This window comes from Cyclobacterium lianum, from assembly GCF_900143075.1.
Classification (GTDB): Bacteria; Bacteroidota; Bacteroidia; order Cytophagales; family Cyclobacteriaceae; genus Cyclobacterium; species Cyclobacterium lianum.
On sequence record NZ_FRCY01000003.1, the window covers coordinates 57,672 to 115,342 of the forward strand.

A 57,671-nucleotide genomic window follows, 5' to 3' on the forward strand; every position below is an offset into this window, starting at 1 on the left:
TTTCCGATCGCCCCTACCCAAATAGACTACTGCCAACTCTGTCATTACCTGATAATTTTGGGGTTCAAGGCGAAGAATAGTCGAAAGGTGCCTGATGCCTTCTTCCCATTCTCCCATAGCCAGGTAATTGATCGCCAGATGCTGTCTTATTTCGATGTGGTCAGGGTCTTCTGCCAGAGCCATCTTAAAGGCTTTCCCGGCCAACCCGTGATTTTTTAACTGAAACTCACATTTGCCAATCAGGAACCAGGCAAGCTTATCTCCTGCTGCCGCCGGGATGCTGTGCAATTGCTGCAAGGCTTTTTCCCAGTCCTTGATTTTCATATATACTTTTGCCAACTGGATCATATAGGAGGCATCGTTGTTTGCAGCCACTAATTTTTTCCACATGGCTACAGCTTCGTCATAGTCTCCTGTATGGGTCGCCAATTGCGCGAGGCTTACCCTTGCACTCTGGTGTTGGCGATCTTGTTGCAGGGCTTGCAGGTACCTCTGTCTGGCTTGAGGATAAATACCCATCATGGCGAGTGCATTTCCACTATTGACCAGATAGGTAGGCTTGGAATCAACTGCTATGGCTTTATCAAAGAATTCCAGTGCCGTCTTATAGGATTTTTGCTGCTGGTGAAAAAGCCCGAGATTATTCAATACCGAGCTATTGGTCGGATCCAAATCTAATGCCTGCTGGTAACATTCCAGGGCATTGTCAAAAGCTTCGTTTAAAAAGTACCTGGCTCCCTTATTATTCAGTTCAATGGCTTTTTCTTTGTCCATGCCCGAATTTAAGCAAATAAATCGTTTTTTATATCCGCGGCCAGCCCTTTTGCCATATCGATTACATCAAGGTCTGGATAAATCACTTCAATATCGTCGAAAGACATGTCAAATGGCTCTCCTTCCCTGTAGTGAACAGGAAATACAATCCCAAATTGTATCCCCGGACCCCACTCGTAGGCCGCCAGGTTGTGCCGCCAGGTTTCAGATATGGAAAGAAAGCCCACACCTAAACTGGCTCTGGCAAAGGCATTGATCTCAAATATGAATTTCGGGTTTACGGTAATCCTTCCGCTGGCATCCAGGGCCAAACCGGTCTGCGGGCTCCAGTTGACATCTACCTCTGCCAGTGCCTCCCCTTCAAGTCCCAGGGTGCCCGTTAGTTCTATTCCTCCGGAAAGGCTGGCTATGGCCACACTGACCCCCAGGCCCAGATCTCCCCGCAAGGTAAGCCCGGCATCTGCCGGAATCGCAAATTCCCCATGACCCGCCACGGTGGTTTCGTCTTCCCTTTCCGGATTGTAGGTGATTTCTGCGGAAAGGTTACGCAATTCCCCGGGACCAAATCCAGCAGTAAAATCCAACCCGCCACCGATCTGTGCTACCAAACCAATGCTCCTTGGCCCGAGCGGAATAGCAAACAAGGGGATTTCGATGGTGGGTACTCTAAACAGATTTCTGTTCATTTCTCTCCTTCGGAAGACTTCATAACTGTCAGAAGCCAACCTGGCATTCACTTCAATTTCTCCGTTGGGCAATAGCCTGACTCCTGCTGTTGCTGCCAGCCAGGGGGTGAGCTGAAGGGTTAACTCTCCTCCCCCATATACCCGCATGTTTTCGTCCGGTTCTCCGGCTGGTTGTCCATCTTCTCCTATAGGTCGGTTGGTGGCACCCACCTCTATGCGCCCGCTGAGCATGCCCCGGCTGTAAGCAGCAGACCCTTCAATGGTCAGGGCTCCGTTTTCGTAGGTCACCGACAGGGAAGTGCTTATGCCCGGTATATCTGGCTGTGCGGTTCCGGAGACAAATACATCGTAATTTTCCGCGCCTTCCGCTTTGGAAACACGGGCCGCTACATTTCCACCGGTAATTCCGGGAATATCGCTGCTCAGATCAAAATTTCCCCCGATGGAAAAACCTGATTCACCGTACTGGATCTCCATGTTTCCCCGCTCAATGCCGGGTATATCCAATTCGGCCTCTCCGGTGGCCGTAAAATTGTTTTCGCTATAGGTAGCAGTAATGGTCGCACTCTTGACCCCCCGGACTTTGCCCTCCGGTATACCTATTTCCCCACCGATGGTCCAGGTATTATCCTTGTATTCCACGTTGATTTCTGCAGGGTCGAAAAGCTCCGAGTCAAAATTAAAAGCTCCTTCCAATTCAAAGCCACCGGAGGTAGAGGCAGTAGCACCGATATGACCATCTCCTACCTGCTCGATACCGAAATTGGTTTGACCTGAAATGCCCAAGCCCTGGGATCCAAAAAAAATCTCTAATGTAGTCTCTGATATTCGGAAAGGTGACGGCATTGAAAACTCCTCGGTAGAAAACAATTTTCTTAACCTGACCCCATCACCATCAATTACGATATCAATATCTGCATCAGCAATCAAAGGCACAGTTGGCAGCACCTTCCCTATTCCGTAAAAACCATTCTCAGTAAGCTCCAACTGGTCTATTCGGATTGGACTCAATCCCGGAAGCCGCAAGCTTTGAAAAACACCACCTGTGCCTGATACTGCATTTTGAAGGGTTCTATCTTTATCTACATAGAATATATATGTTCCCTCAACTTTTTCCAGGAACCAAGTCATGTCATTATAGGATGCAGTAACCTCCTTTTTGCCGATATCGGAAGATTTATAAGCATCAACCTGCAAGGTTTTATTAACAAAATCCGGTGGACTTTTTAAATCTAACCTATTTAGCCAATTCATTCTTGGATATTGGCCTTCCGGAGGAATGTCAAGTCTGCTACCTCCGGTTGGAGCCATGAATAACGATGGATCTGATTCATTTCCCAAAGCCTCAATTTCATCCGCAGACATTGGTTCAAGCTTATTTAAATGGTCTTTACTTTGAACTTCGGAAAACTCCCAATATTGGTTTGGGTTGCCTGAATTAGTAGGAAGGGTAAAATCTCTGTTCTCAAAAGAAATGGAATAACCTTGATCCAGAAATAAGTTTACATATTGATTTGGCCTTGATGGCCTGGAAGGTAGATTTGGCGTAAAACTTCTATTAGAATCCTGGTAAAACGCTGAGTCCAATACATTATAAACGGCCAACATTTTTTTGTTCATTTCCCAGGCAATACTGGATCCTGAGCTACCATTTGCCGATGCTTCCAAAAGCTCATAATTTGTCTTATTATCCTCACCTCCCAGTTGATGTTCTACAATATGATCCACCTGAAAAGTTGCAGGAGCTAATTCTCTGTCCCAGGTAGGAACTAAACCAAGCTCCAAAAGCTGTTCCTGTGTACCAAAAACAATGTATTCAGGATTAGTTTTTCCTTTAAAAAAATAATGCCTGTTTTCTTCAGAAGACGCTTGATTAAATCCACCAATATTTCTGGCTGAAGCAATTTTATTATTGATTTCCTGGGAAATTCCTGTTCTTAGTTCATTTTTCCAATTTTCCACCTGATTGGTACTCCTACCCCTTGGAACCTGAAATGGAGGATTGAATAAATTCTCATTTCTATCTTTAAATTCACTCAATTTTATTTTACCAACTTTAAAATTTTTTGTAGTTCCATCTTGATAGGTAGAAACAACTCCATCTCTATCTCGAAAACTAAAGTAATTTTGAGCATCCTCGATCGGAGTTATACCCTCCGGAGGAGAAATCCCTTCTTCTTCATCTCCCTCTTTCTGCACCATTTTCCCCTGCAAGGCAATACTACTTCCCTGTTGCAGCGTATGGGTCAGCTCATGGGCCAGTAAATACTTACCAGACTCAGTAGATGGATTGTATTTCCCTTCATTGAAGTAAATATCATTTCCATATGTAAAGGCCTGCGCTCCCAGATCCCGGCTCATTTGCACGGCTTGGGGACCGGTATGTATTTTGACCTGGCTGAAATCCGCTCCGAAACTGCTTTCCATGCCAGACCTGGTGGCACCGTCCATTCCTGATCCCCCTGATGGTTGTGCCAATTGACTTTCCAAACCAGAGGATATTTCAGCAGGCTGCTCCGACTTCATCTGAATAGCACCTACTCCCCCATCTCCTGCTTCCTGGCGGTCATCCGGTTCGAGTGATGCTTGTATCTCCACTTCCTCCTCTTGTTTTTGAAGCATTCCCTCCTCCTCTTCCTTTTCCTGAAGGGCTTCCTCTTTTGACTCAGAAAGAAATACCTGAGTCACCGATTGTGCCAATGGTTGTGCCTGAATTTCTTTTGCAGGAAAGGGAGATTTTTGAATGTTATCCTCTTTTTCACCCTGGTTTACATCCCAGACACCTTGACCGGAGGCTTTCATCTGTATCACCTGATCGGCCATGGCATCAGCTTCCTGCTCATACTGATCACCCGGCTCACCTACCTGAAGTTTGGCCTGAAAAAAATTGCCTCCGGTATTTCCCGGGGTACTCTTATTCTTATCGCCGGATTTTCTCGTAAAAGCTTTCATAAGTCGTCAATGGATAGCTACTTATCTAATGCATATAAATCCACCAAACTAAACAGGTCCAGGTGATTGATCTTTTTATTTTGAATGTTTTGGTGTACCTCTTCCAATTGTTGGGCATTGGTTTGGGTGAGGTTGGCATCTGCATCAGCCCCGGAATAACTGGGGTGCCCGCCTCCTCTCCACATGATATTGTCTTTGTTTGCCTGGTGATGCAAATCCTTGATCATTTTTCCCAGCATACCCGATTCTTCCCCTTTTTCCATCAGGTGTTTCAATCCGGCGGTGTGGCCTACTTCGTGAGGGATGGTGTTTTCATCAGCACCGGAAATCATAGGGCCAATGTGTTTTTCATTCAGGTAAACGATGGTGCCGTAAAACGGTCCCCTGCCATAAGTTCCTTTAACTTTTGGATGGGAATCGTCCAATACTACCAGCAGGTGTTCGGACCCAAAATTCAAATCCGTCAATTTCGGAATCACCCTTATGGAAGCTGACGTGGTTACCTCATAAATGATATCAATTCCCAAGACATTTTTTTTGACTTTTCCCTTGAAACTATTGGAAATCTGCGTTTCCGCAGCAGCAGCAAGACCTGTAGTGTCGAGAGCAGTATTGCTGCTTTTGTTCCAAACAGCTCCTTCAAATTTTAAATTTACTGCGACCCGTATGCCTTTTTTATCCAAAGGATGGTAGGTTTCATTTTTGCTCCAATGTCCCTGAATGGTTTTTGGCTTTTTTCCCTTTTGCTGAATGGTATGGGTGAGCTCGTGGGCAAGCAAATGTCTCCCTTCCCGCCTCTCTGGTTTGTATTTGTCTTTTTTGAAAAATATATCATTTCCGTAGGTAAAGGCCTGAGCGTGTATGGATTGATTCATGCGGTGGGACTCCGCATCTGTATGAATCCGTACCTGGCTAAAATCCGCTCCAAAACCCTGCTCCATCAGCTCTCTGCTTTTACCTTCCAATGGGATACCGGCACCTTTTCTTCGGTGTAAAAGTGGCTCCATCAATTCCGCTTGTTTTTGCCTGCCTCCTGCCCCTGCAGTTTTGGCCTGTACCGGCTCCTCTTCTTCCTTCTTCTGAATCTGATCCTCCTCTTCTTTAGCCTGGATCTCCTCCTCTTCCCCTTTCGCCTGAACTTTCTCCTCCTCCACTTCGGCTTGAACCAACTCCTCTTCCTCTTTGGTTTGTACCTGCTCTTCTTCCTCAGGCTGTGACATCAACTGCTCTTCATTTTCCTCCTCAGCCGCCATTTGCATGGAATCCTCCATTTCATGATCATCGGACTGCTTCTGAATAAACAGTCCCTCCTTATCTGTACCAGACATTTTGGGCTCTGTTTTTGCCCTGAAGAAACTATTTGCATTTTTGTTTTGGAAAACAGGATTAATGATACCTACCGTAGACCTTCTGACTGACTGCCTTTTCATTTCTTGCTTTGTTTACCATTCCACCATTAATATTTTTTTTCTCCAGGGTAATTTAATAATGGACAGGTTCCAGGGTAATCCATCCAATAAAACATCCTGGGCTTTCCGCTCAACAAATAAACGGTCCTGATGGTCTTCTAAAACCAGCTTCCCACTACGGGTCAAAAACTCATTGAGGACTGTCTCAGCACTTGTATTTTTCAATTTATTCCAATTTTCCAGCAAAGATTCCAATAAGACAGCCGCTTTCTCCCGTGTACGCCTACTTAATTTGATGTTTCTGGATATGGGTTGATGAATATCCAGTCCACAAAGGTATTTCTCAAAAACCAGTTCGAATTCAAATGGAGCAACCTGTCTGCTAGCCAGGTAATACAGGGTGTGTACAGCAAGTTCGGGTTCAATAAGTTGACCGCTCTGATCCAAAAACCCACAATCGCCAAAAAATGCCTTCAGAAATGGATGAATTAAGATTAACCCTGCATGGTCAAGGTAATGGCTTTCTCCATCATTCTTTTGACTCCTGTCCAAAGGGTCAATCATTACTTGCTGTGCCTCCGCGCCATCGCTGCCTTGATAAACCTTTTCACCTGTGATAGTATTATTAAATTCATCGAAAAAACTTCTCCATATGGTTAATTCAGATTCAGTAAGTGTATCCTGTACCACTGCATTAACTGCAGCAAAAAGCTTTTCAGGTATACCATTTTCGATCAGTGACCTAATGATGGGTATTTCATGAAAAGGTTTGCCTTCCTGGTAATGACTTATCCCGATAAAGATTTGAAAAACAACTTCCAGCTCATTGCTAAATATTTTCTTGTGGATATGCTCAAAACCCAACCGGTCCATTGGTACTTTATCTCCCAAAACAAACCATAACAACTCCCTTACCTCTTTGCCCGAATATTGTGACAGCAGCCGGTTAAAAAACACCCGGTTAGCAGCTATTTTTTGCCATAAGGTGTTTCTATTAAAGTCATTTTCCAAAAAGAGTTTCAAGGTTTTGAATTGAAAATTGATTCTTGCCTTAACTTCAGGATACCACCAGGGCAGCTCACCTTTTTCCAAAAAATATATCCAAGCCTGAAAATCCTTGTTTTCATTTTCCAAAAGCAGGACCTTTTCTGTTTCATTTTCGCTTAAAAAATTTTCTACTGGTAAATTATTCCTCAATTGCCCATTTGCATTTTTGAGTAACTGAAAAGAATCCTTTTGGTAAGCAATAGCCGGTATTTTTTCTACAACTTCATTCATTTGAGCATCAATTTGAACTTCCAGGTCAGCTATGGCAGGGAACTCATTTCTGGCAAAACCGATTTCCAGCGACAAATGCGGTATTTGAAGAAAACGATTATCCAGTTTACTTTCCAGTTTATCCAGGTATTGCTCGATCAGGGGGAAAATCCTCGTCCGGATAAAAGAACTCATGTCTCTTTCCATTAACTTTCCTGTTTCGATGGAAGATGTGAAAATTTCCACCTGAACTTTCTGTATGCTATGAGCCTTATTTTTACCCATAATATTTTGATTCGTAGCGAATTATTTTCTATCTTTCACTCAGCAAAGTCGGTAAGACTAAGCGTTATTTTACTGGCAATAAGTATGGAATAGGAATCAGTCTGGAAGTCAAAACGTCTGGAAATCGCGCACTTTCTGTGTTGTTTACATCACTGTTGAGTCGTTGAGTTACTGGATTAGAGATTAAAGTCTGTGGAACTAGGAAAGAAGCCCATGAGGGACCAATCATCATCCGGAATTTGTATGATTGGTCCCTTTTCATAACCTTAATTTTTCAGTAATGCCATCAATAATTCTTCGTCTCCCTCTCACCTGAGGCCCTTCGATATAGATATCTGCCTTATCCGTCCAGGGTTCCATAAGGTTTTCTATTTGGGTTCTATTGGATCCATTGGCCAATACCACAAAAAGGGAGGCCTTTGTGGCTTGTTCTTTCTCGTGTAATTTAGACCTTAGGTTCAAAAACCGGAAAATCAAATCATTTGTATTGCTGGTGTTTTTGTAGTCATCAATCATTTCAATACTGGCCCAGCTCCCATTCACCCAATCACCGGTCAGGTAAAGTTGGTGGGAAACTCCTGTCCTAGTCAATTCATTTCTAATTGGCCCGATGATCCTTCGCAGGGAGGCGGGCAGGTCCTCATAACTTTGTGGGATTCTCGGTGGGTTACCGGTACCGGTAAATCTTGCATCTGTTTTGAGCCGTTCAATAAGCGAGTACCATTCCTGCCATTTTCCCTTGTATGCTCCATAATCATCATCTTTATTGACAGGGGCAAATTCATGCTGCAACTGCATATAGGTGGATTCCCTGTACAGTCTTTTTTCCTCACAACGAATGGCATCCAGCCTGAAGGTCTGATCTGTTTTCTCCATTCCATCCTGGGTATAGGTATAGACAGGGCTGTTGATATTCAGGGTGGTATCAGCAAAACTAATCGTGAACTCATCATCAAACGGTCTTGTAATCAGAAATCTCTTTAGTGATTCATCATAATCGAACACCAATCCCTTTGGAAAACGCTCATTAAGGCTTTCAGTAATGGCATGCATCCTGCGGTTAAATATTTTTTCCAGTGGAATGGCCAAAGTTACTGGTCCACTGATCATTGGCTGCCCATTGATCTTGTAGTCCCTGATCACCAAACTGTAGGAATCGGGTTGCGCCCCGGAATTTCTGCGACTTCCCTTCAGACTCCTGGACAAATTATTCAGGTATTTGAGGGTACTGATCCAGGGATAGGACCAAGCAGCCACTTTGACGTGGGAATGACCCGACTGCCTGATCTCATCCACTACCCTGTAAGAAAGGGACAAGTCCCCAAAAACCTGATTTTGATAACTCAATAAAATATAGGTTCCTGATTTAGCCACTCCCCCCATACTTATACAGGATGGATGAGATTGAATAAAATTCTTTAATTTTCCATCAGTAGCGGACAAATCAAAATGATATACTTTAAACTCCAATCCAAACTGCCTCACCATCGACAGCAGCGACTGGTAGGTTTGCTCTCCATCTGCTCCTAAATGTCCTCCAATCCAATACGAATCCAGTCCACTATGCTCCATCAATAAAGGATTGCTTCCGATATCATACCTGAAAATAAGAGGATTACCCTTAAATCGCCAATGGGTGGTAAGGCCCTGGCTATCTTGATAGAAAAATGGAATGGAAGGAAAACGGTTACTGGAGGATGAAGGTCCGTTGGGAATGATCCTTAACCCTTCCCCACCGCTGATGCCAAAGGAAACGAGAAGGTAATATGATTTTTTCAAAAGAGAATTGATCAATTCCAGCTGTTCGGCACCTGAGCCCAGGGCGGGAGAAGGGAAAAAAGCATGCCTGTAGGACGCATCACCAATTTTCCCCAATAGCAGGTGCTTCGGAAAAGCAGTTATATCAGGATTTGGCCAGGAATCAAAGGTTTTCAATTCAGCTATTAATGCATTGTAAGTTCCTACCAGATCTCTGGCCAATAAGTAGCGATACTGGTTGTATTGATAAACTGTATCCTGTTCAAAATTAAATACAGCGTTAAATAAAGCATCCAGATCTTCTTTTAACGCCGTAACAAAAGCAATATCTTCAAAAAGAAATTCAAATTCGTTTAAAACAGTCTGAATTCCGGATTGAAGATCTGCTTTGGTGTTTCCATCCAATAATGCATCCCTGTACAAGCGATCCATCTGCAATCGGGAAGAAGTATTACTTTCCTGATGCACTACCTTTAGCAGTTGAAGCGGAGGAAGGGCTGAAACGACATCATCGATCTGTCTTTTTCTTAGGAAAAGAGGGTCATGACTGACAAGCTGTTCCACATCACCTTCGTTCATCATCAAAATCCTCAAGCGGGTAACCTGTTCCTCTCCCTGATTGTCACAATTGATATCCCCACAAATATCCTGGGGTTTGGGGTAACATTCCAGGTAGGCCAGCAGAATCTTGTCCTGCCAGTCGGGAAGACTATCCAATGCCTGGGCATTTTCATCGTTTTCCTTACACAGTTCCCACAAGACTACCTGGCTTTCTCCGGGGAAGAAATAAGGGCTATACCTGGCATTTTCATCTTCAAATTCCCTGAAATGAGTAAATGTGAGCCTATCTATGCCAATGTTTTTCTCTTTGGGTTGGGTTTCGGTCAGGGCCTGATGCAGCAAAATCAAATCACCATCGGTAGTAATCCCCACCCCCTGGCGAATGATAAGTTGCGTCGTTTCGGAAGACTCGTCCAACTCGATTTGCAGGCCATGGAGGATGCCCACACCGAACAAGGCCAAACGTGTGAGGCGGTCCTGGTCTTCAAAGTAGGCTATGGTCTCGTTTAGCTGGGTATGGGTAAGCACCTGATCAGCCTTGTAGTGTCTGTATTGGTAGAGGACGGAACTGAGTTTATTTGACATGGCCGTTGAGATTAAATGGTACCTAAATTTGTTCTTCCTAGTATGATGCTATCCCGCAATGCATTGCTTTCATCTTCTTCCTCACAGTTATACAATGTGCCTGTGGGATAAATGGAGCGCAATTCGGAAAGTATTTTTATAAATTGCCCGTGATTTTGATAGGTTCCCTGACTCAAGCCTTTTAAAAATTCCTGGTAGGCTTCCTCAAAAAGGGACAGCTGGTCTTCCTGATCTAAATCTCCGGTACTGGTCCTGCCAATCCAACAAATTTTTGCCAGGATATGGGCCGGTAATTCCTCCCTGATCAGGTTTTCCAAAAAATCCCTGAAATCCCTATCCGCAAAACGAAAGGTATTTCCAGGTAAAACCAAAGTTACTCTGAAAGAATAAGGATCCAGGCAATTTCCTGCCTGACAATCTTCTTTACAAAAGGGTAAAAAGGAGTTATTTGTGTCATCTTCCTCATCGACATTGGGCCTTAACAAGATGTTTTCTACCAAAAACATGCCTTCATCATCAAATTCGCGATCCATAAAATCTTTAAATGAAAGGACTGCCTGTGGAAAGTTCTGAAAGGCATAATACCTGTATTGGCTGGCGATAATATAGTCCGGGTCATCTGTGTCAGTAATGGACGGATCAATGATGCTGAAAGAAAACCGTCCGGATGGGGACTGTGTGATGCGGAAACAGCCCAGAGAAAACGGGGTATCCGGAATTTCTTCTAAGCCACTAAAAAATGAACTAATTTCTTCCCTGGAAAAAGCTTTCACCAATTGAATTACCAGGTAAATTTCTTTATGGGCAGCAGTTCGGCTAGGGTATTCTTCAGTTGCTGTCAATAAAATGCTTCTGTTATGGTCATAAATCCTCCAGCGGTACACCTTATCGCCCTGAGCGTTGGTAAGCGGATAAATTTCGACGAAGGATCTGGCCAGGTTTTTCCGCATAAAATTTCTTATCCCAGCCAATAAGGCCACTCTTTTTTCGAATCCCGACGTATTGTCACTGTCCCAAATCCGGTTTAAAGGTTGCTGGTAATAATTCATTGCCGTGGACCTTTCTACACTTATTTTTCCATATTCTTTCAAGAAAAATGACTTGGTATCCAGCACTTGTTGGTCAATACCGGTTCCATAGATCTTTTTCATTAAAAAAGCATAGTCACTGAATTTCTCTGCAAACCTGGCCAAAAGATGATCCTTGATTTTCTGGTTCCGCGCATTGGCTTCGTCGAAAGCACCAAATAATTCCTCATTCAGGTCCCCGCTTGTATACCCCTCTATCAAAAATTCATTATGGTCTCCAATATCTGTCACCGCTCTGGTGAAATAAGTTTTTTCAGAGGTTGTAAAAACTGATAATAATGATTTTACCTGGGACAGGTGCTGAAAATAACTGACCAATACCTGGTCAAAGAAGGACAAATAGGCCTTCAGTTGATTGGCCTTCCTTTTCCGCTCCGGGTCAACCGTTTCGGGCAGTCCAATGGGGCCCACCCCATATACTTCCGGAAAGTCATTGCGGATACTGGCATATTCTCCCAAAGGATAACTGTAGGGTTCTGGTAAAGCATAACTCTTTTCCTTCATGCCATATTGCAAATCGTATTGTTCCTTTCTCAATACCTCCTTGTAATTGGCCACCCGCTCTTGATTCACATTTACTGGCAACAAACCTTTAAAAAAGTTGAATTTACTTTTGTCGCAAAGCAGGGGTTTTTTTCCGGGATCCACTGCTATGACCCATCCTCCATCTTCATTTTCTTGCTCACAGTGGTTGATCCTGATCTCCCTAATGGCGGTAACCCCCTCCAGGTCCATGATCAATTGAATAATATCAGTTTGCCGGATTTCTTTTCTTAGGGAAGCTTGCTTTACCTCCTCAGGATCCAAAAACCCATGTTTTAGGGCAGGTCCTTCGAATATCTGATCTGTAGTATATCCCTTTTCAAGCATTTCGCTAAAGGAATAAAACCGGATATCCGGAGAAAAATATTGCCGGATGGCCTGGTCAATAGAGGCTGCAATCCACTCCTCATCTGCCTCCGCTTCCAGCTCAATGATGGCACAAACCTGAATTGGATGTTCATCTACAGATACAACTTCTACCAGATCCTCACATAAATTCCTGTTTTCATGATAGCTTTTCCTGATTCTTTTCTTCACCGCTTCCACCGACACTTCCTCCTCTACATCTACCAGAATGCGGTGCAGCCCTTTGAGTTCAAAAGAACGCTTGTCTTTTGGTGCTATTCCCTCCAAAACCTCCGGATGGTAGGACATTTTGAGGTTTTTGCAATCTGCATAAAGGGTTTGTTGATAAGGTTCAAGCCAACAATTGCGAACTCCCTTCAAATCGATGAAGAGCATCCTGTAATCCAGTTCGGTTAGGGCTTTACATGGCAGCACATCCGGACCGAGGTGGAAATGATCCTTCAGAAAACTTTTCTTATCCCCTTCAAAAAGTAAATCCTGTACAGGTAAAGAAAGCCGGTAGCCCAAATCTGTGATGGCATAACACAATACCTCCAAAATAGTAACCCCCGGATCATGGGTATTATAGTCAGTCCATAGGCCGGAACCCAGCTTTTGGATCCTCGAAATTCCCTCCTGCTTTAGAAATTGAAAATCCAGATCATCCTTGCTGTGAACATCTTTAGATATTGGGCCATATGTTTTGGAATTCATCATTGGTCAAATCAATTGGATCCGTACAAAATGATGTCGTGAGATTTGGCAGATACCAAAATATGCCTGGGGCTTTTTGGTAATATTTCTTGTGAAGTTTCTACACCATCTTTAAATACCCTGAGTTGCTGGATAAAGTCCACATAATCCAACTTCTCAATAAAGTAAATCAAACCGCTATAATTAAAAGAATTACTGAAATCAATAGCCTGCCTGTTTTCAGCAGTCCAGGGTGCTAAATGATATTTAATGTCTTCTTCCATGAGATTGGAGTAATAAGCTTTGTCCAGTCCCGGTTTAAAACTCACCACTACCTTGATGCTAATTTCTTCATACAGTGGATTCATTACAGTGAGTTTCACCTGAGGGGATACTTTTGCTTCCAGGAAAACTTTGATCTGATTTAATGTGGCAGCGCTAAGGGTTGGCTGTAACAAATCGTACACGTTTTTATTTACCGTGTCGGGTACGGTGATCAGCGTTACCTGCCCTGGCGAAAGGAAAGATTTTTCACAGGTATGGTTCAAACATTTCACCTTGTAAACTTCCGGGAATTCCTGGAGCACCAGGTGTTCATAATCCCAAAGGGATACAGCCCGGTTTTTATGTCTCAGGCGTTCACTTACCCTGGTATAGAATTTATTGTCAGTCTCCGGGGCTTTTCCCCCAAATGTATTGTAGGGCTGACTTATGGCCTTGACTCCCGCCTTGCGTTCTGCCATTTTACCGATAGTACCGGCAGGCAAGCCATCCTGAAGGTGTTCAAGTCCATTTCCCCGATCTTTGAATTTCACTTTTACCGCCTGGGCAAAAACTCCCAATACCCTGCTGGTCGCATCATAGGGAGCGATTGATTTAATCCTGATCCAGGTAAATTCGCTAGGCATCCTGGTTTGACTTTCAAGTGCTGCCTGAGGTAAATCCAATACGATAATTCCGGATTGGAGCAGGTTCCCCGTTTGATTGGAAACGATCTGATCCTTGCTCAGAGGCTTCCAGTAATTATCCACCAGGACGGACCAGGAAAGGGCATTTTCATCTGAAAAATTGGCATGCCGGGGGTTTTCACTTCCTTCCAACACTTGAAATAAAAGGGACAGTTGCTGGTTTTTTTCCAGACTTTCAACCCCCACAAAAAGTTCCCCTCCAGAGCCAGGGAATGACAGTAAAAAAGGTTCCTTTTCCTTTACATGAGCAATGCCCTCTTTTTTCGATTTTTGCTCCTCCAGGTAGCCAAAATCATCCCTCAGAAACAACTGCAAATCATGTGCTGTTGTGAAAGTCAGGTCATAGGTAACTTCACAATCAAAATCCACTTCCAGGCTTTCCAAAAGTGGGGTATAGGGTTCGTTGGGGATAGGCGTTTCAGGCTGGTCACTGGACATGGCCAAAGCATACAACCTTGGGTAAAGTTCATGCAGAAAAGACTGTAAGAGGGTGATTTTAATTCCTCCCCTAACATCGATCTTTGTTTTACCCGGTTTAGGAGAGATGTTTATGGAAGTATTGTAATGACCCGAATTCTCCTCGAAAAGTGCTTTGGATCCGGTGTAATTGGTCCAGTTGTTTCCGTCACCTGCGGAAATACTGGCTTTAAAATAACCATCCCCAGAGACAATTAAATTTTCCGGGTCCTCATTTACCTTGATCTGATTGCCCAATAAGGGAGCTTTTAACCCGGTGGGTTGCCACAAAAACATTTTTATGGGTTCGGCCAGGGTTGTTACCGCTTTGAAATGTTGAGAAAGATAATTGTCTTTGCTTAAATAGTTCTCCCCTAAATCCCGGTATCCAAAATACCAATGCCTAAAATGTTGGGGAGGGTTTTCTGTGGATTTATCTGGCGTGTTGGACCATTTTCCTTTTATAGAAATGCTTCTGGGTTGCTTGTATTCCCATTCCGGATATTTAATATAAAAGCTGCTCCCTTTTTTGGGAACACTGCCAAAAGGTTGAAAGGGTTTGGATGGATTAAGTATCCCCAGGTCGGATTCCAAAACAGGTTGCTGAATGCCTTTGTATTTTGATTTGACCCTGACCTTTTTGACCGGCGTTTCTCCCAGTGCTTTGATCCATTTAAAGCTTTTTGGGGATCCGGAAGTCAAATCAAACCAAATGACGGGGAAACCCTCACCTACCACCTGTCCGTGAGTTTTTTCATCCTGCGAGACCAGGGAGGGCTGGTCTTTCCCCAGATAAATAACGATGCCCAATTGGTTTTCAGTTACCGAACAGCTGAGACCGACTTCAGCATGATTGGATGGAGCCAAAGTGACCCACCCTTTTTCCCCACTCAGATGAGCAGTAAAAATTTCAGGGATATCACTGGCCTCACCGGAAAAAGCCAATTTTTTTGTGAATTCAAACTCAAATTTAAAATACCTGTCAGCAGTGGCAGCGGCTCGCAGGGAAGGAAAAGAAAGACCAAAACCGAAAGTGGCCGGGGCCAATTCCGGAAAATCAGTTGTACCCAGCTGATGTCCAAATGGCCACCACCCCGAAGCATCAGAGTGGAAAGGTTCGCCTCTGCCATCAAGAGAATTCGCCACCTGACTGATTCTTATTTTCCTGCCAGTCTCGTCTACCCACCTGTTTTTTAAATGGGCCACCTGTGCCAGATTGGGAGAAAATCCCCGGGTACTGCTATAATACCTGGCATTTCCTTTTTCGTCCTTGCCTGCATCGAAAAGCTCCCCTTCAGAAAGAAAAACCGCAGGACTTTTGGATGCTTCAATCAGCAGGAAGGTCTCATCAGCCCGGGGTGCTTTTCTGGGAATATTCAAAACAGTGGAATAATAAAAATCAAGGTGTCTTTTCGTAATTCCATTCAGGTGGGTCTTTGAATAGCCCAAAAGTTCAAGAAAAGTCACCAATAAGGTCATATGAGGCACCAGATCTGCAGTGGCGGCAAAAGCTTTAAGCTTGGATGCTATTGAGGTTTGTAAATCCCGGTAAGCGGTGGATCCCTTTTCCGGCAACTCTTCTATCTCAATCAACTCCTTGAAAAATAATTGCCAGTCTTTGTCGATTACAGGGGAACTGGTTTTGGGAAAATAAGGCAAAAACCGGGCAAAATTATGGGCGAAAAGTAGCCAATCTTCCACTCCCAGACCCATCAACTCTATATTGTCAGGATCAAGTGCCGAAAGATTTCTATCAGCTTGAGAGGTGCCTTTCCTCCATAATAATTTCAATATGTGCAGGTTTTCCGGTTGCATGTGTTTTATAAGGCATTTCCCTCATTAAGGTAATACGGATAGACCAGGTTAAACCTGGAATTGCTACCTCTTACCATGTAGGTTAAGTGGATCAATACCTTCCCTTCGACCATTTCTTCCTCTGTAATGTCAATTTTCTCCACTTCTATACGTGGTTCATGGTACAGTATGGCAGTTCGGATCAATTCCGACACATAGGTAATGGTGGTTCGGTTCAGAGGGCTGAATTGCAATTCATCCAACTGGCAACCAAATTTGGGTTGCATTACCCGCTCCCCAAGCCGGGTGGATAAAAGGATCCACAGGCTTTCCTGAATATCTGTGACCCCGGAACTCATCTCTACCGATTCGGACTTATCATTGAACGCAGGTGGAAAGCTCCATCCTCTGCCCAAAAATTCCATTTCATCTTCCATGTTCCCTTGTTTTTATCCAATCAAAACAGTTGGTAAACCCGCTACAATGGACCCTCCATGCGAGGTACTGTCTCCCATTCTTGCTGCAGGCATGCCACCAATCATTACCGTAGCGGAACCGGCCACAATGCTATCCGGTGGTCCGGAACAGGTGGCCATATCTCCTACCCTCGCAGCAGGCATTCCACCAATCAATACCGTCGGCTCACCAGGGGGCATAATTGGTCCTCCTACATGGGGAACCCCTCCGGGATTGACCATGGGGCAAATGTGCATGTCTGTAATTCTTGCTGCCGGCATTCCCATTTTGTGTTAATTTATTTGTATCAAAGATCCTTTAATGGTAGTAGTTGCACTACTGGAAACCGTAGACCCGGCTGATCCCTCAGCGGTAAATTCTGCCTGAGCCTTGACCTTGACATTGGTACCCTCCAAACTCAGGTCACCACTGCACTTCAGGGTCAGGTCACCCGCACTTTCCACTTCAATGCCATCGGCATTGAGGATTACTGTATTCCCATGGTCATCACTCATCTCCATCTGGTCAGCATCATCATCCAGGGAAAACTTTTTTCCTTTTGGCGTTTCAATAGTCACTGCAGCCGTTTCATCATCAATCAGGATCTTTATCCCTTCACGTGACACATAGCCCTTTTGATGGTTATCGTCTGCCATGGCTATTGGAGCCGGATTTTTACTGCTGTGCAGGGAGCCCAAAACCACTGCCTGGTTGGGGTCTTCATTGATAAATCCAACGATTACCTCGTCTTCAATTTCAGGGCGGAATACCATGCCCCTTTCATTGCCGGCATCCAAACCGGCCAGGCGACACCAAATCCCTCGTTCCTCTCCATTAATAATGGGTAAGGTCACCATTATCCTGTCCTCTCCTTCGGGATCGTCCTGCAGTTGGGAGACCTTTCCGATCTGCAGGCCTTTCACTGCTCCAAACAGGCCTGAGGCAGGTTGGGCATGAATGGGGAATTTTTCTGAAAACCATTCAGGATCCATTCCAAATTGAACATCAACTGTCCAATTTCCTTCTGCCAACTGGTGCATGACACCGGAGACAAAAGCCTTACCTGAGAATCTATTACCAACTCCGCTGAGATCAATTAATTTGCCTGGTGCTGCCTGCGGAATCCCCTGAAATTTGACCCTGCCCCTGATTTTGGATAATTGCTGCAGCAGCCACTTTGAATCCGCCCAGTCCTGAAGACTTACTTCGGCAATTCTTCCTCCATTTCGCAGATCAATCGGACCCAAACCCATTCGGTCTGCAAGGTTTGAAGGTGTAAGATTGCCATTGAGCCTTATTTCAGGGTCGTTGGCATCAATTTTTTCCATTACCTGGTCTGCCGGATTCCAGGCTTGTGCAGACACACTTTCCACCTGGTTCCTGGCATCTATTTCTGCATCAAATTCCAGTATATTGGCACCGAAAGTAACGGTCTCCAGACTATCCTGTGCTAAGTCGGGCTCGGTGACCAGTACCTTACCCCCTTCTACCACCACTATCCTTCCATTGGCCTGGGCCCTTGTTACCAGAAAATCCCAATCGGTACACTGGTATTGGATCAATTCGGGATGGGTATAATTGGTGGGGGTTACTTCAGCCTCCAATCCATTTCGGGAAATCAATTGCTCCATCAGATCACTGTCCTTTTGCTCATAGAAATATCCCGAACTGCGGTTAAGGTGCATTTTACAGGCTTTGTCCCTGCACTCAATTACCAATTCCTGCCTGCCATCCCTGACCCTGAGTTTATGATTGATTATTATCCCTTTGAAGATGGATTCATTATCCGAATGATATCCAGCCAGTATTTCTATTTCATTTCCGGGAATAAAGGTATCCTCATTGCTTAGCGGAAAGTCGCCGAGTGAAACATCTCCATCTACAATACTTATTTTTGCATAGGGAATCCGGTTGACTTCCTTTTGGACAACAATACTTTGCACATGTACAGTATCGGGCAAGGTGTCTCCTTCGATAATCAAATCGAAAGTGACTAAATCTGAACTTCTACTGGTTTGTATCACATTGTTATTGGGCATTGGCTTGTTTTTGTAGGGGTGGAAAATAGAGTACCTGCCCGGGTTTAAGGCTTCTGAAATTGATCAGCTTATTGACCCTGGCTACTTCCAGGTAATATTTCGGATCTCCGTATATCCTTTGGGACATCAAAGAAAGGTTTTCACCCGCCTTTACGACCCTGAAATGGGTCAGGTCCGGCGAACTGTTGTTTTCCTTGGCGGCCCGCAGGTTATCTTCTACAAAACCTTTGAATTTGGCTTTTGCCAAAGCCCTGAGTGGTGTACCGTCTGCCCGAAACAGCTTAAACTCCAAAGTCATCTCTGTCAGGCATCCTTTAAAAAGCAGGCTGCCCCAGGAAATCATCACATAATTGGGCTTATGCTGATCGCCATTATAATCCAGGATTACTTTTTTGAAGTGTTCGATATCATCGATCACGCCATCCTCGGTAGCTTCCTTTCCGGGAACCACTCCAGTGCGGTCGAAAAGAAATTCCAGATCCAGTTCTTCGGGAAGCTTCTTGTTGAACCTGGTTGCTGCGGCACTGGTACCCGGAGCCTGATCTTCATTTTGATCTATTTTATATTGGTAAATGTATTTCTCAGGATTCAGCAGGGTCGTAAATTCTCCATCAGACACCTTTTCGTTAAACTCAGGGTCACTGTATGCCACCAATTTCAATTTCTCCAATTTACCTTCGCTCATTTATCTTTCATTTTGAAGTCTCAGGATTTCCATGACCTGTTCCACGCAAAGGGCTACCAATTCCTCTTTCCCCGTAACATTCCCCTTTTTTTTCTTCCCGGGTTCGTCCACATGTATCTTTATGTGCAACTCTTTGATTTCTATAGGCATCATTCAATGGTTTTAAAATACTGGTAGGAAAACTCAAGGGTTTCGATCACCAGCTTGCTCTCCTGTGCATTAAAATCATCCACAGCCCACTTCACCGGAAAGGCATGTACCACATTCCAGGTCATCAAAGGCTCATGTTCCTCGTTCAACAGTTGCACGGTAAGGTCTTTGGGAGCAAACTCAAAATTCTCAAGGGCATCTCTGCACCAACTGATCAATTCGGACCCCACCATCAAGCCTCTTTTCAGGACCAGGTTGGCATATTTGGTCTTTACCGGAAACTTATGCTTGAACCTGTTTTCACCACCCTCAGCAAACTCTTCTGTATCCATGTCCACCGTCAATCCTGAAACAGACTGAAAATGAGTATCATTCTCCTCCCCGTCCAGGCCCGAAAAGCTGACAGAAAAATGAAAGCCAACCGGAGGATATGCATAGGCCATAATTAGTCGTTTTGGATGCTGAGTCCTTCATGAACCAATTCCATGCTTTCTATGGCCACCTCATTGCCATCTGCTTTCAGGTCGGTGGACTGTACTTTGGTGGGCCAGGCATTTTTTACCTTCCAGACCACCACGGGCTCATGTTCTTCATTCAGCAGGGAGATGGTAATGTCCCTCCTTTCGATTTGATTGAGTTGAACTGAATTCCACCAGGCATAAAACTCATTGTCGCTGGCGAAAGTGCCTCTTTTCAGCGTAATATTGCTGAATTTTTGCATGCCAGGCATCTTGGTTTTGCTGTATTCAGGACTTGCCCCGTGTCTGTACTCAATGACCTCGGTCTCTACATCCAGACCGGAAACTTCCGTAAAACCGATATTTGTTCCAGCCCACTCTACTTGAAAGTGAAACTTAGATAATGGGTAACTCATGGTATGTTACATTTAAATGGTTCATTGTATAAATCAGGATTCCTGCATTTTATGAGAGAACTTCAGGATGATAAATTCTGCCGGTCTCACGACGGCCATGCCAATCTCCACATTCATCCGGCCTTCCAGAATATCCATGGCGGTCATGGTTTGCCCGAGGCCTACCCTTACGTAAAAGGCATGTTCCGGCTTGGCTCCGGCCAAAGCTCCGGCCCGCCATTGTTGCACCAGAAAATTCTCGATCATGGCCCTGACCTTCACCCAGGTGTTGGCGTCGTTGGCTTCAAATACAAATTGTTCCGTAGCTTTCTTTACGGACTCTTCCACCATATTGAAAAATCGCCTAACCGGTACATAACGCCATTCATTGTCGTTTCCGGCCAGCGTTCTTGCGCCCCAGACCAAGGTGCCTTTACCCGTAAAGGATCGGATGGCATTGATGGACTTGCCGGCGGTGGTGTCCACATTCAACCTGTCCTGCATTTCATTGGTGATTTTTACCGTAGGCTTGACCACATATTTCAGTGAAACATTGGCGGGTGCTTTCCAGACCCCATTGTTGGCATCCACCCGGGCATATACTCCGGCGATAAGTGGAGAAGGAGGTAATATTACCCTGAGCCTGTTGATTTCACTTTTTATTTTATTATAAGTGCTGCTGTCGATATCCTCCACTTCACTAAGTGCGAGGTCATGCAAAGCTCCTTCGGATTCCATATCCAGCTCTTCAATATCCAGCATGGCATCCAAAATAGGGGGATCGATCAAATCAAGGATCCCCTGTAGCAGGGCATTCACATCTGTTCCTGTAATGCTGGTATTGGCATCCCCGGATGCCTGTTTTACAGCAGATCCATCCACATCCTGGTTTAGGATATCCAGATGGCCCTGAAGGCCTGCAATAAACGCAGGAAGGTCAGCACCCTCTTCCAGTTCATCATTCAGGGTATTGGCTGCCTCCGTGGCTGCTGTTGCCAGCGCTTCATCTGTTGGCTGGGCCAAAGCAGCTACATTATTGGTATCCTCTACTACTTCGGCCATCAAACTTGAAAATTCATTCAGGGCATCAATGATGTCCTGAAGAGGGTCGATTACTGTTGCCTTATTGGTGACTGCGTCTCCATCCGACCCGGCCTGAATGGCTGTATCGGCATCAGTAAAGGCTGTGATTTCTCCCGGCAGATCGGTCATGATACCTTCGGCCTCCACTAAAATTTCATCTATTTCTTCCATAATGTCCGAAACAGGTGAAGCATCGGTAATCATATGGGAAATCTCTGTTTGATCCGGATCATAGCTGTAATTGAGAATGGTCTCCAGATAAGGGTAGTAAACAGCCCCATATTTTTTCTCTTCCAGATCCCCGGTAATCAATTCGCGTACCCCTGTATCCAAAGAAATCTCCGTTTCCATAATATTGGTATAGGTGTCGATGATGGTAAACCTGTCCCTCATTTTGCGGCATAGTGCAAGGGCATTGTTATAGACAGAATAATACTGACTTGGTTCCGGAAGGGATATGGCATCAGGAAACAGGATCAAAGTCGGTTCATCCTCTTTTTCCAATTCCTGCAAACCCAGGTTCAATGCCGCCATGGTAACCGGGGAAGCAGGATCCGCTTCTTCGTAAATACCGACCGAAATGATAAAACAGGGTCCGCCTCCATTGGCAAAATAGGCCTGCATGGAATAATACATAAGAAAGGGCGACTTGTCCTCTGGGTCCGGACCTTCGACCAATACCGATTTTTCTCCCTCGGTCTCCGAAATCTGTACTTTTATTCCGATTTCAGGATCAGGTCCTCCAAAGAAAGTTTCGTATTCCAAAAGAGAAACGATTCGTTTGGGCTGGTTCAAAAGGGTTTCGGTGGTATCTGCCTCCTTCTCCCTTGCTTTTTCCGTATAGCCAATGAAGGCGGGAATTGCGGTTTCTACCTGTGCTACAGAAGGGGGAAATTTTGAAATTTCCTCAATATAGACACCTGGTGTTCTGTAATTTGCTGCCATGATTCATCCTGTTAAATATTAATTTCTGAATAGTAATTGATTCCATCTGACTGAATGTGTTTTACCCCGGGGTTGGGGAACCGCAAATGGCTGATTGCTGCCGGGTCTGTATCAAAGTCCGTCTCTGTGGACAGCTGCACAAATCCATTTTTGGTTAAAGGCTTGGGCTGGTTGGTCTCGGCACCAGTATCACTGGATGCCTGGTAATATCGCCAATAGGTGCTTCGATTGGCAAAATGTACTTTAAAGACCGTGGGATTTATTTTAAGGGTATTGTTTACATTGATCACATTGAGATTACCAGTCTCCCCCTGCATCCGGATCAGGAGCAGACCTGAGGTATCCTTACCTGCTTCTTTTATGCGGTAAGCATCCAGTAACAAGTCAAAGTTTTCTGCTGAAAGGAGAAAGCTGTCGGAAAAATATTCTTCGGTAGTTTCCAGGGAGATGGGGTGAAAAGGCTCCTCTCCCAATACTTCAGGATGAAAATTGCTGAAAAACATTTTTTCACCCGACAGAAAATTCATATCGGTATAATTCTCGAAATAAGGATCCCTGTAGCTGATAAGAAAAGCCAGGGTAAGATCCTGATCCAATGGGATAAAACTATCTTGTGAACCTGGCTGCATGGAGCGTACCATCATCCGCAGGCTTTTGCTGGTGTTTTTGTTCAGGAGTTGAAATCGCCTGAATTGCTTTTGGGTTGCTTCTGTTGGTCTGATTTGCAGATATTGGCTCCAGTCGTATCCGGCCATCATTTTTTCCTGCTGATCAACATTCAAGTCCAGGTAGTTTTCCTCTCCGTTATTAAGGTGATAGCCGTGCAGGATATTTATAGAAAACAGGGTAGTATAGTGGGTAGTGAACATGATCAGGATTGATTTTTAACGTCGGAATGTACACTTTGTATCAACGGACCGGCTGCCTGATCCAAGTCCCTTTCCAAAGGCAGTAGGTTTAGCTGGTACAGGACCGAGGGGAGCTGCTTTCCTCCCAGGGTGCCCCAGATAAAATTAAGCTCTTCGAATGTAGGCGTGTAGAGCTCCATGGTAAAGCGAAAATTCCCCACTTGCTGCATGGTGTCGAGGTCCCGGTCGAAAACCGTATTTGCCTGGGTAAACAATTTCTTTCCCTGGAAAAACGATATGATGGCCGATAAATCCTTGAGGGATTTGCCGTAGGCATTTCTGTTGGCAGAAAACAAAAGAAACAGGTGCAGGTGAATGACCCTGTTGCGGTATTGTACCTGGTCGTTTCTAACATGGTGGTTGGGTTGGTTTTTAAGGGTTCCTTCTTCGTGCAGGTTTACCAGGGTAAGCACCACCTTGTCCCGCATGGCCTCAGCTGCATCTGAAGACCCCTCTGCCAGTGCGATGTTGTCAATGACCAATTGGGAATCTTCCAGACCTATTTCCTGAAAATAGGCATTTACCTGCTCGCTTAAAATTTGAAAAACTTCAAAAACCATGTTGCATTCACAGGAAAAGGATTTTATATGACGATGTCTTTTGCCTTAAAGTTGGTCGGATTTCAGAATTGGCAAAAGCATACAAAAGAAAAGATCGTATCTAAGGTTGATTTTCAGCCATGCACAAAGAAATTCTCCTCAAACCGAACTCAAATACCTGTCTTTTCAGACAAGTCAAAATTAATAAGCGGTCATACCCAAATTTGAAATAAATTAATCAAAAATCCTAACAGGATATTAAATATCTTAAATGGAAAAAACAGTAATTACTTTTTATAAGGCTCTCCTAAACCCATTAAACTAGTTTGGTGAAAATTTATGTTGGTATCATGCAACTTACCGGAGAAAATTAGGTGAGCTTTTTGTTTATAAGTTAATGGCCGGATGTTTTTGGGTCTAGGAGTGGATTGGGCATCAGTTGCAGGTTAAAAGAACTAATGTGGCCCTGAAATGTAAAAAATTTAATTGTAATTACGCGCAAACTGATGATTACACTACGCATTTAGAACGATAATCTGACTATCGTAGGTTGGCTGCCCTCGTTACGGGCTTTTTTCAGAAAGAGATGAATTTATTATTCTCAAATTTACCTGTAAAATAGAAATTTGAATAAGGGAAGTATCAGTTCATTTATCTATCCGGCAGGCACCTACCGCCTAGCACTTCAAATAAAATACCTTTGAATTAACACCTAAGTGCTTGAAAATAGGTGTAATTTCTCTTTAAACACCCTTTAAAAAGGAATGACCATGGCAAAGCTACCCAAAGTTTACCTGATATTTGCTACTGATGCCTCGCAGGAATTGGCCAGACTGCTGGAAATCCTGCAAAATTTTAAACGGGAAAAAGGGATACAGGAATTTTCAACCCTTCCCTATCTGTTCCAGAATCTTATAGGTAATCAGATAGGTAGGTCTTACTCCTTCCATACCCAGGGCGCCGGATGCCAGCGTACTGCCCGTTTCCAGCGGATTGTCCGATGCATAGTAGGCATACATGACCTTAACACTTTTGCGAATACTGTTCCGGATTTTGCTGGCAGATTGGATGGCCTTCTGGTAATGAGCTCCCTCCATTTCCAATCCAATCGCTTTCCATGAGGACTCCATAAAATAACCCAATACTTCCTTGTTTTGAAGAGATGTTCCCAAAACGGTAATCATCGGTCCCTCATATACACCCAGACCGTAGCCTTCAAAAGCTGCAGCATCCAGTTCATTCCTGAATGGATAATTGTCTGCTGTACCCTCAAAGACATGCGCATTGGGTATCATGATGTCTCCCTTTTTACCTTCTAAAATACCTGCCTTCCCCATGATGGCCGTAGAAATGATATTCAGAGGAATCTTTTGCTGTCCCACTTCATACGGTTTCAGCAATTCGTCGAAACACTCGTAGGCCTGTTCGCCAAAAGCATAATCCATCACCACCAACACAGGCCTTTTCTTCTCAGACTTCTCCAGGCTCAACCCCGGCAACAGGGTGGGCGAGTCCATTTTTCCGGTATCGATGATCTGCACCCCGATGTTCGTGCCAGATGTATCTGCCACCGGTACCAGACCGTGTTTACGGGCATACTCCTGTATTTCCTTCGCCCTATTTCCCTTTGCATTGACGCTGATGTTCATGGCCATGTCTTCGATGGCTTCATAGCTGTCCAGGCCCAGTGCCTGGTGGCCGTACACAGTATTCACTACGCTATGCAGATTGGCACTGATCACGTGTATGGGGCGTTCCAATAAGTTTTCCTCATCCAAAACCGTCTTGATGGCATTGGCCCAGGATTCTCCATAGACGTGATGCCCGACCCGCTCCCTGAGGGTAGCAGAAAAAGAGATCTCTCTGTCGTTGCCTTCCAATGCCTCTTCCATCGACAATCTTCCCATATGGAAAACAATGGAAAACAAGCTATTGCTGTTGTGAGAATTTTCAAATTTCTGTACAGCCGCAATGCATTCCTCAAAAGTCCTCCCGGTAAGGTGCGTCAAATAAGAACAGGCCGCTTCTTTATTATATTCCTCTCCACTATTCTCCTTGTCGACAATTTCCTTCAATTTTTTCCAGTTCAGGTTGATCCGGCCCTTCGGATCGGTGCTGTTCTTGCGAATTTTTTCCGATTCTATAAAAAGGAATGTGAGGTGCGTCAGTATATCGTAAATATCACTTTTTCCCCGGGTCATCTCCACATACATTTGCTCCTCATCGACGCGGTAACAATTCCGCTTTCTCTTCGATGGCACCAATACCTGAAATCCGGAGTCCTCATAGCCCTCCTTGCTGATCAATCGGATATAGCGGCATTCCTCAATTCCCTTGGGCAGCCTTTCCATCACGTAGAGCAAGCCTTCCAACTCCAGCTTTTCCGGATCATTTATCAATCCATAAATTTCTGGATTTAATGTAAGGAGCGCCTGGACCAGCGATTCACCGGAAACGCCGGTAGGTTTATAGTTGCCACGCATAAACAGGTGCCGCATGGTAATGTACAATCGCTCAATCGCTGATCTCGACTCCTGTGCTTTCGTTCGTTTCATGTGTCTATAATTTGCTTTTCAAAGGCCACATGGAATCTTCGCATGTTGAATAATCATGCCTCCGTGGGTCAATTGCGTCATGCTTGATTTCATCGGTTGAATTCAGTAAAAATTTAACAAACCTACAAAATAATATTTTGCAGATCATCCTCTGGTATCAAAAACAAATCACTATTTTAGTTTTTCCGCAAAGTGCTTTTTAAACTTTTCAACTTTGGGACGGATGACCATCTGACAATAGGGCTGGTGGCCGTTCATTTCAAAATAGTTGGTATGGTAATCCTCTGCCGGGTAAAAATTGGCAAACGGCGTGATTTCGGTAACGATGGGCCTATCGAAAGCTTTATCTGCATCTAGTGAGGCTTTCATGTGCTCCGCTGCCTGTTTTTGTTCGGGTGTATGGTAGAATATGGCTGAACGGTACTGCGGCCCCACATCTGCTCCCTGGCGGTTGAGCGTGGTCGGATCGTGGCTGGACCAGAAAACTTCCAGCAATTCAGAAAAGCCAATCACTTTTGGGTCAAATACCAGTTGTACGACTTCTGCATGCCCGGTAGTTCCTGTCACCACCTCTTTGTAGGAGGGATTTTCAAGATGACCTCCGGAAAAACCGGATTGAACCGATTCAACACCATTCAATTTTTGAAAAACTGCTTCGGTGCACCAGAAGCAGCCGGTTCCAAATGTAGCAACGGCTTTATTATCTGGTATGTGTAAAGGGGTTTTAGGTAAATCCTGCATCTGTTTTTGGTTTTATGTTAAGCCTAACAGGACCTTCCGGCAAAAAGTTTTCAGCAATCAAATCGCCTCCCTGGCGGATTTCAAGAAAACCTCTTTTAAAAAGCCACATCATGGCTTCTTTTTCCTCTTCCATAAAATGTCGCCAATCCTGCGGATAAATCCAGCGTACCACTTCCGATGGACAAAAAGAACTTGCCCCTCTTCGCCTGGCCATTTCCATGGTGGCCAAAACCAATATTCCCTGATCTGAAAAATCCATTTTAAAAGAGCTTCAATTGACCGTTTCCTCTGAAAATCTGTTCGTCATAATCGGGCATTTGACCGTTTGGATCGATATACCTATTTACTGCTTTCCTGAAAAGTCCGGCGATGGTCTGAGACAGTGCCCCCTCTCCTTTCATTCTCCTGCCCCATTCGGTATCATTGGCCTTTCCTCCGTGAAGTTGTTCGATCTGGTGCATCACTTTGTCCCTTCTGCCAGGAAAATGTGTCTCCAGCCATTCGGTAAACAACTCCTTTACTTTCCCATTCAATCGTACCACGGTATATCCGGCCTTTTTTGCTCCGGCACTTCCCGCGGCCTGAATAATGGCAACCATATCCTCGCTATTGATTCCTGGTATAATTGGAGCAACCATGATGCCACAGGGTATATTTTCCGCTGAAAATTTGCGGATCAAATCTATTTTCACCTTCGCTGAAGCGGTACGGGGTTCTAAAAGTAGCTTCAATTGTGGATCCAGGTGGTTTATCGAAAAATAAACGTGCACCAGACGGAGCCGGGCAAGCTCCTTGAGGAGATCCATGTCCCTTTCAATTAATCTGTTTTTCGTGATGATACTTACGGGATGACGGTAGCTGAGACACAATTCCAGGATTTGGCGCGTTAGCTTAAATCGTCTTTCTGCCGGTTGGTAGCAATCGGTATTGCCGGAAAGCATAAAGGGATGGGGCCTGTAGCTTTTCTTCTCAAATTCCCTTTTCAATTGTCCGGGAATGTCTTTCTTTACCAGGATTTTACTCTCAAAGCCAAGTCCGGCATCAAAGCCCCAGTACTGATGACTGTTTCTGGCGTAACAATAGATACAACCGTGCTCGCATCCCTGATAGGGGTTTACGCTGGCATTCAGGGCCAGGTCCGGGCTGTCGTTAGTACTTAGCGCTGCCTTGCTGCTTACTGGAATAAATTGCGTAGAAAGCCCTTCTTCGTGTTCCGGAATATCAATTCCTTCCACATGATCAAATACCAGACTGGATCTATGATATTGATTGTCCGGATGGCTAGCGCTACCCCTACCTTTAAAATACGCTTCTTTCATTGAAAGCAATTTAAAAAAATGCAGGGACTTTTACTGTCACGAATTACATATAATAATGAACGCCGGTGGAAAATTTTTCAGGGTAAACGCTGTTTTGATATTGCTGAAATATGAGGCAAACTGAAACCTTAACAAGTAGGAGTAGCAAATCTGAATAAAGAAACCGCTGGGCTTTAGCATCACACTGCTCTTTTCGTAAATGGCAGTCCTCGATTCCTTGGGGATCAAACTGAATGGCAAAGAAGACAAAATCAAGTCGACTTTGTCGCCGTTCAGATGCCTGTCCATATTTTCTGCCGAATCACAGATGATTTTTACATTTTTAGACCCATACTGCCGATCCAGATTCCTACAAAAATGTTCACTTATTTCAAATACAAAGAGCGTCGCATCCCTATCCATACGGTCTATGATCCCCCTGGTGATGCTGCCGTCACCCCCTCCCAATTCAACAATAATCTTTGCACCTTTAAAATCGGCAAAGGACAACATTTTATTTACCAGAGATTTTGAACTAAAGGTTACGGCACCGGTGGTTTTTATATTTACAAACAACTCTTTAAAAAGCGAACTTTTATTCATTGGTTAACTGGATTAAACGATCTTTTGATTCTGAATGCAGAAATGTACAGCCTCCTGCATGTATTATAAATTTCAAAGTTACTAAATTCAAGGTCATAAAATCATTTTTATTCGAAAAAAGGAAGATATGCACAGTCAGGAACCTTCTACAATAAGCTGACCATTCCTGTATTTATTTGTCTTATTTAAAAAATAAATTTATTTTTTCCATTCTTTATCCCTTATTTTGATTTTTAAATGGATATAGAAATTCCAGAAATGAGAGCCAACAACCTACAAATTTTATTTTCCATTCTTTCCTTTTTAATCCCGTTTTTTTTGTTTGGTCAGAGTGACAGGGACGGGAGCCGAAGAGTGACCTCAACCTACTATATTTCGAACACCACCGTGATCCCCTACCCGGGAGAGCTGTTGACCGGACAAAACCTCCTTTTTTCTGATGGTGTAATCAAAGCTCTGGGAAAAAACATTGCCATCCCGGCCGAAGCCCGGGAGATAAAGGGCGATTCCCTTTTTGTGTATGCTGGCTTTATCGACATGGCCAACAAGACCGGCATGGAGGAACCCCCTATCCCTGAAAAACCGGAGGATTTTGATCCCTCTCAGCCCCTACCGGAAATTGCCGGGATCCATCCGCATTTTTCAGCGTTAGACCATTATCAGGAAAACAATCCACACGATAAAGAATGGCGCAAATTGGGCTTCACCATTGCACAGAAGTTGCCTAAGGGCAAAGGTATGCTTCCCGGCAAATCCGCACTTGTGCTTTACGGGCATGAAAGCAGGAACAATACACTCTCGGAAAATCAGTCCCTTTATTTTAAATTCAGCACTGCAGGAGGTGTGTACCCCAACACTGACCTGGGTGTAATGGCCAAATGGAGGGATTTGATGGAAAATTCAAGGTTGTACGACAAGCATGGCGAAATGTATGATGTCCGAAGTAGCCTGAGAAGAAGGGAAAACAATCCGGTGCTGGAGGCGCTTATACCTGTTTTTAAGAAGGAAATGCCCCTGCTGATTGAATCTTCAGACGAGCTGGACATCAGAAGGGCTTTAAAAATGCAGGAAGAAAACAATTTCGATCTTGTCATTACCGGGATCAATGAAGGTGCATCTCTGTTGCCATTATTGAAAGAGAAAAAAGCAGGTGTTGTACTCACCCTACATTTACCAGAAGATAAGTTTTCGGATCCTCCGGAAGGAGACAAAGGCCCTCATTTTAACCATCGGTTAGAACGGGTTAAAACGGCTTATCAGGAGTCTCTGGCATTGGCAGGGGAATTTGAGAAAGCTGCTGTACCGTTTGGCTTTACCAGCAAGCACCTTCCCCGGGCCGACTTTTTTAAGAATATCAGGCTCATGGTGGCCAACGGTCTAACTGAGCAAGGGGCACTTGCCGCATTGACCGTGCACCCGGCGGAGATATTAGGTATATCAGACATAGCCGGTACGATCAGTGAAGGAAAGATGGCCAATCTGGTACTCATGTCGGATACATTATTTTCAGAAAAGGCCAGGGTAATGATGGTTGTCGCCGATGGGTTTGTTTTTGACTTTTCAGAAAAACCGGAAAAAGTCAAAGAAGAAGAGGTCGTATGGGAATACGAAGCCGAAACACAGGGTGGAAAATCGAAAGGAAAATGGACCCTTACCAGGAAGGACAAAAAATGGACCGGTACCGTATCGTATGACGACCCTCAGGGTGAAGGGGTAAAGACTTCTTCCATCGAAAATGCGGTTGTCACCGAAAAATCCCTTGCGTTTTCGTTTACGGTTCAGGTAGGTACGGATAGCCTCCAGGTAAGCGTTTCTGGTGAAGTAACTGGAAAGGAATTCTCGGGAACCATGAAAATCACGGATTACGGCAATTACCCTGTAAGGGCAAAAAAACTGGAAAAACCGGAACAATAATCATGCAAAAAAAGACTTATCTTTCATGTATAGGGATTTTCTGGATCTTGCTTGCAGGCCGGGCGCAGCAACACAGCAGAGCGGATCTCCTCATTAAAAACGCAAAGGTACTGACGATTACCAACGGCCTTCTGGAAAACACCGATGTATTGGTACGGGATGGTATCATCAGGCAAATTGGCTCCGATATCAACGTGCCTGGCCAGGTGCCAACCATTGATGCGTCCGGAAAATACCTGATGCCAGGCATTATCGATGCCCATTCCCACCTGGCTCTTGAAGTAATCAACGAATCCAGCAGTCCCATTACCGCTGAGGTCAGGATGAGAGATGTGGTAGATCCTTTTGATGTGGGCATTTACAGGGCGCTCGCAGGAGGCACCACCGTCTCCCATGCCATGCATGGTTCTGCCAACGCCATCGGGGGACAAAATGTGACCCTCAAGCACCGTTATGGAACCAGAGACCCTGAAAATCTGGTCATGAAAGATGCACCCCGAACGATTAAATTTGCACTGGGAGAGAATCCTACCCGGGTACACGGAAGAGGCAAAAATCTTCAGCCCAGGTCCCGAATGGGCGTAGAAGCCGTAATCAGAAATGGGTTTGAAGAAGCTCTGCAGTACAAAAAAGCCTGGGAGGAATGGCATGAATCCGAAGAAAACAAGGAAAAGCTAATGGTTCCTCCGGTCTACAATTCCAGACTGGAAACATTGGTAGATATTCTGGAAGGAGAAATCATCATTCACTGCCATTCCTACCGGGCAGACGAAATCTACATGCTCATACAGGTTTGCCGGGAATATGGTATAGACAAAATTGTATTTTCCCATGTAAATGAGGGCTTTAAAGTGGCTCCGGAACTGGCGAAATATACAATGGGAGCTTCTGTATTTGCCGATTGGTGGGCGTATAAATTTGAAGTGTATTATTCAACAGCCTATAATGCAGCCATCCTGACCAAAAATGGCGTGATTACCTCTATCAACTCAGACTCGGCTGAGCTTATCCGACACCTGTACCATGAGGCTGCAAAAACCCAGCGGTATGGGGAGCTGACGGATGAGGAGGCACTGGCCTTGATCACCATCAATCCTGCCAGGCAGTTGGGTATTGATCATCTCGTAGGATCCATCGAAGTGGGCAAGCAGGCAGATCTGGTGTTGTTTGACGGGCATCCACTCTCTATCTACGCCGTCCCACAGATGACCTGGATAGATGGCGTCAAATACTTTGACAGGGAAAATGATGCGGCAGACCAGCGCCTGAAAGTAAACGCCGAGGAGTCACTGGAACCCATCTACCTGCATACCGAACACCACAATTGCATGCGTGATGTGGATTTTTACTTCACCGGATTTGGGCGAAACCTGTTTCAGCACAGCCATTAAGCATACACTCGATTGTCAGATAATGAAAAAATACCTAGTCACCACAGCGATCTATAGTTTACTACTAAAATCTGCCCTGATGGCACAAATCGATGGGAACGTAGTCAAACCCTACAAGGCAGATCTTCTTTTACAAAACGCCGATTTATATACCATTACCCAGGGCGTCCTTGAAGATACGGACTTGCTGATCAAAGAGGGAAAAATAGCAGCCATAGGCAAAGACCTCTCCCCTCAAAATTACCAGGTGTTGGATTGCAGCGGAAAATTGATTTATCCGGGTTTTATTGACGGCGGTACAAGTCTTGGATTGGTCGAGGTAAACTCTTTGCCAGAAACACAGGACTATATGGAATTGGGTAAACTGACCCCTCAGATGCAGGCCCTCACAGCGGTGAATCCCAATGCAGTGGCCATACCTGTTACCCGGGTAAGTGGCGTTACCACGGTCTTTACCCAGCCCCGGGGAGGTTACTTTCCTGGTACTGCGGCATTGATCCAACTGAACGGATATACTCCCGACCAAATGGATGCCGGCTTTCGGGCGGTAATCATGAATTTCCCCTCAGCAGCAAAATCCGGCAGCTATGACAGCCGGACGGAAGAAACCATCCAAAAAGAAGCCGAGAAAAAGCGGGACGAAATCAACGATATGTTGGATAAAGCAGCAAATTACCTGGCCATCAAAGAAAAAGGTGGTGAATTGCAATATTATCCGGAAATGGATCAACTCTCCAGGGTACTTTCCGGAAATGTACCGCTGTTCATTGAAGTAAATGCTGCCGGAGACATCCTTGATGCGATCGAATGGGTGAAAGAGCGGGAACTGGACGTGGTATTCACCGGTGTAGCTGAGGGATGGAAGGTAGCCGATAAGCTCGCGGAATCGGAAATACCGGTAATTACGGGTCCGGTACTGAGCTTGCCAGCAAGGCAATCTGACCGGTATGATGTCTCCTACACCAACCCGGGGATGCTCCACAAGGCCGGTGTCAGGCTTGCCCTGCGCACACAGGATGCGGAAAATGTACGTAACCTACCATTTCATGCCGGCTTTGCCGCAGCATATGGTTTGGGGGTGGAGGAAGCCCTCAAAGCAATCACCATTCACGCGGCAGAAATATTTAGGGTCGATGACAAGCTAGGGTCTCTTGAAGTGGGGAAAAGTGCAACCCTGTTTATAGCAGACGGTGATCCCTTCGAACCCAAAACCCAGGTAAGCCAGGTTTTCATTGATGGATACCGCATCCCGATGACCAATAGACATATCCGGCTCTATCAGGAATTTCTCGATAGGGAAATGAAACCGTCAGAATAAAGCAATTTCTTCCAACCACAGTGCTTTTTTCATACATTTGGTTTAAAATTCAATCCATATCCATGAAACAATATCTCTATTGTAGCATATTACTTTTATTTTTAGCCTGTAACGGTATTCGAAAGGAAGATCAGGCAGTGCAGATACTGAACACTGTACAATCTACCTATGCGCCGGACAAAAGAGTTGCACTCTTTGATGTAAGCTGGAACTCCGGCGTATTGACCGGCGAAACAAATTTAAAAGACGCACATCGGGAGCTTCTGGATAAACTGCAAGCAAATAATATTTCTTTTACAGATAGTATACAAATTCTGCCCCACTCCGAATTGGGAGATTTGAACCTGGCGCTGGTGACCAATTCAGTAGCCAATATCCGAAGAGAGCCGCGGCATTCCGCCGAGTTGGCCACCCAGGCACTCATGGGCACGCCACTAAAAGTACTAAAAGCCGAAGGCAGTTGGTATATGGTCCAGACCCCTGATGGGTATCTTTCCTGGGTGGATGCAGCGGGCATCGTGCGGTTAAGTCGCAAAGAGATGGACCAGTGGCTGGAAAAAGAAAAGGTGGTTGTAACCAAAATGATTGCCAGCATTTATGCGGATGAGTCTTTAAGCGAAATCGTCAGTGATATTACTGCTGGTAATGTACTGGAATTGACTGCCACTGTCCCGTCCGGTTATCAGGTAACCTTGCCGGATACCCGCAGCGGGTTTATTGCTTTGGAAGACGCCGTTCCCTACGAGGAATGGAAAAATTCCCGCAACACAAATGATGCCTCGCTTATACAGACGGCAAAACTGATGATGGGCTCTCCTTATTTGTGGGGCGGTACCTCACCCAAGGGGATGGATTGCAGTGGTTTCACTAAAACCATTTATTTCCTGAATGGCATGGTCATTCCCCGAGATGCTTCCCAGCAGATAAAGGAAGGTGAACTGGTGGACTCGGAAAAAAACTGGGAAAATCTAGAAGTGGGAGACTTGTTGTTTTTTGGCGTTCCCGAAAGTGCTGAAAACAGTGAGCGGGTGGTACATGTAGGCATGTGGATCGGTGACAATAAATTCATTCATTCCAGGGGCAGAGTGAGGATCAGTAGTTTTGATCCTGAAGATGAGCATTATGACGCATACGAATTGAACCGCTATCTCAGAACCAAGAGAATTCGTCACCATCCCTCTGAAAACGTCCTTACCGTAGATCAGGTCCTGCAATAAACCAGTAATTTCATGAAGATATTTTTCCTTATTTCTGCATTTGCTCTACTCAGCAGTGTCGGTATTTGTCAACAGGTCCTGGACGGATTTTCTGCAACAGATGCAGAAAAACAGGATGAACTGGAGCAGTTATTCCTGGAATCCGTCAATTTTTCAAGCTTCAGGCATCACCTTCAAACCATCACCGAGCATCCGCACATCGCCGGAACTCCGGCAAATGATGCCGTCGGGGAATACCTGCTGGAGGTAATGAAGAATGCAGGTTGGGACACCCGGCGCTATCCATTTGATGTGTATCTCCCAAACGATCCTGGGACTTCCCTGGTAGAGATTGTTACACCCAAAAGAATGCCGTTAAACCAAATGGAATACATACTGGAGGCAGACCGGTTTAGCCGTCATCCGGATCTCCATAAAGGGTGGAACGCCTTCTCAGGATCGGGAGATGTGAGCGGAGAAGTGGTTTACGCCAACTATGGAACCAAAGAAGATTTTGAAAAATTAGCAGAACTGGGCATAGACCTTTCGGGAAAAATTGTCATCGCCAGGTATGGAGGTAACTTCCGGGGCTATAAGGCAAAATTTGCCGAAGCATCGGGAGCTGCAGGTTTATTGATATATACAGACCCCGCAAATAGCGGGTACACCAAAGGCCTGGTATTTCCGCAGGGACCCTATTACAATGAAAGTGCCATACAGCGCGGCTCGCTGCTGACGGAAAATTTTACCGGGGACCCGTTGACTCCATTTGAGCCGGCGCTTCCGCTGGATGGTAAGGTCATGGTAGACCGCCTCGACCCCGAAGAAACGCAATTGCATAAAATTCCGGTAACGCCCATTCCCTATGCTTCTGCAGCGGAAATCCTGGGGCAGATGCAGGGAATGCCCGTGCCGGCGGCCTGGCAGGGTGGATTGCCTTTTACCTATCGTCTGGAAGGCGGAGCAAAGCTCAGGGTACGTGTACGGGTAGAACAGCCAATAGATTTTGCAAGAATCAACAATATTGTAGGTAAATTAGAAGGAAGCACCTATCCCGATGAGTGGATCATCCTGGGCTGCCATTACGATGCCTGGGCCTTTGGCGCTACAGATCCCAATAGCGGCACTGCTATGTTGCTTACCCTCAGTCAGGCATTGGGAAAACTTGCCCGGGAAGGAAAGCGTCCTGAACGCTCTATCCTAATAGCCCACTGGGATGGGGAAGAACACGGTGTCATCGGGTCTACAGAATGGGTGGAACAAATGAAGCATGAATTGGGAGCAAAAGCTGTGGCTTACCTGAATTTTGATGCTGGAGTATCCGGAAAAAATATTGGTGGGGCAGCAGCGCCAAGTCTGAAAAAGACCATGATGGAAGCCGCTAAAAAAGTAGATTATCCCTATGCTGACAAATCCATTTATGACCATTGGGCAGGAGATAAACCGTCTCCTTCCATAGGCAATCTGGGCGGTGGATCAGATCATATTGCCTTTTACATGCATGTGGGCGTACCCTCGCTAAGTGGCGGGGCAGGTGGTCCTACTCTGTACCATACCAATTACGATGACTTTTATTTTTACGAAAATTTCGTTGATCCTGAATTTCAGATGGGAGGGGCCGTTGCGCAGTGGGCCGGGATCATGGCGCTGCGGCTTGCCAATGCAACCCTTATCCCTTATCAAATACCCCGCTATGCAGAAGACCTGGAGTCGCACCTCTCCAACGCTACCAGCCAGATTCGACAATACGATGCAGGATTTGATGGATTTACCGCAACCGCCAACGCAATAGCGGATCTGAAGGAAGTAAGCCTGCATACCGAAAAACGAATGGTAAATGCGTTGGAAAAAAAGTCCCTGGGGCCAAAGCAGGTATCAAGGATCAATAAGGAGCTACTTGGCCTGGAGAAAAGTTTTCTGCTGGAGGAAGGTATGCCTTTTGGCAGTTGGTACAGGTCACTATATGCTTCGAATGACCCCAATAGTGGCTATGCTTCCTGGATATTGCCGGGAATCCAGTATGAAATAGCCAATCAATCTGCAGACGGTCTGGAGCAATGGGATCAACGATATGAAACAGCTATCCGAGATCTTATTGATGCGATTAATGAAATTGCCGGATCCTTGCCACCGATATAAGAAAAGAAAGTAAAACAATAGCTGCCAAATGGATCTCAAAAATAAACTCCGATCGCAGGCAACTATCCCGGCATCGCTTTTCCCTGCTGCCGGCTTCCTTTGTACAGCTCAAACAACAATAATCTGCAGTCTATGGTACCATTGTAAAAAGGAATTCTTCGCTTAGGCTTCAGGCCTATCTTTTTCCCCAAATCGAGGTTGCCCGTAAAAACAAGTCCCGTGTAGCCGGAACATCGCTTTTTCATAAAATCACCAATTTCCCGGTAAGTCACTTCAAGGCTTTCCTTCTCTCCCAACCTTTCCCCATATTCCGGATTAAAAAATACAAACCCACTATCAGTTTCCGGAATGGTGGCTTCCCGGAAATCACAGGTTTCGAATTGAATTAATCCTTTTACTCCCGCAGCTTTGGCATTGGACATGCTGGCTTTGACTGCCCGTTCACTAATATCAGACGCAATAAACGTCAAGCCAGGCTTGTCTTTTACTTTCTCCTCTAATTTTCGTTTCATATCATAGTATACCCCGGCATCATATCCCTTGATGTACATCATCGCATAATCGTCGCGGTACAAACCCGGAAACCTGTCGGTAGCCATCAACACGGCCTCGATAATCACAGTCCCGGCACCACACATGGGATTGATAAAGGGACTTTTCCTATCCCATCCGGATGCAATCAACGCAGCTGCAGCCAGCGATTCCATCATGGGAGCAGATCCCGGGATTTTCCGGTATCCGTGTTTGATCAGGGTTTCGCCACTTGTGTTGATGTAAAGACTGGCTTCCTCTCCCTTCCAGAAGAATTGAAATACGGCCTCGTTTAAAACCGAGCCCGAATCAGGCCGTTCACCAAACTTTTCCCTGAAGCGGTCCGCAATGGCATCTTTGATCTTGACATTGACAAAAAGTGGATTATCAACCGTTTCGTGCCGCACATTGCTAATTACAGAAAAATACCCATCTGGTTCTATATAATCTTCCCAGGGAAGGTCCTTTACCTGGGCATAAAGATTGGAAATGTGATTGAGGGAAAAGCTTTTGATTTCGTATAGTACGTGACTGGCTGTGCGCAGGTGCATGTTTAAAAGGAGACAATCATAGAGACTGCCTTTCAGCTCCACGTGGGTTCTGTAAACCCCATTTGGCTGAAAGCCCAATTCCCGCAATTCTTCCTCCAAAAAAGGCGCATTCCGATCGTAGCAGGTGATCACCAATCTACCTGGCCTGGTAAAATCTATCATGAAGCAAATATACCTCAAATTTTTGGTTTCGCCTCAGGACATGATTGTCAGGAGCCCTGGCCCTTCAGCGCGGCAAGTGCCGCCTGATGCTCCTCTGGGTAATTGACGTTTCGAAACTCGGAAGGATCGGGAGCCTGCAATAACTCAATATCCGAATTGATCAGTACTTTTCTGGGGCAACTGTATCCCTGGCTGAGAAACCGAAACAAAACCGGATAAGCCCTGGGCTCCCAGATCGTTATCAATGGCTCGGGAAACTCTCCGTTCGGATCTAAAAAAGCCGTGGCAAGCTTCGAAGGGTTTCTGTTTTCAAGCAGGTGTTGAACGGTTTTCCCGGTCAAAAAAGGCAGGTCACAGGCTACGCTCAACCAGGCTTTATCGGGTTTATTTCTAAAGGCTGAAAGCAAGCCCCCGAATGGCCCCAAATCCAAAACACTGTCCACTACCAGCGGATAGGCCTGTTCCAGTTCAGCCGCCTGGTCCGGATTACAGGACAAAAATACCTCCTCACAATAGGGGCCCAACAAGTCCATCATATAATCTTTCTGACTCTTTCCATGATAGGAAAGATCGTATTTGTCCCGGCCCATTCTACTGCTCTTACCTCCTATCAGTACCAGACCGATCACATCCGTTCGGCTGTCTGCCACAAATTTTCTGACGAAATCAACTAATTTCCTTGTTTCCTCCATGGCAAATACGGGAATTTCCTTCCAATAGGGCAAATGGTTCCGGATTTCGACCGGGATTTCAGTGGCTCCATCCTTCATCAGGATAAGACAGACGTTGGTCAGCCTGGACAATTTTTTATCCATAGATTTCTTTGGGTCGATCACCAAAACCTGGTGCATGGCCCTGAAGTGATTGGCATTGACCAGGACCAGATCTTGTCGGTTGAGCCACTCTCTTTGCTCAAAGACCGAGACCTCTTCCAGCCTCATGTCTAGCCGCCGGAAAACAATTTTGTTCCGAAGTTCCATCAGCCCCGGGTACTGCATCAGACTTTCCGGGTCGCCGCCTCCGGCCTTTAGCTGGTCACCCTCCTGATGATCCGCATCCACATAGGCCAGGCCATAGCTTTGGGAAAGCTGACCGATAATGGTCTTTGCCAGTTGCTGTATCTGCCTGCAGGAGGTTCCCAAAAAACCCAATTCCAACCTTCCGAAATCGCCAAACTGCGGTTTGTTCAGTTTGACATGCTTCTGGTGTTTATCTTTTGAAATCACGCTTTCCTCCTTTTTTTTCTTCCAATTTGATCGCTTCTATGGTAATGTCATGTGAAAAGCCCTTACACATATCATAAATGGTGAGTGCCGCTACAGACACTCCTGTCATGGCTTCCATCTCCACACCGGTTTTCCCAAACACCTTTACGGCGCATTGTACCAATACTGTGGTGTCATCCAACAGATCTATGCTGACTTTACAGTCATCAAGACCGAGCGGATGACAAAGGGGGATCAGGTTGGCAGTTTGTTTTGCACCCATGGTGCCTGCAATAATAGCAGTCTGAAAAACTGGTCCCTTTTTGGTGATCAGCTCATTCGATGAGCCCAGCTCCCGGACAATCTCCTTACCCAGTATCACCCGGCAGGATGCCCTTGCCGACCTATGGCTGGCCTGCTTCTCCCCCACGTCTACCATATTGGGATTTCCGGTTTTTTTATCCAGATGGGAAAAGTCTCTTGCTGACATTGCTATTGAATTTATAATAAGATCATCAGGCATGCACCAGGCTCTGGTGTACTTCACGTACACAGGCGATTGCCTGTTCGATTTCTTTTTTCGTAGTGGATTTACCCAGCGAAAAGCGCAATGTAGCCATTGCGGTATCGGCATCCAAACCCATTGCGGTGAGCACATGAGAAGGTTTATCTGTGACACTGCTACAGGCAGCCCCCGAACTTACCGCCAGGCTTTTGTTTACACGAAGCAAGAATTCCCTGCCAGGGAGCCCCCCAAATGATATATTGCTCACGTGCGGCAACCGGTATGCTTTGGAGCCATTCATGCGGGCACCAGGTATAGACAACAAACCCTCCTCCAACTGATCCCTTAGCTCCGAAAGTCGGGCAGCATCCTGCTGCATTTCCTGGTGTGCAATTTCGGCAGCTTTACCCAGACCGACGATTCCGGGCACGTTAAGTGTACCACTTCTCCTTCCGGTTTCCTGGCCTCCACCGGTGATTTGCGGTTCCAGAGCAATATAGGGAGCTGACTTCCTCAGAAAAAGGGCTCCCACACCTTTTGGACCATACATTTTATGTGCAGAAAGGGACATCAGGTCTACCCCGGACTCCCGCACATCTACCGGAATTTTCCCCACGGCCTGCACCCCATCGGTAAAAAACAAGGCTCCTTTTTCCTCTGCGATCTCGGCCATTTCGCGGAGCGGCAGTAATAGCCCCGTTTCATTATTGGCATGCATGGCAGCAAACAATATGGTCGTTTTCCGGAAGGATCTTTCCAGGATTCCCCTGGATACCGAGCCATCAGAATTTACCGGCAAATAACTGACCTCAAAGCCTTGTCGGGAAAGTGCTTTCATGGTGTCCAGCACTGCACTGTGCTCGGTTTCCAGCGTAATCAGGTGATTTCCTTTCTCCTGTAACGATAAAGCCGCACCTCTGATGGCCAGGTTATTGGCTTCTGTAGCTCCGCTGGTAAATATGATTTCTTTGGCTTCTGCCCCTATCAACTCAGCCACCTTTTCTCTCGCCATTTCCACCGCCTCTTCGGCAATCCACCCATAGGGGTGGTTGCTGCTCGATGCATTTCCAAAATGCTGCGCGAAATACGGCATCATTTCTTCCAGCACTGCCGGATGGCAGGGTGTGGTCGCATTGTGATCCAGGTATATGGGATAAGGTATCATCGATGCACCCCGTATTTACTACTGCTGCATGGTCTCGGCCATTTGCACGGCCTGAAAGGCATTGACCAGGCCTCCGGTACCGCTAAGCGCGTCAAAACGAGTGGTCTTGTCGCCTCCGGGTAGGTTCACAGTTTCGATTGCCGGAACGTACACAGAATGCTTCAGAATTGACCGGACTTCTTTCGCTTTCAGATCAGGATAGTAGGCCATCAAAAGAGCAGCAACTCCTGAAACAGCGGGAGCTGCCATGCTTGTACCACTATTCGTCTTGTATTCAGATCCGGGTACGGTGGAATAAATGTCCACACCAGGAGCAAACAGATCAACCCTTTCCTTACTGAAATTCGAAAAATCTGCAGGCAGGTTTTCTCCCTCTACCGCCGAGGAAGCACCAACTTCCAGCCAGGATTCGGATTCGCCTCGTTTTGCATACCAGCGGTTCGGGAAATTATTGTCCGGGTTAATTTCCTTACCGCTATTGCCGGCAGCATGGATCAAAAGTACACCTTTTCTCTCCGCATATTTAACAGCCTTGTCAACCTGTCTCTTACCCGGGGAGTAGGATTTTCCGAAACTCATATTGATGATATGTGCACCGTTGTCCACCGCATACCGGATGGCATTGGCGATGTCTTTATCTCTTTCGTCTCCATTGGGGACTGCCCGGATAGGCATGATCGCAACATGTTCGGCGATGCCATCTACTCCCAGGTCATTCCCCCTGTTTGCGGCAATGATGCCAGCTACATGCGTTCCGTGGGCGGGATCCGGACCCGTGGGATCATTATTGCCATAATATTTTTCCTTGTAATCGTCGGGATCATCGCCGACAATATGCCTGGGATCAAATTCGGTATTGTAGGCATACTTTGCCTGTACCTCAAAGTGCTCCACGGCGTCATCCAACATATCCAGCACTTCGTTGATACTCGGATCCTGCATGTTTACCATGGAAAACAACTGAGACATCATGTCTACCGCACTCCCTACTTTCTCATTGGTAGATTCAAAATTTCCCAGATCGTCTTTTTTGAAATTTTTCACTTCAAATTCCTCTTTGAGAAGATCAGCCATTCCAGAAAATCCTTCCCTCATGTTTGAATACATGTTGTAATTCATTTCCGCTTCCTTCTTGCTTTCCTCAAAATTCGCTTTGATCCGCTGCCAGTAGGCATATTCCTCCCGGTTTCTTCTTTTCACATCCTCCTTTACTGTCTCCCCGTATTTGGCTTTAAGTCTGATGTATTCCCGGGTGAGTTCGTGGGAATCTGCCTCTACATGACTACCATCAGGCCCACCAATAAAATTCCATCCGTTTACATCGTCTACATATCCGTTGTCATCATCATCGATGCCATTCCCGGGAATTTCACCTTCATTTACCCATATTTTGCCCTGCAGATCTTCATGGTCCAGGTCAATCCCGGAATCAATCACAGCAACGATAACGGTTTGTTTCGGTGTTTTGTTTTTCAAAATTTGCTCGTAGGCTTTTTCTGCACCTGTACCCATAAATCCATCTTCCAGTGGGTCCAGCAAAAACCAGTTATCAGGCGTCTTGATACTATCCCTTTCGATGATAAAACCATAGGACGGGCCGCCGATAATGAGCGATAAGCTCAAAAGAAATGCCCAAAAGTAAAATTTAAACTGAATTCTCATAATAGAATAACAACAATAGTTAAATGATAAATGGTATAGCTACCCAGTATAACGCAGGAAAGGTATTAAAGATCCGAATCGGATCAAATAGGAAAAAATTTTTTGGTTGTATTTTACTCTGTGTGGTAAACTTTTTGGCGGATATTCGTCTTCTGATATTTTAAAATCTCCAGCCCGTCCTCAGCCCTATATTTTCTGCTACATGGCCATGAACTTTCAGATCTGCCCCCAACCTGAATCCATTCTCGAACTGGTAGGATAGAGAATAACGCTGGTAGAAGCGTCTCCCGTCCTGATAGCCTTCCGGCTTGCTCAGGTAAACTGCCATACGCTGGCTAAAGTCAATTTTTCCAAATGTCAGGTGATGGGAAACAGATGGGGCAGGAATCCAATAAGTCCGTTCACCGTCCGCCCGTATGGAAAAGTCCCAGGTAGATTCTATTCCAATTCCCAGGTGATTGATCCTGGAAACAGACCGTGTCAGATCAGCTGAGATCCCAAAAGCCGGAAGCCTGCCGGCACCGACGGGATCGTCTTTATAGGTAGCGTAGCCTTCAAGGATCAGGGAGAAGCTCGATATGAAGGCAGGCTTTTCGAAAACAGGAAATTGAATATCCATAAGCCAGTGACTCAACCCGACACCTATACCTGGAAAGTTCATCCCCCGGTTGGGTTGCCTTTGCCCTCCATTGGAGATATGGTTGTAATGGATACCTGCATGTATAGACCAATCACTACCCATTTGGTAATTGAGCCTTGGATTAACCGATAGTAAAAAACTTAGAGGACTGCTAAAAAAGGTATTTTGTGGATTGGTATCGCTGTCAAATACACGTGTCAGATGGGTGATACCCATGGCGCCCCGCAGGCTGAGTTGCCAGTCAGCATTTCTCCAAATAATCGGCTCAAAAAATCCGGACAGGTAATACGCTTTTCCCAGAACCTCGGGGTTATTAAAATCTGTAATGCCCATATTGCCTCCCCAGTAATAAAAGCAATTGCAATTTTCCCAGGCAGCTTTTTCGAAGGGAAGGTATTCCCAACTGAGCTGCACCCCATGGGGTCGACTTAGAGAAATCGGAACAAGTTCTGCAGAATGGGGGATGATCCAACTACGCTGTCCTTCGATACCAATACGGGCAGGTTCCTGTGGAAAGGCAGTCATGCTACAAAGAAGCCAAACAGGCAAAATCAGGATAAGGGCAGGGAAGTTTTTCATCAATTTATCTCACTGAATTCCTGTATTTTTGTTTCAAAAAAAGAAAAAATCCTCCCAATCTATTGGAAAATATCGCAAACTCAACTTATTTTGCCTTATCCTTTTACTTTTTATGGTACGAAGGATTTATATAGAAGAGGTAAGAGACAGGCTCGCAGACCCTCTGGCAACCTGGAAAATCCAAGGTGCCAATTCCTGCCAGGTGAAAACAGTTTCATTTGGAAATATAAATTCAAAAAAATGGTTAAAATTTTCTACCTACAATATAAGGATCAGCTCACCAAAATTTTCCAACAACGATATTACTTCTGTTTGATACGTCACTTCTATCGCTGTACACCGGGTTTTTAGCCGGGATCGGATGGATTAATCAGCATACATTAACCATATCAATTTGTCGAAAAAATAAACCTAAAACACAACAAACATGGCTAAAAATTATCATTTTGAGACACTACAGGTTCATGCCGGCCAGGAGGCAGACCCTACCACCAACTCCAGGGCAGTACCCATTTACCAGACTACATCCTATGTTTTTAATTCTGCCGAGCATGGTGCCAATCTTTTCGCCTTAAAGGAGTTTGGTAATATTTACACCAGGATCATGAATCCTACCACCGATGTATTCGAGCAGCGGGTAGCAGCCCTGGAAGGGGGTGTTGCAGCTGTAGCGACAGCTTCGGGACAGGCAGCACAGTTTCTGGCATTGAATAATTTCCTCACTGTTGGAGATAATTTTGTTACCTCTCCATTCCTTTATGGCGGTACCTACAATCAATTTAAAGTTTCCTTCAAAAGGATCGGCATTGACGCCCGATTTGCCAAATCGGATAAAGCCGAAGACCTGGAAGCGAAAATTGACGACAAGACTAAAGCCATCTATGTAGAAACCATAGGTAATCCAGAGTTTAATGTACCGGATTTCGAAGCTGTGGCTACTTTGGCGAAGAAGTATGACATTCCCCTGGTAGTGGACAATACCTTTGGCGCAGGCGGGTATCTTTGCCAGCCTATCAGGCATGGCGCCAATATTGTCACCTCTTCGGCGACCAAGTGGATCGGAGGGCATGGTACATCTATAGGCGGTATCATTGTAGATGGTGGCAATTACAACTGGGGTAACGGAAAATTCCCGCAGTTTTCGGAGCCATCTGAAGGATATCATGGCCTTAATTTCTGGGACACATTCGGCTATGACAATCCCCTGGGCATGCCAAACGTGGCCTTCGCTATACGGGCCAGAGTAGAAGGCTTGCGGGATTTTGGCCCTGCGCTAAGTCCATTCAATTCATTCCTGCTGATACAGGGCCTTGAAACACTTTCGCTAAGGGTACAGCGGACTGTGGACAATGCCCTGGCTCTGGCACAGTGGCTGGAGAAGCATCCCAAGGTCCAGAAAGTGAACTATCCCGGTTTGCCGTCCAGTGCCTACCACAAAGAAGCCAGAAAATACCTTCCAAATGGATATGGTGGGGTCTTGAGCTTTGAACTGAAAGGGGAGAAAGAAACGGCTTCGGCTTTCATCAACAACCTGGAGCTGATCTCTCATTTGGCCAATGTAGGGGACGCCAAAACCCTGATCATTCAACCTGCGGCTACCACTCACCAGCAGCTCTCTGAGGAGGCCCAACTGGCAGCGGGAGTTACCCCTACCATGCTGAGGATCTCCTGCGGCATAGAGCATCTGGAAGATCTGAAAGCAGATCTGAGTGCTTCTTTTGAAAAAATATAATTGTAAAAATGAACCTCCAATCGCCGCATTTAACCATTGAAATGACCCAAGAGATTTTCTACTGCAAGGAAGCCCTTCATTTGGAATCTGGAGAAATCTTGCCGGAATACAAGCTGAGCTTTACCACCCAGGGACAATTGAATGAGAAAAAAGACAATGTAGTCTGGGTCTTGCATGCGCTTACAGGGGATGCCAACCCCCAGGAATGGTGGGCTGGATTGGTTGGGGAGGACAAATTCTATGACCCTTCCCGACATTTCATCGTCTGTGCAAATTTCCTCGGATCCTGTTACGGCTCGACACAACCACTCAGTAAAAATCCTTCAACCGGCCAGCCCTATTACTACGATTTTCCGAACATCACGACAAGGGATATCGCAGCATCGCTGGACAAATTGAGGCTTCACCTGGGATTGGATAAGATTGATGCGTTGATTGGAGGTTCTTTAGGCGGTCAGGTGGCATTGGAATGGGCCTATACATTAAAAGAGCGGTTAAATAAAGCCATCATCATCGCCTCCAATGCCAAGGCTTCTCCCTGGATCATCGGCTTCAATGAAACCCAAAGAATGGCCATTGAAGCCGATCAATCCTGGGGTAGCCGTTCGCCGGAAGCAGGAAAAAAAGGCCTGGAAGCAGCCAGGGCGATTGGCATGCTCAGCTACCGTCACCCACAGACATTTCAGCAACACCAAAGCGAAACAGAGGAAAAAACAGATAATTTTAAGATTAGCAGTTACCTTAGGTACCAGGGTATGAAGCTTGCCAACAGGTTCAATGCCCTTTCTTACTGGACCCTGTCAAAAGCTATGGATAGCCATGACCTTGGCAGGGGCAGAGGAGGCACTGCGGCGGCCCTTGCTAAAATTCATTGCAGTGTGCTGGCCATTGGGGTTGACACTGATCTGTTGTTTACCTGCATCGAATCTCGCTTTATCAGCCTGCATACGGCAAGAGGCACCTACCGGGAAATCAGCTCGCTCTACGGACATGACGCCTTTTTGATCGAGTACGAGCAGCTCCAGTACATTCTGCAATCATTTTATCTGGAAGACAACCGATCCGTCAGGACCTGATGCGCATGATTCCCTACACCGGTATCAAAGAAAATTGCCTGTATATTGATGACCTGGACCAGGCAGTGGAATTTTACCAGGGAGTGCTTGAAATGCCCGTTATTTCCAAATCAGATGGCAGGCACGTTTTTTTTCGCTGCGGATCAAGTGTATTGCTGTGTTTTCTGCCGGAGATAACCCGCCAGGAAACCACGCTTCCTCCACATTTTGCCTATGGAAAGCAACACCTGGCATTTGAAGTAATGGCTGAAGACTACAATGACACGGTGAGCAGGCTTGAGCAAAAAGGCGTTCCCATCACTCATGTACAAGACTGGGGCAATGGGCATAACAGCATTTATTTTGAAGACCCCTTTGGCCATGTACTCGAAATCGTACCTAAAGGAATCTGGGAATAAAACCGCAAAAAAGCTTTCTATCTGTGATGCCAGGCTGCAGCAAAACCTCCCCCCAACAGAAGACTAAAGCTGCAAAGAGGGGGAAAAACAAAGCCGGTAACAGAAAGGATAAAATGATCGGATAAACAGCAGAATTTATTGTGAATAGCGGTGGATGTGTTGCAGTTTTTGTTTTTCTTTTCGAATATTGCAGGCAAACAATCATCAGACCTGAAATGATCCTGAAGACCCTAATCACCTTATGCTGTTTATCCATTGGAACAATGTATACCCATGCCCAAAATATGGAATTTTTAACAAATAAGGTGATCGCTCACAGGGGTGCCTGGAAAGCCGCTCCACACCCTCAAAATTCGCTGGCTTCGCTGCAGGAGGCCATAGATCTCGGATGCGAAGGGTCAGAATTTGACGTATGGATGACAGCAGACGGCATTTTAGTAGCGAACCATGACGCTGATCATAAAGGGATGCTGATAGAAGAAACGAGCTATGCAGAATTGCTGGAGGCGCCCCTTTCCAATGGCGAAAAAATCCCAACCATTGAGGCCTATCTCCGGCACGGCATGACTCAACACCAGACCCGTCTCATTTTTGAAATCAAACCTTCCGGGATATCTAAGGACAGGGGTAGGGAAATCGCCGAAAAATCGGTCAAGTTGGTTAAAGAACTGGGGGCCGAACGCTGGGTAGACTATATCACTTTCGATTATGATATTGGATTAAAAGTGCTGGAGATCGATCCCCAAGCCAATGTAGCCTACCTGAGCGGTGATAAGTCTCCTGCAGAGTTGAAGGAAGATGGATTTTTTGGTTTTGACTATAACATCAATAAACTCAAAGAAAAACCTGAGTGGATCAGTGAAGCACAATCCCTGGGGCTTACCATCAATTCCTGGACGGTAAACAAAGAAGAGGACATGCGCTGGCTTTTGGATCAGGATGTGGACTTCATTACAACCGATGAACCGGAAAAACTTTTCGAACTGATGCGAAACATGAAGTAGGCAGCCATACGGCTTGCACACGACAATGTGTGGGTAGTGACAGGAACAAAAACACTGCAAAACAGCCGTAGTACAGAATTAATGGTCAGGGTTGGAACCTGGTAACGATCAGCGGACCACTGTCCTTGGGATAGCGGCAGGCAGGCGGCTCAGCATTTCGTTGTTGAGCAACTGAGTGACATTGGTAAAACTGGAAACATTGATCACACTATTGTTTTGCCTTCCGATAAGGACTACTTCATCACCTACCTCCACCTCTGGGATATGGGTAATGTCCACCATAAATAAATTCATGTTGATCAAGCCTACGATCGGTGCTTTCTTACCCTTGATCAATACCTGTCCGCGATTAGACAATGCACGGGGATAGCCGTTGGAATACCCAAGGGGTAACACAGCAACTGTCATGGCATGGGTGGCCTGAAAAGCAGTACCGTAGCCAATAAACTCGCCCTGGTCTACCTTCCTGATATCCATTACATCAGTTTTCCAGGTAAAAATACGCTTCAGGGAGGTATCCGATTTTTTGTTGGTTTCATGCAGATGGGCAAAATATACATCCGGACTCGGCCAGAATCCATATTGGGCAACGCCGATACGCACCATGTCATACACGGTATCCTTCATGGCAAGTGCAGCTGCCGAACAAGCAATATGCCGCAACTCAGGAAATATGTTTTTTTCTTTGCAGATTTTAAGGGCTGCTTTGTACCGCTTGTGCTGCATATCGATCTTGAACTGATTAGATAAGCTTTCTGCTCCCCCGAAGTGCGTACAAAGCCCTTCGAAATACACCCATTCTGAATTTTTCTTCAGAAAGGCCAGGGCTTTGGGAAACTCCTGCGCGTGCATGCCGGTCCTGTTGGCCCCCGTCTCGATCTCAATGTGTACCCGGGCAGGCTTGCCCACCTTCCTGGCTGCTTCAAGTGCCACCGGCAGTCTGTCATAGTTATAGACGAAAAAACCAATGTCATTCTCTATTGCCCAGGGAATATCTTCCTGATAAATTATACCCATGATCACCACATGGCTGTCCTTCCTGCGTACTTTCAACACCTGTTCCGCTTCAAAGGAAGATGCCACGCAAAAATGATTGATGCCACATTTCTCTGCCATGGGAACAAATGTCTCTATCCCATGCCCATAGGCATTGGCTTTAACAACAGAAGAGAGGATAGGCTTTTCACCTATCTTCTTTCTGATAAAATTGATATTACTTTTATAGGCAGACTGCTTTAATTCTATTCTTGATGAGTGTTTTACCATTTTCTTTTGGTTTCTAACCAGGTGTATGATTTTCCCCAACTCTCCTTCGCCAACCGGGTAACTTTTTCAACTTCCCTTGCCGGGACATTGTTCATCATGCCCGCTGCTTCGAGGTTATTGTAATGAAAGGCATAGGTCCTGGCAGCAAATTGATGAAATGGAAGTGAGGACTCTCCATGGACCTCGCCTTTGCCATAAACAGAAGGTTTGATATCCTGACCCCAATCCTGGCGACCCTCATTGTTGGGATTGAGAAAATAAGCCCTCAATTCCCCGCTGTCGTCCTTGTCTATACGGAGCAGCGAAACAGCATGAAATCCCAGCATCTCTCCTTTGGCTGAAGTGACAAAAATCCCTACCGGGTTGGGATACACCATCCGGTGGCCTCCATTGTAACTGGGGTGAAACATCGAATAAAAAACCCTCACAAAGCCATCAAAATCAATGATAGCATTAAATTGGTAATCGTATGCCGAGGCAAACCCAATCTGAATCCACTGTCCATACAATGCCGGGTTGACCCACTTGTGGGGATCTTCTCCCCGTCCGGAAGCTTTCAGCATCATGTCGTTGTAGATCCTGTCCAACATGGGAACCAGGGTAACTGAAACAGCATCCAAATGGTGATCCAATACCTGCACCAGCCCGGGCTGGGTCTGGGAATACTTGACCTCCTGTCCTTCAAACCTGAAAGAAAGGTCATCATATTCCGCTGCAGTCTGCACCATGTGGATCAGTTTAGCGGGAGCATGCTGGCTCCACATACTGATCCCCCGGGCGCTCTGACAGGTGGGATTATTGCCCTGGCCCACTCCAAGAGGCTGGCCCAGAATGCGAAATAACGCACCTATCAGGTACTGCTTGGGGGTAACCTTCTCATGGGGAGTCCTTGTAGATTTCAGGATCCTTTTGACTACCTCCGGATGAATCTTGATCTTCGTAAGGTTAAACAAACCGGACCGCACTGCTTCCCGTGCCAAAACTCCGTTCTCCAGCATTTTCGCCAGGCCATAAAGGCATTGGGCATTGAACGGGTCTATGATTTGCAGAATCAGAAAACTCACGAAATCCCTGAATTCATGATACCTGGCTTCGCCGGCAGCGCTCAGTGCCAGGCAGGAAGGCACCAGTTCGTGCAATTCTTTCTTTACCAAATGCAGCAATAAAACAGCATGATATTGACTTACCAGTCCAAACTGGAGCATGACCTTTCCCATCTCCCGAGCCTCATCTTCAAGCTCGTTGATCGTAAATGAATTCAATGCCTGTCGGTATTCATGAAAGGTCCGGTCGGTCGTGCGCTCCGTGGGGCGATAAATGCTCCTCTGAAAAGCCAACAACTCTACGTCTTCGGGATCATCGGGGTTAAGCTCAATTTTCTCCTTTACCAATGCAATAATCCTCCTTTGCTTCTCCGTAACCACTGGCCGCTGTTCGCAGATCAACTTTAGCTCTTCTGCAAGCTTTGATTTGACCTTTGATAGCTGCACACTTTTGGATAGAAACCGAAAAAGTGAATGAACCTTCTGTAGCTCATGTTCACTCATCACGATTCTGGTTTCCTCCTGCGGCTCGTTGAAGACAAACTCAAGATTAAAAACAATCACTTCCTGCACAAAGTTTTCCGCTTCATCTGCAGTTATTTCTGTAGATTGAATTTTCCCCTTGGCGATTGCAAGCATTCTCAATTCGCTGAGCAACTCTATGGTGGAATTGGGATGACCACTCTTGTAGGTGCCATTTACCAATGCAGGTACCAACTTACCCGGATGCTCCCAGGCAGAGTCATCCATAATACCCGCCTCTACCAATGCGGGTATGTTGTCATAAATCCTGGAAATTCCCTCCTCACTATCACACCAGGTATCCAGTTGCCCCATCAATTTATGGGCCTTCTGTTTTCTGGTCAGCGCCGTAGCTTCTTTGTAATCCTTAAATAACTCGTTAAAAAGCTCCTGGCTTCTCTCTAATAACTCCTGATCTTGCATGGATGGTCTAACACTTAAAATTTCAATAGTATAATGATAAAGGAAAAAAACATTGACAACCAAATCTGTCAATATTTTTTTCCGGCTGCGCTGCGCCTATGATAAAGTATCTATCTCCATAAAAATCGGATTCTTAATGGTAGAAATCCACATTTTCATAGTGAAGCAATAACTCCGTCATCCTGTCCGGATCTTCTCCCTTAAAATTGACAGTGCCGAAATGGTTTCCAAACCCTTCCCTATCGTTGATTTTCTGTGTCGATAGTGGTGGCACTAGATTGTGATCCAGAAAGTAAGATTCCTCCTTCAATTCCTCCGGAATGATCAATTTAGATATCTGATTCTTGTGGGGATAGATCATGACATTACCGTAAAATTGCTTTGGCCGGGCATCTATCGGAGGAAGAATTTCGGCCAATTCCTGTTCTGTAAGGTCCGGGTCATGACAGAGAACAAATGCGGCCAGCGCATCAAAACCATAGGCTTTGCCACAAAGTTCCAAAATGTGACCACCAGGAATTCTGCAGGCAGTCTCACCAAAGCTGATTTCGTCATTTTCAGTTAAAAACCACTCCGGATGAATCATGCCATATTGAATTCCGAAAATATCTACCAACTTCTGCATCTCCTTCATGATTTTATCGCGCTTGGAATGCAGATAATTGCCTTCAGGAATAAAATTGCTATAGCCCAATTTGACGTACTCGGTAATATTTAAAAATCGGATTTTACCGCCATGAATGAATGCCTCACAGGAAAACTCTTTGCCCGGAAGGTGACTCTCGGCAAGACACGGGAAATCTTCTTCCTGACATTTGTCCATTACATCCTGCTTGGACCTTAATAGCCGGTGTCCTACCGTTCCGGCAGAGGCAAAAGGCTTGATATGAACCCAGCTATCTTCCTCTCCGTCGACCTGAAGGTTGGCCTGGTTCAATCGTTCCATAAACTTGAGAACGCCCTCTTTGCTGTAGACCTCCTCAAAAAGCCCTACACGGAGTCCGCCAATCAACGCTTTTCGCTTCATCATGGCCTTGTTTCTAAAAAGAAATGCCCTGTTGAGTACGCGGGGATCATCTCTGTAAAGCGAATTCAGCGCCCCAGCCCATTCAACAGTCTCTTCGAATAATGGAACGGCCACATCTGCTCCAAACTCATCCAACTTTGCCTTCAAGTCCAGAGAATTGGAGGAGTCACTCCACTCGTTAAACTGATAGGACACAAAGGGTATATTGTTTTCCCTGGCATAGTCTTCAAAATCCGGATATGATACTACCACATAAGGTTTGTCGAGTTTTTGCATGCTTTCTATTACGGGTAAACTCCAACCCATTAATGCGAAACATTTTGCCATTGTTACGTTTTTTTGGTTCGGTTTCTGTATACAACAAAAAACAGGCTAAAGTCAATTTAAATCGCTAAATAAAAAAAGGTTCCTATTTTATTCAATTCCTATCTCAATATATTATAAAAACGCAGTGTATATCTGGTGCCGATTTTCGAATACCTGCTATAAATGCAGATAAGGCAGCGCCCCTGCACAGCCAGAGAATTGGCCTGAAAAAGCAAGAGGATAAATTATCTGTTTCGGAAATTTGTATATATCCCCAAAAAAATAAATCTTTGTAAGGTTTACGATGAATAGCAAAGTACACATAGCCTACAATCCCTACCTGGCCCATAACAATCTTTTTGGGTATCCGATATTGTTTTCTGCAAAAACCCTAAGGGTAGTCTTCAGGGCCTAGTCCCTGTTATCTTTTAAAGTATCTTACGCAGATACCCGGAATTCGCAAATTATTTCTTCCAACAATCAAACCATCCTTATCAGGGTTTATCGTATAGGTATTAATGAAACCATAAGCCCAAACATTGAATACCATGGCCAATCAAAGATTTATTATCAAAGCTGCTGGCGAGGAACATTTCCAATATGCTGAAACGATCACCGAAGAAATGGAGCGTTCGGCGCAGGCTCGAGGTACTGGTATTGCTAAACGGTCACCAGAATATATCAAAACCAAAATGAAGGAGGGGAAAGCGGTAATTGCCCTCACTTCTACCGGCCAATGGGCTGGATTCTGCTACATAGAAGCCTGGGGACATGAAAAATTTGTTGCCAACTCCGGCCTGATTGTTTCACCGGAATTCAGGAAACATGGACTTGCCAGGGAAATAAAAAAAGAAGTCTTCAAATTAAGTCGTAAAAAATATCCCCATGCCAAAATCTTTGGACTCACCACTGGAGCTGCAGTGATGAAAATCAATTCTGAACTGGGGTATTATCCGGTAAGTTACGCTGACCTTACTACAGATGATGAATTCTGGAAGGGTTGTCAAAGTTGCGTAAATTACCCGATTCTGATGAGTAAAAACCGTTCAAACTGCCTTTGCACAGCCATGCTTTACGAGCCCAAAAGCGTAAAAAAGACGGAACAAAAGAAGCTTTCTGCGCAATTCAAGAAAAATATCAGCCTTTTTGAACGATTGATCAGGATCAAACGGGCCATGTTTCTTAATATTGTCAAGGGAAAAAAGAATGCCCTGGCAAAGGTCAAAGATAAAGCAGACCAGTCGTCTTAGTCTAACGGGGATTTTTAAGCGTAACGATAAAAAATAAATTATTTCAATGAAAAAAGTAGTTTTAGCATATAGCGGAGGCCTGGATACTACATTTTGTGCCATTCACCTCAGCAAGGAAAAAGGATATGAAGTCCACGCAGTTCTGGTAAACACCGGCGGGTTTGAAGAGGAGGAGTTGCAGCAAATCGGCGCGAGGGCAGAGAAATTGGGTGTCGCTTCCTTTAAGGTCCTGGATGTCACCAAAACCTATTATGAAGAAGTCATCAGATTCCTGATCTTTGGTAATGTGCTAAAAAACCAGACCTACCCCTTATCTGTTAGTGCAGAGCGAATACTTCAGGCAAAGGCGCTCGCCGAATATGCAAAAAGCATTGGAGCCAATTGCGTAGCACACGGCAGTACAGGGGCTGGCAATGACCAGGTACGTTTCGATATGATTTTTCAAACCATCCTGTCTGACGTAGAAATTATTACCCCGATCCGGGACCTGAAATTAAGCAGGGAAGCGGAAATAAGCTTCCTGAAACAGCATGGCGTAAGCATGAATTTTGAAAAAGCTGCCTATTCCATCAATAAGGGAATCTGGGGGACCTCCGTCGGGGGAAAAGAAACCCTGAGTTCCGACCAGTCACTTCCCGAGGAGGCCTATCCTACTCAGGTGAGTAAAACCAAGCCAGAAGTCCTCAGCATAGGGTTTGAAAAAGGAGAAATTACTCAGGTAAATGGGCAACAATTCAACCATCCGGTAGAAGCCATATTAAAAATTCAGGAAATTGCCGGCCCATTCGGTATCGGAAGAGATATACACGTGGGTGATACGATCATTGGGATCAAAGGAAGGGTTGGTTTTGAAGCAGCCGCACCAATGATTATCATCAAAGCCCATCAACTACTGGAAAAGCACACACTCACCAAGTGGCAAAGCTATTGGAAAAACCAGGTGGCAGAGTTTTACGGCAATCACCTGCACGAGGGACACTATCTGGACCCGGTGATGAGAAATCTGGAAGCATTTATGACCAGTACGCAATCTTACGTCACAGGGGAAGTGAAAGTACAACTGCATCCCTACCGCTTTAGTATGATCGGAATCAAATCTCCCCATGACCTCATGTCTTCTAAATTTGGAAGTTACGGGGAAATGAACAAAGGGTACACGGCTGAAGATGTCAAAGGATTCACCAAGATTTTCGGGAATCAGACGGCTATTTTTCACCAGGTTAACAAAAATACAGCCCATGGAGAAGAAAATTAAAACAGCGGTAGTTGGCGCTGCCGGATATACCGGAGGAGAATTGCTACGTCTTCTGGTACATCACCCGCAGATAGAACTTGCCTGGATCCACAGCAATAGTCAAAAAGATAAGCGTCTGGAAGAAGTACATCCCGACCTGATAGGTGAATCACAATTGAATTTTACAGATCAGATAGAAACCGCCGGCCTGGACCTGGTGTTTCTCTGCCTGCCCCATGGAGAAGCCAAACCCTTTCTGGAAACTCATGTCTTCTCCGGGCAAACAGTAATCATTGATCTCAGCACAGACTTCAGAGATGAATCTGAAGGATTTGTATATGGCTTACCGGAGACCCAATCAGATCAGATCCGGCAAGCTTCAAAAATAGCCAACCCCGGCTGCTTTGCAACCTGCATTCAGCTTGCTCTGGCACCGGCAGTAGAGCATGGCTGGGTGCAGCAGCCCGTACATATGTCCGGAATCACCGGTAGTACAGGTGCAGGCAAAAGCCTCAGCCCGACCACACACTTCAGCCACAGAAACCAAAATGTTTCTGTATACAAGTTATTCAGCCACCAACACCTTAAGGAGATCCGGCAAACCTTTAGAAAATTAAACGCCGGTTTTGACCAGTCTGTGTTGTTTGTACCCTACAGGGGCAATTTTACAAGAGGTATTTGGGTGACGGCTTATTTCCCCTTTGCCGGCGAGCTGGAAGAAGCATATCAGCGGTATGAGTATTTCTATCGGGATGCCGCATTTACCTACGTTAGCAGAATCGATATTGACCTCAAACAGGTAGTAAATACCAACAAATGTTTGGTCCACCTGAAAAAAGAAGCCGGACAGCTTGTGGTCTATGCTGCTATTGACAATCTATTGAAAGGAGCTTCTGGTCAGGCGGTTCAAAACATGAACCTTGCGTTTGGACTGGACGAAAAAGCCGGTTTACAGCTAAAAAGTTCTGTTTATTAACCGGTATTCTTCAGAGGCATAGGCTTATAGAAAACATGTGCTGAATCAAATCATAATTATAGCAAATGAAATTGTTTGATGTATATCCATTGATAAATGTGACTCCGGAGCGGGCCAAAGGCGTATTTATATGGGATACGGAAGGCAGGAAGTACCTGGATTTGTATGGAGGGCATGCGGTAATATCTGTAGGACACAGCCATCCACATTTTCTGACAGCCATCAGGGAGCAATTGGAAAAAATGGCTTTTTATTCTAATTCCGTCAAAATTCCTATTCAAATTGAACTGGCAAAGAAACTTGGCGATTTGTCCGGGCTACCGGATTATCAGCTTTTTCTGGCCAACTCAGGCGCAGAAGCCAATGAAAATGCGCTGAAACTGGCTTCCTTTGCCACCGGAAAGGCTGGAGTTATCGCCTTTAAAGGTGCCTTTCATGGACGGACTTCAGGGGCCGTTGCCATCACAGATAATCCTAAAATCTGTGCACCTTTCAATGCAGGTCATCAGGTTTATTTCGAAGAATCCGGCGACCTGGAAGGAGTAGAAAAAACGTTGAAAACCGGAGAAATCGCCGCAATAATCATTGAGCCCATTCAGGGTGTGAATGGCATTCAGGTTGCTTCATCCGAGTTTTTAACGGGACTGGCAAGATTATGCAAACAATATGGGGCGAAATTGATTTTGGACGAGGTTCAGGCCGGGTATGGCCGCACCGGCAGGTTTTTTGCCCATCAATGGACATCAGGTTTAAATCCCGATTTGATCACCGTGGCCAAAGGAATGGGAAATGGCTTCCCCATCGGAGGGGTATTGATCCATCCTGACATAAAGCCCGGTTATGGCATGCTGGGTACCACCTTTGGTGGCAATCAACTGGCCTGTGCGGCCGGGTTGGCTGTATTGGAAATCATCGCCTCAGAGAGGTTAATGCAAAACGCCATCCACCTTGGTACCTTTTTAATCCACGCATTGAAAAACGTGCTTCCCGAAATCACAGAAGTACGCGGAAAGGGACTGATGATCGGGTTCGACACCAGGCAGGAAGCAGGTAACTATCGTGCAGACCTGATCCACAAGCACCATATTTTTACAGGGAGTGCGGCAGGCAAACACACGATTCGGTTACTCCCACCGCTATGCATACAGCAAAAAGAACTGCAATCATTTATCGAAAGCCTTAAACTAACCCTCACCGAGAGAGAGACCGTTCAATAACCATGAAAACATTTACTCAATTTGAAAGCCATGAACTGGCAAACACCTTGATAGAAAAGGCACTGGGATTTAAAAATAACCCATTACAAAGCAAAGATAAGGGACAGGGCAAACGGCTAGGACTGATTTTTTTAAACCCCAGTTTGCGGACCCGGGTGAGTACACAACTGGCAGCGACAAACCTTGGAGTGGACAGTTTCGTTTTGAACATGGATAAAGAGTCCTGGGCG

At 45.4% G+C, this 57,671-nt stretch carries 45 protein-coding genes and 1 riboswitch (2 of these 46 cut by a window edge); of the genes, 14 read left to right on the forward strand and 31 right to left on the reverse strand.

From position 1 onward, the window contains the following. The 22 genes from BUB19_RS05355 to BUB19_RS05460 form a co-directional block, all read right to left on the reverse strand. Positions 1-774 carry the 5' portion of a tetratricopeptide repeat protein gene (locus tag BUB19_RS05355; RefSeq protein ID WP_073093310.1) on the reverse strand. 102 nt of this gene lie to the left of the window's left edge, so the window shows 774 of its 876 coding nt (coding positions 1-774); it begins with the start codon at positions 772-774; its stop codon lies off the left edge, out of view. 8 nt (positions 775-782) lie between these two features. Further along, positions 783-4,412: an eCIS core domain-containing protein gene (locus tag BUB19_RS05360; RefSeq protein ID WP_073093312.1), complete on the reverse strand. Its 3,630-nt coding sequence runs from the start codon at positions 4,410-4,412 to the stop codon at positions 783-785. Positions 4,413-4,429: 17 nt separating this feature from the next. Next, a complete protein-coding gene (locus BUB19_RS05365; RefSeq protein WP_073093316.1) occupies positions 4,430-5,842 on the reverse strand; it encodes an eCIS core domain-containing protein in 1,413 nt (470 codons plus the stop codon). A 12-nt stretch (positions 5,843-5,854) separates the two neighbouring features. Beyond that, on the reverse strand, positions 5,855-7,363 hold the full coding sequence (locus BUB19_RS05370) for a contractile injection system tape measure protein (protein ID WP_073093320.1): 1,509 nt from the start codon (positions 7,361-7,363) through the stop codon (positions 5,855-5,857). 258 nt (positions 7,364-7,621) lie between these two features. Beyond that, positions 7,622-10,267 (reverse strand): hypothetical protein, encoded by a 2,646-nt coding sequence (locus tag BUB19_RS05375; RefSeq protein WP_073093323.1) that lies wholly within the window; start codon positions 10,265-10,267, stop codon positions 7,622-7,624. Between the two features lie 11 nt (positions 10,268-10,278). Then, positions 10,279-12,960 carry a hypothetical protein gene (locus BUB19_RS05380; protein ID WP_073093327.1) on the reverse strand — a complete coding sequence of 894 codons (2,682 nt, stop codon included), beginning with the start codon at positions 12,958-12,960 and terminating at the stop codon, positions 10,279-10,281. An 8-nt stretch (positions 12,961-12,968) separates the two neighbouring features. Then, entirely contained in the window at positions 12,969-16,151 is a 3,183-nt protein-coding gene (locus BUB19_RS05385) for a baseplate J/gp47 family protein (RefSeq protein WP_178371439.1), read from the reverse strand. Positions 16,152-16,180: 29 nt separating this feature from the next. Beyond that, on the reverse strand, positions 16,181-16,591 hold the full coding sequence (locus BUB19_RS05390) for a GPW/gp25 family protein (protein WP_073093334.1): 411 nt from the start codon (positions 16,589-16,591) through the stop codon (positions 16,181-16,183). Positions 16,592-16,603: 12 nt separating this feature from the next. Continuing rightward, entirely contained in the window at positions 16,604-16,897 is a 294-nt protein-coding gene (locus BUB19_RS05395) for a PAAR domain-containing protein (protein ID WP_073093338.1), read from the reverse strand. A gap of 6 nt (positions 16,898-16,903) precedes the next feature. Continuing rightward, on the reverse strand, positions 16,904-18,649 hold the full coding sequence (gene vgrG, locus BUB19_RS05400) for a type VI secretion system tip protein VgrG (protein ID WP_073093343.1): 1,746 nt from the start codon (positions 18,647-18,649) through the stop codon (positions 16,904-16,906). Beyond that, positions 18,639-19,334 (reverse strand): CIS tube protein, encoded by a 696-nt coding sequence (locus tag BUB19_RS05405; RefSeq protein ID WP_073093349.1) that lies wholly within the window; start codon positions 19,332-19,334, stop codon positions 18,639-18,641. The genes vgrG and BUB19_RS05405 overlap by 11 nt, the downstream gene beginning before the upstream one ends. Then, positions 19,335-19,487 (reverse strand): DUF5908 family protein, encoded by a 153-nt coding sequence (locus BUB19_RS24100; protein WP_178371436.1) that lies wholly within the window; start codon positions 19,485-19,487, stop codon positions 19,335-19,337. After that, positions 19,484-19,927 (reverse strand): phage tail protein, encoded by a 444-nt coding sequence (locus tag BUB19_RS05410; protein ID WP_073093354.1) that lies wholly within the window; start codon positions 19,925-19,927, stop codon positions 19,484-19,486. Before BUB19_RS05410 ends, BUB19_RS24100 begins: the two co-directional genes overlap by 4 nt. Before the next feature lie 2 nt (positions 19,928-19,929). Further along, complete coding sequence (locus BUB19_RS05415; RefSeq protein WP_073093359.1) at positions 19,930-20,358, reverse strand: phage tail protein; 429 nt, start codon at positions 20,356-20,358, stop codon at positions 19,930-19,932. A 33-nt stretch (positions 20,359-20,391) separates the two neighbouring features. Then, positions 20,392-22,365 carry a phage tail sheath family protein gene (locus tag BUB19_RS05420; RefSeq protein ID WP_073093363.1) on the reverse strand — a complete coding sequence of 658 codons (1,974 nt, stop codon included), beginning with the start codon at positions 22,363-22,365 and terminating at the stop codon, positions 20,392-20,394. 11 nt (positions 22,366-22,376) lie between these two features. Continuing rightward, on the reverse strand, positions 22,377-23,234 hold the full coding sequence (locus BUB19_RS05425; protein ID WP_073093365.1) for a hypothetical protein: 858 nt from the start codon (positions 23,232-23,234) through the stop codon (positions 22,377-22,379). A 2-nt stretch (positions 23,235-23,236) separates the two neighbouring features. Beyond that, positions 23,237-23,833: a Pvc16 family protein gene (locus tag BUB19_RS05430; RefSeq protein ID WP_073093366.1), complete on the reverse strand. Its 597-nt coding sequence runs from the start codon at positions 23,831-23,833 to the stop codon at positions 23,237-23,239. An 863-nt stretch (positions 23,834-24,696) separates the two neighbouring features. After that, complete coding sequence (locus tag BUB19_RS05440; protein WP_073093371.1) at positions 24,697-26,367, reverse strand: DUF6909 family protein; 1,671 nt, start codon at positions 26,365-26,367, stop codon at positions 24,697-24,699. A 171-nt stretch (positions 26,368-26,538) separates the two neighbouring features. Next, on the reverse strand, positions 26,539-27,108 hold the full coding sequence (msrA, locus tag BUB19_RS05445) for a peptide-methionine (S)-S-oxide reductase MsrA (protein ID WP_073093373.1): 570 nt from the start codon (positions 27,106-27,108) through the stop codon (positions 26,539-26,541). Next, entirely contained in the window at positions 27,092-27,367 is a 276-nt protein-coding gene (locus BUB19_RS05450; protein WP_073093375.1) for a DUF3253 domain-containing protein, read from the reverse strand. The genes msrA and BUB19_RS05450 overlap by 17 nt, the downstream gene beginning before the upstream one ends. Before the next feature lies 1 nt (position 27,368). Then, complete coding sequence (locus tag BUB19_RS05455; RefSeq protein WP_073093377.1) at positions 27,369-28,427, reverse strand: PA0069 family radical SAM protein; 1,059 nt, start codon at positions 28,425-28,427, stop codon at positions 27,369-27,371. A 36-nt stretch (positions 28,428-28,463) separates the two neighbouring features. Further along, entirely contained in the window at positions 28,464-29,009 is a 546-nt protein-coding gene (locus BUB19_RS05460) for a class I SAM-dependent methyltransferase (RefSeq protein ID WP_073093378.1), read from the reverse strand. Between the two features lie 258 nt (positions 29,010-29,267). Between BUB19_RS05460 and BUB19_RS05465 the strand changes: the two genes are divergently transcribed. From BUB19_RS05465 to BUB19_RS05485, 5 genes are all read left to right on the forward strand, one after another. Then, positions 29,268-30,923, forward strand: a complete 1,656-nt coding sequence (locus BUB19_RS05465; protein WP_073093786.1) for an amidohydrolase family protein — start codon at positions 29,268-29,270, stop codon at positions 30,921-30,923. A 2-nt stretch (positions 30,924-30,925) separates the two neighbouring features. Further along, on the forward strand, positions 30,926-32,314 hold the full coding sequence (locus BUB19_RS05470; protein ID WP_073093379.1) for an amidohydrolase family protein: 1,389 nt from the start codon (positions 30,926-30,928) through the stop codon (positions 32,312-32,314). 22 nt (positions 32,315-32,336) lie between these two features. After that, entirely contained in the window at positions 32,337-33,632 is a 1,296-nt protein-coding gene (locus BUB19_RS05475) for an amidohydrolase family protein (protein ID WP_073093381.1), read from the forward strand. A 62-nt stretch (positions 33,633-33,694) separates the two neighbouring features. Further along, complete coding sequence (locus tag BUB19_RS05480) at positions 33,695-34,849, forward strand: C40 family peptidase (protein ID WP_073093382.1); 1,155 nt, start codon at positions 33,695-33,697, stop codon at positions 34,847-34,849. A gap of 12 nt (positions 34,850-34,861) precedes the next feature. Next, complete coding sequence (locus BUB19_RS05485) at positions 34,862-36,967, forward strand: M28 family peptidase (protein ID WP_073093383.1); 2,106 nt, start codon at positions 34,862-34,864, stop codon at positions 36,965-36,967. Between the two features lie 62 nt (positions 36,968-37,029). On the opposite strand, the gene BUB19_RS05490 is transcribed toward BUB19_RS05485, so the two are convergent. The 6 genes from BUB19_RS05490 to BUB19_RS05515 all read right to left on the reverse strand — a co-directional run bounded on the left by BUB19_RS05490 (position 37,030) and on the right by BUB19_RS05515 (position 43,967). After that, entirely contained in the window at positions 37,030-38,211 is a 1,182-nt protein-coding gene (locus tag BUB19_RS05490; RefSeq protein WP_073093388.1) for a THUMP domain-containing class I SAM-dependent RNA methyltransferase, read from the reverse strand. A 47-nt stretch (positions 38,212-38,258) separates the two neighbouring features. Further along, a complete protein-coding gene (locus tag BUB19_RS24470) occupies positions 38,259-39,437 on the reverse strand; it encodes an NTP transferase domain-containing protein (RefSeq protein WP_245802780.1) in 1,179 nt (392 codons plus the stop codon). Then, positions 39,421-39,906 (reverse strand): cyclic pyranopterin monophosphate synthase MoaC, encoded by a 486-nt coding sequence (gene moaC, locus BUB19_RS05500; RefSeq protein WP_073093390.1) that lies wholly within the window; start codon positions 39,904-39,906, stop codon positions 39,421-39,423. Before moaC ends, BUB19_RS24470 begins: the two co-directional genes overlap by 17 nt. 25 nt (positions 39,907-39,931) lie before the next feature. Further along, on the reverse strand, positions 39,932-41,086 hold the full coding sequence (locus BUB19_RS05505; RefSeq protein WP_073093393.1) for a cysteine desulfurase family protein: 1,155 nt from the start codon (positions 41,084-41,086) through the stop codon (positions 39,932-39,934). 18 nt (positions 41,087-41,104) lie between these two features. Beyond that, the gene (locus BUB19_RS05510; RefSeq protein WP_073093402.1) at positions 41,105-42,748 is read right to left on the reverse strand and encodes a S8 family peptidase; all 1,644 of its coding nucleotides are present in this window, start codon (positions 42,746-42,748) and stop codon (positions 41,105-41,107) included. 160 nt (positions 42,749-42,908) lie between these two features. After that, complete coding sequence (locus BUB19_RS05515) at positions 42,909-43,967, reverse strand: acyloxyacyl hydrolase (protein ID WP_073093404.1); 1,059 nt, start codon at positions 43,965-43,967, stop codon at positions 42,909-42,911. A 123-nt stretch (positions 43,968-44,090) separates the two neighbouring features. Beyond that, positions 44,091-44,200: riboswitch (SAM riboswitch) on the forward strand. A gap of 194 nt (positions 44,201-44,394) precedes the next feature. On the opposite strand from BUB19_RS05515, the gene BUB19_RS05520 reads away from it, so the two are divergent. From BUB19_RS05520 to BUB19_RS05540, 4 genes are all read left to right on the forward strand, one after another. Then, positions 44,395-45,699 (forward strand): O-acetylhomoserine aminocarboxypropyltransferase/cysteine synthase family protein, encoded by a 1,305-nt coding sequence (locus tag BUB19_RS05520; protein WP_073093406.1) that lies wholly within the window; start codon positions 44,395-44,397, stop codon positions 45,697-45,699. An 8-nt stretch (positions 45,700-45,707) separates the two neighbouring features. Next, positions 45,708-46,775 (forward strand): homoserine O-acetyltransferase family protein, encoded by a 1,068-nt coding sequence (locus tag BUB19_RS05525; protein WP_073093408.1) that lies wholly within the window; start codon positions 45,708-45,710, stop codon positions 46,773-46,775. Positions 46,776-46,783: 8 nt separating this feature from the next. Further along, positions 46,784-47,173, forward strand: coding sequence for a VOC family protein (locus tag BUB19_RS05530; protein WP_073093788.1), 390 nt, complete (start codon positions 46,784-46,786; stop codon positions 47,171-47,173). A gap of 284 nt (positions 47,174-47,457) precedes the next feature. Further along, complete coding sequence (locus tag BUB19_RS05540; RefSeq protein WP_245802781.1) at positions 47,458-48,177, forward strand: glycerophosphodiester phosphodiesterase; 720 nt, start codon at positions 47,458-47,460, stop codon at positions 48,175-48,177. A gap of 108 nt (positions 48,178-48,285) precedes the next feature. Here BUB19_RS05540 and alr read toward each other — a convergent pair whose 3' ends face one another. The 3 genes from alr to BUB19_RS05555 form a co-directional block, all read right to left on the reverse strand. Beyond that, positions 48,286-49,443: an alanine racemase gene (gene alr, locus BUB19_RS05545; protein WP_073093789.1), complete on the reverse strand. Its 1,158-nt coding sequence runs from the start codon at positions 49,441-49,443 to the stop codon at positions 48,286-48,288. Further along, a complete protein-coding gene (locus BUB19_RS05550) occupies positions 49,437-51,431 on the reverse strand; it encodes a hypothetical protein (protein ID WP_073093414.1) in 1,995 nt (664 codons plus the stop codon). Before BUB19_RS05550 ends, alr begins: the two co-directional genes overlap by 7 nt. 133 nt (positions 51,432-51,564) lie before the next feature. Then, positions 51,565-52,785 carry an ATP-grasp domain-containing protein gene (locus BUB19_RS05555; protein WP_073093416.1) on the reverse strand — a complete coding sequence of 407 codons (1,221 nt, stop codon included), beginning with the start codon at positions 52,783-52,785 and terminating at the stop codon, positions 51,565-51,567. 527 nt (positions 52,786-53,312) lie between these two features. Between BUB19_RS05555 and BUB19_RS05560 the strand changes: the two genes are divergently transcribed. The 5 genes from BUB19_RS05560 to BUB19_RS05580 form a co-directional block, all read left to right on the forward strand. Further along, positions 53,313-54,014: a GNAT family N-acetyltransferase gene (locus BUB19_RS05560; protein ID WP_073093419.1), complete on the forward strand. Its 702-nt coding sequence runs from the start codon at positions 53,313-53,315 to the stop codon at positions 54,012-54,014. A gap of 46 nt (positions 54,015-54,060) precedes the next feature. Continuing rightward, entirely contained in the window at positions 54,061-55,269 is a 1,209-nt protein-coding gene (argG, locus tag BUB19_RS05565; RefSeq protein WP_073093421.1) for an argininosuccinate synthase, read from the forward strand. Further along, positions 55,253-56,224, forward strand: coding sequence for an N-acetyl-gamma-glutamyl-phosphate reductase (gene argC, locus BUB19_RS05570; protein ID WP_073093423.1), 972 nt, complete (start codon positions 55,253-55,255; stop codon positions 56,222-56,224). Before argG ends, argC begins: the two co-directional genes overlap by 17 nt. 65 nt (positions 56,225-56,289) lie before the next feature. Continuing rightward, on the forward strand, positions 56,290-57,441 hold the full coding sequence (locus tag BUB19_RS05575; RefSeq protein WP_073093426.1) for an aspartate aminotransferase family protein: 1,152 nt from the start codon (positions 56,290-56,292) through the stop codon (positions 57,439-57,441). Between the two features lie 2 nt (positions 57,442-57,443). Continuing rightward, on the forward strand, positions 57,444-57,671 hold the start of the coding sequence (locus BUB19_RS05580; protein ID WP_073093428.1) for a Rossmann-fold NAD(P)-binding domain-containing protein. Its footprint extends 714 nt past the window's final position; only the first 228 of its 942 coding nucleotides appear in the window; its start codon is at positions 57,444-57,446; its stop codon lies beyond the right edge, outside the window.

Excerpts from the sequence above, each read along its gene's own strand:
- BUB19_RS05375 (WP_073093323.1), bottom strand. The coding sequence starts at position 10,267 with ATGTCAAATAAACTCAGTTCCGTCCTCTACCAATACAGACACTACAAG.
- BUB19_RS05520 (WP_073093406.1), top strand. The coding sequence starts at position 44,395 with ATGGCTAAAAATTATCATTTTGAGACACTACAGGTTCATGCCGGCCAG.
- BUB19_RS05575 (WP_073093426.1), top strand. The coding sequence starts at position 56,290 with ATGAAATTGTTTGATGTATATCCATTGATAAATGTGACTCCGGAGCGG.
- msrA (WP_073093373.1), bottom strand. The coding sequence starts at position 27,108 with ATGCAGGATTTACCTAAAACCCCTTTACACATACCAGATAATAAAGCC.
- BUB19_RS05555 (WP_073093416.1), bottom strand. The coding sequence starts at position 52,785 with ATGGCAAAATGTTTCGCATTAATGGGTTGGAGTTTACCCGTAATAGAA.
- BUB19_RS05410 (WP_073093354.1), bottom strand. The coding sequence starts at position 19,927 with ATGGCCTATGCATATCCTCCGGTTGGCTTTCATTTTTCTGTCAGCTTT.
- BUB19_RS05510 (WP_073093402.1), bottom strand. The coding sequence starts at position 42,748 with ATGAGAATTCAGTTTAAATTTTACTTTTGGGCATTTCTTTTGAGCTTA.
- BUB19_RS05490 (WP_073093388.1), bottom strand. The coding sequence starts at position 38,211 with ATGATAGATTTTACCAGGCCAGGTAGATTGGTGATCACCTGCTACGAT.
- alr (WP_073093789.1), bottom strand. The coding sequence starts at position 49,443 with ATGGTAAAACACTCATCAAGAATAGAATTAAAGCAGTCTGCCTATAAA.
- BUB19_RS05450 (WP_073093375.1), bottom strand. The coding sequence starts at position 27,367 with ATGGATTTTTCAGATCAGGGAATATTGGTTTTGGCCACCATGGAAATG.
- BUB19_RS05405 (WP_073093349.1), bottom strand. The coding sequence starts at position 19,334 with ATGAGCGAAGGTAAATTGGAGAAATTGAAATTGGTGGCATACAGTGAC.
- BUB19_RS05370 (WP_073093320.1), bottom strand. The coding sequence starts at position 7,363 with ATGGGTAAAAATAAGGCTCATAGCATACAGAAAGTTCAGGTGGAAATT.
- BUB19_RS05430 (WP_073093366.1), bottom strand. The coding sequence starts at position 23,833 with ATGGTTTTTGAAGTTTTTCAAATTTTAAGCGAGCAGGTAAATGCCTAT.
- BUB19_RS05395 (WP_073093338.1), bottom strand. The coding sequence starts at position 16,897 with ATGGGAATGCCGGCAGCAAGAATTACAGACATGCACATTTGCCCCATG.
- BUB19_RS05515 (WP_073093404.1), bottom strand. The coding sequence starts at position 43,967 with ATGAAAAACTTCCCTGCCCTTATCCTGATTTTGCCTGTTTGGCTTCTT.
- argC (WP_073093423.1), top strand. The coding sequence starts at position 55,253 with ATGGAGAAGAAAATTAAAACAGCGGTAGTTGGCGCTGCCGGATATACC.
- vgrG (WP_073093343.1), bottom strand. The coding sequence starts at position 18,649 with ATGCCCAATAACAATGTGATACAAACCAGTAGAAGTTCAGATTTAGTC.
- BUB19_RS05420 (WP_073093363.1), bottom strand. The coding sequence starts at position 22,365 with ATGGCAGCAAATTACAGAACACCAGGTGTCTATATTGAGGAAATTTCA.
- BUB19_RS05425 (WP_073093365.1), bottom strand. The coding sequence starts at position 23,234 with ATGTTCACTACCCACTATACTACCCTGTTTTCTATAAATATCCTGCAC.
- BUB19_RS05485 (WP_073093383.1), top strand. The coding sequence starts at position 34,862 with ATGAAGATATTTTTCCTTATTTCTGCATTTGCTCTACTCAGCAGTGTC.
- BUB19_RS05365 (WP_073093316.1), bottom strand. The coding sequence starts at position 5,842 with ATGAAAAGGCAGTCAGTCAGAAGGTCTACGGTAGGTATCATTAATCCT.
- BUB19_RS05360 (WP_073093312.1), bottom strand. The coding sequence starts at position 4,412 with ATGAAAGCTTTTACGAGAAAATCCGGCGATAAGAATAAGAGTACCCCG.
- argG (WP_073093421.1), top strand. The coding sequence starts at position 54,061 with ATGAAAAAAGTAGTTTTAGCATATAGCGGAGGCCTGGATACTACATTT.
- BUB19_RS05550 (WP_073093414.1), bottom strand. The coding sequence starts at position 51,431 with ATGCAAGATCAGGAGTTATTAGAGAGAAGCCAGGAGCTTTTTAACGAG.
- BUB19_RS05470 (WP_073093379.1), top strand. The coding sequence starts at position 30,926 with ATGCAAAAAAAGACTTATCTTTCATGTATAGGGATTTTCTGGATCTTG.
- BUB19_RS05390 (WP_073093334.1), bottom strand. The coding sequence starts at position 16,591 with ATGGAAGATGAAATGGAATTTTTGGGCAGAGGATGGAGCTTTCCACCT.
- BUB19_RS05475 (WP_073093381.1), top strand. The coding sequence starts at position 32,337 with ATGAAAAAATACCTAGTCACCACAGCGATCTATAGTTTACTACTAAAA.
- BUB19_RS05465 (WP_073093786.1), top strand. The coding sequence starts at position 29,268 with ATGAGAGCCAACAACCTACAAATTTTATTTTCCATTCTTTCCTTTTTA.
- BUB19_RS05505 (WP_073093393.1), bottom strand. The coding sequence starts at position 41,086 with ATGATACCTTATCCCATATACCTGGATCACAATGCGACCACACCCTGC.
- BUB19_RS05540 (WP_245802781.1), top strand. The coding sequence starts at position 47,458 with ATGGAATTTTTAACAAATAAGGTGATCGCTCACAGGGGTGCCTGGAAA.
- BUB19_RS05455 (WP_073093377.1), bottom strand. The coding sequence starts at position 28,427 with ATGAAAGAAGCGTATTTTAAAGGTAGGGGTAGCGCTAGCCATCCGGAC.
- BUB19_RS05380 (WP_073093327.1), bottom strand. The coding sequence starts at position 12,960 with ATGATGAATTCCAAAACATATGGCCCAATATCTAAAGATGTTCACAGC.
- BUB19_RS05560 (WP_073093419.1), top strand. The coding sequence starts at position 53,313 with ATGGCCAATCAAAGATTTATTATCAAAGCTGCTGGCGAGGAACATTTC.
- BUB19_RS05525 (WP_073093408.1), top strand. The coding sequence starts at position 45,708 with ATGAACCTCCAATCGCCGCATTTAACCATTGAAATGACCCAAGAGATT.
- moaC (WP_073093390.1), bottom strand. The coding sequence starts at position 39,906 with ATGTCAGCAAGAGACTTTTCCCATCTGGATAAAAAAACCGGAAATCCC.
- BUB19_RS05460 (WP_073093378.1), bottom strand. The coding sequence starts at position 29,009 with ATGAATAAAAGTTCGCTTTTTAAAGAGTTGTTTGTAAATATAAAAACC.
- BUB19_RS05440 (WP_073093371.1), bottom strand. The coding sequence starts at position 26,367 with ATGAAACGAACGAAAGCACAGGAGTCGAGATCAGCGATTGAGCGATTG.
- BUB19_RS05415 (WP_073093359.1), bottom strand. The coding sequence starts at position 20,358 with ATGAGTTACCCATTATCTAAGTTTCACTTTCAAGTAGAGTGGGCTGGA.
- BUB19_RS24100 (WP_178371436.1), bottom strand. The coding sequence starts at position 19,487 with ATGATGCCTATAGAAATCAAAGAGTTGCACATAAAGATACATGTGGAC.
- BUB19_RS05480 (WP_073093382.1), top strand. The coding sequence starts at position 33,695 with ATGAAACAATATCTCTATTGTAGCATATTACTTTTATTTTTAGCCTGT.